Source organism: Pseudomonas wenzhouensis (assembly GCF_021029445.1).
Lineage (GTDB): Bacteria > Pseudomonadota > Gammaproteobacteria > Pseudomonadales > Pseudomonadaceae > Aquipseudomonas > Aquipseudomonas wenzhouensis.
In genome coordinates this window covers 1,200,719-1,258,389 of record NZ_CP072610.1, presented here as the reverse complement: position 1 = coordinate 1,258,389, position 57,671 = coordinate 1,200,719, and the positions used below count along the sequence as shown (strand labels likewise).

Here is a 57,671-nt window from a genome sequence, read left to right as displayed (position 1 = left end):
CATCTCGCCCCGGATGCACGCCACTGGTCTTGACCTCCACGACGGCCAGAGCCCTGCCCTGCACCGTCGTGGATATCGTGGAAGGCGCAGTCACCAGCCGGAGCGAAAGGCGATGGGCACACGCAGGCTGTTGTCAGCCGATGGCATGCCGCACATTTCGTCATGCACCGAGCTGTGCACCAGGAAGAACGGCAACGTCGGCATCTCCTGCAGCACGTCACGCGCATGCTCCACAGAACGCAGGTTAAGCGTGCTGCCCTGCTCATTGAGAATCGGATGGGCGCGCCCCGCCATCCGTGCCTCGAGCAGGTAGATACCCCCTTCAAGGGAAATCAGATTGAGTTCGTCGATACGCCCAGCCTGGGCGTGCGTTGACAGATCATGCAGATTCATAAGGCTTGCCTCCTGCTCGAATTGTACAAGAACTTATACAAAATTGACTCTTGTACAACAACAGAAAAACTCAAGCCCACAACGCAAACCGCCCGTCTGCTTCAGACGGGCGGCTGTGCAACGCCTGCCGCTTCGTCAGTCGTGCTTGGTGACCTTGTCCAGATAGCCCATGGCGAAGGCCGAGCCCACGAAAGTCAGGTGGATGATCACGTACCACTTGAGGTACTCCAGATCGTAGTTCTTCGCATCCATGAACACCTTGAGCAGGTGGATGGAGGAAATCGCCACGATGGAGGCTGCTACCTTCATCTTTAGCGAACTGGAGTCCATCTTGCCGAGCCAGCTGAGCTTCTCGGTGCCTTCATGAATATCCAGGCGCGACACGAAATTCTCGTAGCCGGACAGCATCACCATCACCAGCAGGCCGCCGACCAGCGCCATGTCGATCAGCGACAGGAGCTTGAGAATCACGTCGGCTTCGGTGAGGGAAAAGATCTGCGGCAGGATGTGATACAGCTCCTGAAAGAACTTGACCGACAGGGCCAGCACAGCAAGAGAAAGGCCGAAGTAAATGGGCGCCAGCAACCAGCGCGACGCGTACATGGCGTTTTCAACAAAGCGTTCCATGGAGAACTCACTGAGAGGGAGGAGAAAAACGCGGCGAGTATACCCATCGTCCAGCGGGCACAGAAGACGCTCCGCGCACTGTGGATAAACACAGCGGCAGGTCGACTGATGGTGCGCATACAGGCGCACTGATCAGACGCTGTGATCAGCGACTTTCAGTTCTGCCCGTCAGTTTCCGGACGACGCTGCAATGATCCGCCGGCGCTTGGCCGTTGACCATTGACCCGACGCAGTTCAGCCAGCAGATGCAGGTGCCAGATCGGCGGTTCAGCGCAGGCGACGTAACCTTGCGAGGCCAGGCTATCGGCGATCGCCGCCAGCGCTTGCTCAGCGCCGCAAGGCCCGTAGAATGGGCCTTGCGCCTTGATGGCAGAGGGCTGCGCACCTGACATGCCGGCTGCGCAGAGCAGTGTCCAACGTCCATTGTCTCCGGCAAGCGGCTTGATCACACACTCGATGCGCGTGACCAGGCCCAGGCATTGACGGGTAAGGCAGAGGCTGCGCGACATGGCGACGACCCTCGCTAAATCCAGCCCCCAGCCTACACCCCGAACGCCGACACTGGGAAGCCGGAGTTATCCACGCATTCTGTGGATAACTCTGTGCATGAGGCGTGAGTAATGAGCGTTGCGCGCCTGCCCCGAACGATACGGAACAATCGTGCAAGATCTGATCAACTCGCGGCGTCAGCCTCGCCCTTCTTGCGCCGCGGCGCCTTGGCCGGCTTGGCGGCTGCCGGCTCGGCGGCGGCTTGTGCCGGCTCCTCGGCGGGCTTGGCGTCCTCTTCCAGGCCGATTTCGGCGATATCACGCAGGCGCTCGACTACCCGGGCGTTGACGCTGCCTTTGGGGAAGCGCCCTTTTTCGTCCGGGTGCCCGGCCGGCTCGCCAACCAGCAGGCTCAGTGCCTCGTCGACATGGCGCACGGCGTAGACGTTGAATTGACCGTCTCGCACGGCCTGCAGCACACGGTCATCGAGCATCAGGTTGGCGACGTTGGAATGCGGGATGATCACCCCCTGCTCACCGGTCAGGCCGCGTGCTTCGCACAGGCGGAAGAAGCCCTCGATCTTCTCGTTGACGCCACCGACCGCCTGCACCTCGCCGAACTGGTTGATCGAGCCGGTGATGGCGAAACATTGTTTGAGTGGCGTGCGCGAGAGTGCCGAAATCAGCGTACATACCTCGCCGAGCGAGGCGCTGTCGCCATCGACATAACCGTAGGATTGCTCCAGGGCGATGCTGGCGGAAATCTCCAGCGGAAATTCCTGCGCGTAACGGCTACCGAGGAAGCCGGTGAGGATCATCACGCCCTTGGAGTGAATCGGCTGACCAAGGCTGACTTCGCGCTCGATGTCGACGATGCCACTGCCGCCCGGATAGACGGTGGCGGAAATCCGCGCCGGCACGCCGAAGGCCGAGTCGCCCACTTCCAGCACGGTCAGGCCGTTGCACTTGCCCACCGCCGCCCCGCAGGTGTCGATAAGAATGATGCCGGCCAGCATGTCATCGATGATCCGCGCCGAGACGCGCCCGGTGCGGGTGGCCTTGGCCTTCAGCGCACGCTCGATATGACCGACATCGGTAAGCGTCTCGCCAGCCAGTTGACGGATGAAATCGGCTTCGCTGACCAGCTGGAACAGGTCGCCGATGCGTGCCGACAGACGTCCCTGGTGTTCGGCCAGGCGTGCGCTGTAGGTGGCCAGACGCGCCACGGCGGCACCGGTCAGCGGCGCCATGCCCTCTTCCGAGGTGCGCGTCTTCATCAACTGGGCGAACTGCTCCAGGCTGTCGTCGGCGAGCGGGATGTCCTCGTCGAAGTCCACCAGGACGCGGAACATCTCCTGGAAGTCCGGGTCGGCATCCTGCAGTGCGTAATACAGCTGACGAGAACCGATGATGATGACCTTCAGCTGCAGCGGGATAACCTGCGGGTTGAGCGTCACGGTAGCAATACGCCCGAGATCGCCCAACGGCGACTCCATCTTCAACTGGCGCGAATGCAGCGCGCGCTTGAGCGCTTCCCAGACGAAGGGCTCGCTGAGCAATTTTTCCGCCTCGACCACCAGATAGCCGCCGTTGGCGCGGTGCAGTGCCCCCGGACGCAACTGGCGGTAGCTGGTATAGAGCGCACCCTGATCCGAGCTGTATTCGATACGGCCGAACAGGTTGTCGTAGGTCGGATGCGATTCGAACACCACCGGCGCGCCGCCGTTGGCGTGATGCCCGACCACCAGGCTGGGGCAGTACTGCTCTTCGAGCAGCTTGCGCAGTTGCGGGTCGGCCTTGTCGACATCCACCAGTTGCTCGACAGCGGTTTTCAGCAGGTTGACCTGCATGGCCTGCAGATAAGCGCAGACACCCGCGTTCTCGGCATACTTCTCCGACAGCGGCGCCAGCAGCGGCTGCAGGGCCACGGTGATGGTCTCCTCATTGAGCTGACGCAGCAGATTGCTCGACTCGCGCTTCCACTGCGGCAGGCTGGCCAGCTCCTCGTTGAGGCGCTCTTCGAGCACGGCAATATCGGCGTGGAAGCGCTCGCGCTCGGCGTCGGGCAGTTGCGCAAACTCGGCTTCATCCAGTGCCTTGCCGTCGGCCATCGGGGTGAAGGCGATATTGGTGCTGTCGCGGTACAGGGCCACGCCCTTCTCCAGCGACAGTTTCTCGATCACATCCAGCGCCTGGTCGTAACGCTTGTTGAAGGTGCGGTCGATCGCACTCTTCTTCTGCTGGTAGGTCGGTGTCTCGAACACCGCCGGGAAGGTGGCCAGCAGGTTGTCGATCAACTGATTGATGTCGGCGATGAACGCACTCGCGGTACCCGCCGGCAGCTCCAGCGCACGCGGCTCGCGCGGCTCGTCGAAGTGGTTGACGTAAACCCGGTCAGCCGGTGTCGCCATGCGCTTGGCCTCGGCCTTGAGGTAGCGCTGCACGAAAGAGAAACGCCCGGTGCCAGGCTCCCCCATGACGAACACGTTATAACCGGGGCGCGGCATGGCCACACCGAACTGCAGCGCCTCGACCGCGCGCGACTGGCCGAGAACACCACGGAAGGGTTCGAGATCATCGGTGCTGCTGAAGTTGAACTGCTCGGGGGCGAAGGGGCGGGTCAGCGATTCGGGGGCAAGGCGCAAAGCATCGAGGCTAAGCTTGGACATTGGCAATCCTTTATAGCGGGCGGAAATTCCGCAAAACATGGGGTGATTCTGGGCCTGTGGCGCGAAAGGGATCAAGGTTTGATTCAGCTCAGGATGAAAAATCCGAGCACGGATAAGCTACCCGTCACCCTCCTTGCGCGAAAACCACCATGTCCAGTGCCCATCACCTGCACCTTCCCGTTCTGCATGCCGCCCGCCAGGACTATGCCGCGCTCAATCACCGACTCAGCGTGCGCGAGGCGCTGCAAGACATCCGCACCCAGGGCCTGGGCGAGCGCATCATCTATTTCTATGTAATCGATGATCAGCGCCGCCTGATCGGCGTACTGCCCAGCCGCCGTCTGCTTACCGCACCACTGGATGCCCGGCTGAGCGAGCTGATGGACAGCACCGTCATCGCATTGCCCGATCACGCCACCATTCTCGATGCCTGCCAATTGCTGATTCGGCATCGTTTCCTGGCACTGCCGGTGGTGGACGAGCAACAGCGCCTGTGCGGCCTGGTGGATATCGCCCTGCTCAATGAGGAAAACCCGGATCTGCGCCAGCGCAATCAGGCCGATGCACTGTTCGAAACCCTTGGTTTTCACGTTACCCAGGTTGGCAACGCCTCGCCGCTATGGGCCTTTCGCCTGCGCGTGCCCTGGCTATTGGCGACCATCGCCAGCGGCACCCTTTGCGCCCTGCTGGCCAGCCTCTACGAACTGACCCTGGCCAAGAGCATCGTCCTCGCTTTCTTCCTTACCCTGGTGCTGGGCCTGGGCGAGAGCGTGAGCATGCAGTCGATGTCGGTGACCATCCAGGCGCTGCGCAGCGTCCGCCCCAATCTGAGCTGGTACCTGCGCAGCCTGCGTCATGAACTGCCGACCGCCCTGCTGCTCGGCAGCACCTGCGGCAGTCTGGTGGCGATGATCGTCTGGCTCTGGCGCGGCGAGGCCTGGACCGGACTGATCATCGGCTGCAGCATCCTACTGTCGCTCTGCGCCGCCTGCCTGCTCGGCCTCAGCGTACCCACGCTGCTGCACGCCCTGAGGCTCGACCCGAAAATCGCTGCCGGGCCGGTGACCCTGGCAGTGACCGACCTGTGCACCTTGCTGTTCTACTTCAGCCTGGCCGCCTGGTTGCTGTGACCCTCCCTATCCTCGGCACAACGCAGGCAGTATTCGGCCACCGGCAGCGCGGCCAGACGCGCCGCCTCGATTGCTTCGCCGCAGCATAGGCACTCGCCATAACGCCCCTCAGCCAAGCGCAGCTGCGCCTGGTGCACCAGCAGCAATCCCTGCTCGGCCTCGGCCAGCAGGGCTTCGAGCACCTCATCGTTCTGCCGCTGCTGCGCCTGTTCGGCGAAATCCGCCGAGTGGCTGCGCGCCAGATCGCGCCGAATCGCCTCGGCACGGGTCGTGTAATCATGCAGCAGCGCATCCAGCACATCACGGTGAGCCATGAGCAATTTCCTCGCGTATGAAAGAAGCCTCAGTGTGATGCACCACGCAACGCCAATGACTGACGCCGGTCAGCACTTGCGCGAAATGCCGACGTCGACTGCCTTGACAGCAGTCGGCCGCGTGACCAAAGCTCGACCATCGCCATGATCAGAAGAACAGCGACCTTGAAACGGACATTCGCCGCCATCGCCCTAAGCCTGAGCCTGCCGCTGCATGCCGCCACACCCGAACAGCTGGCCAGCGACCCCTACTGGATCGCCCTCGGCCACTACGAAACCGGCAAGCTCGGCGGTTGGCGCAGCTATGTCGACGACGATGACTTCTTCCTCGCCGAAGAAGGAGCCAGCAACCCGGCTGCCGAACTGCAGGCGACCCTTACGGCGCTGTATCAACCTGCCGAGCTGGGCGACCGCCACCCGCAGTGCATCTACCCGGCGCGTACCCGTTGGCTCAAGGCCCAGTTGCAGCTCGATGACCTGCCCAGCCCCGACTGCGCCGACTATCGGAACTGGTTCGCCGATGTCAATCCGCACAGCACGGTGCTGGTGTTCCCGGCCGCCTACCTGAACAGCCCCTCGTCGATGTTCGGCCATACCCTGCTGCGCATCGACCAGCCGGATATCGACAGCCACAACACCGCGCTGCTGAGTTACGCGCTGAATTTCGGCGCCTTCATCGAAGGTGACGACAACAGCATCCTGTATGCCTGGCGCGGCCTGATGGGCGGCTATCCCGGCCTGTTCGCCCTGGTGCCCTACCGCGAGAAGCTCAGCGAGTACAACCGTCTGGAAAACCGCGACCTGTGGGAATACCGGCTGAACCTCACACCGGAAGAAACCGCGCGCATGGTCGAGCACGTCTGGGAGCTCAAGCAGATCCGCTTCGACTACTTCTTCTTCGACGAGAACTGCTCCTACCGCCTGCTGGAGCTGCTGGAAATCGCCCGCCCCGGTATCGAGCTGACCGAACATTTCCCGCTCACCGCCATCCCCACCGATACCGTGCGCGCGGTCAAGGATGCCGGGCTGATCGAACGCATCGACTATCGCCCGTCGCGTGAGCGCGAGTTGCTGGCACGCGCCGAACCGCTCGATAGCGACGAACAAGCCTGGGTGCTGCGCCTGAATGAAAACCCAGCACAACTGGACGATGCCGACTTTCTCGCCCTGCCGGCAGAGCGTCGCGCGCTGATCCAAGACGCCGCCTTCCGTCTGGTGCGTTACCACGCCAACGATGAAGAACGCAGCAGCAACGCTCAGCGCAGCTTCCAGTTGCTCGGTGCGATCAACCGCAATCCGCCACCGCCTTTGCAGGTCGAACGCCCACCGCTGCCCGAGGAGGGCCATGAGTCGCGCACCTGGCAACTGGCCGGCGGCAGCCGTGATGATCGCGCCTTCGCCGAGTACGGCCTGCGCATGGCCTATCACGACCTCAACGACAACCTCGACGGCTTCCCGCTCGGCGCGCAGATCGAGATATTCCAGCTCAAGCTGCGCCAATACGAAAACAACCACTGGCAGCTGCAACGCCTGGATCTGGCCAACATCCGCTCACTGACACCGCGCAATGCCCTGCTGCAGCCGCTGTCCTGGCAGGTTGGCGGCGGCCTGGAGCGGGTACTCGGCGAAGATGGCGATAGCCCGCTGGTCGGCCATATCAGCGGCGGCGCCGGTGCAACCTGGCAGTGGCGCGACGATCTGCTCGGCTTCGCCCTCGGCACTGCACGCCTGGAATACAACGAGGACTTTGCCGCCGTCGTCTCTCCGGCACTCGGATTCAATAGCGGCCTGCTGTGGCGCAACCCGCTGGGCAACCTGAGCCTGGAAGCGGCTGGCGATTACTTCCATAACGGCGAGGTACGCCGGCGCCTGTCGCTCAACCAGCAATGGGAAGTCTCGCGCAACCTGGGCCTGCGCCTGAGCGCCCAGCGCGAGTTCAGCCAACTGGCCACCCCCGTCAACGAGGTGAAACTGGAGCTGCGCTGGTATCACTATTAAATGGCAGCGAGCGGATTGCAGGCTTCTATACTGAAATTCCCATAGCCCGTTTCAGGAGAGTCACCATGCGTCGCACACTCTTGTTTCTCGCTGCTGCCCTGATCAGTCTGCCGCTCTGGGCCATGCACTGCCCGCAGGACATGGCCAAGATCGACGCACTGCTGCAAAGCGACCCACCCTCCGACCCCGAGGTGCTGGCCAAGGTGCAGGAGTTGCGCGCTGAAGGCGAAGCCCTGCACAAGGCCGGCGATCATGCCGAGTCGGTCAAGGTGCTCAGCGAAGCGCTCGATCTGCTGGCCGCCAGCGAATGACGCACGCCGGGCTTGCTCAATAGCCGCTGTACAGCAAGCCCAGCGCGACCTGACGCACCTCTTGCAGATCCACCGGCTTGCTCAGGCAAGCCGATGCGCCGCGTGACCTGGCGTCTTCGAACAACCGATCATCGGCCACTGCGCTGATCACCATCACCGGCACATCACGCAAACGTGGCTCTGCGCGCATCGCATCGAGAATATCCAGGCCGTTGCCGTCGGGCAGGTCGATATCCAGCAACACCAGCGCCGGCTCACTGTCCTGCAATTCGGCCAGTGCCCGCTGGCAGGAACCCACTCCCCTGACCTCGGCAAACTCTCGCAAGGATGCCTGGAGAATCTTCATACAGGCCGGGTGATCCTCCACGCACAGCACCTGTACCAGACTTTTCACGGCCTGCGCCGGTGCCTCGGCTGCCTCGTCAGCCTGTCCGTCAGGGCTGGCTGCACTGGGTATGTCAAGCCAGAAGCGACTGCCCACACCCGGCTCGCTGCGCACGCCGATCTCGCCATTCATCAGCGTGGCCAGTTCGCGGCACAGCACCAGGCCGATACCGGTGCCGGGAATGTTCGAACTCTCCCGGCCGAGGCGCTGAAACGGCTGGAACAGCTGCGCCTGTTGCTCGCTGGAAAGCCCTGGCCCGGTGTCGTCGACCCACAATCGCACACCGTCGGCACGCACCTCGTAGCCCATGCGAATCATCCCGCGCGGGCTGTTGTACTTGATCGCATTGGACAGCAGGTTGAGCAGAATCTGTCGCACCCGACGTGGGTCGCCCTGCACGAACAAGGGCGGCACGGCGGCCTCCATCACCTGCAATTGCAGGTGCCTCTGCTGAACTTCGGGCTGTACCAGCTCAGCACAGCCCTTGAGCAGAGCGCCGATTTCGATGGGTTGCAGCTGCAACTGCTGACGCCGGCTTTCGATGCTCGACAGATCGAGGATGTCATCGACCAGCGACGTGAGATGGCGGCTGGCACTGACGATCTCGCGCGCGTAATCGGTCTCCAGCCTGGCGTCCTGCTTGTCCTGTACCTCCATCTCGATCAACTGCGCGAAGCCGTGGATGGCGTTGAGCGGCGTTCGCAGCTCATGGCTCATGCTCGACAGGAAACGACTCTTGGCCTGACTGGCGGCGTGTGCTTCCAGGCTGGCATGGCGCAATTCCTCCTGCACCTGCTTGAGGCGGGTGATATCGACATGCGTACCAGCGATACGCAGCGGCCAACCACTTTCATCGCGCGTCAGCACCTTGCCTCGGCTGAGCAGCCACAGGTATTGCCCATGACAGTCGAGATAGCGGTATTCGGCATCGAAGAACTCTTCTCTGCTGTCAGCGAACAACTTGCGCAGGTGGCGTAGACGCTCCACATCATCCGGATGCACACGCTGATTGAACTCACTCAACGTCAGGTGCCTGGCCCCAAGCCCGAACCGCCGCACGAAGCGCTCGCTGAGATCGATGGTCAGATCACGGGTATCGATCTGCCAGAGGCTTTCAGTGGTGCTCTCCAGCACCAGCTGCAGGATGCTCTGCGTTTCCTGGCGTTCCTGTTCGCTGGCCTGCAGCTGTTTGCCCGCCTGCTGTACGGCATCTGCCAGACGGCTGACCTCGGCGATATGACTATCTGGAACAGCAGGCAGATATCGGCCCTGGCCGAGGCTGGTCGCCATATCGACAACGCCATCGATGGGGCGCGCCAGCTGTTCGCTCAGCTTACGTGAGCGCAGCCACATCAGGCCGAAGAACAACAGATAGAACGCTGCCAGCCCGGCAATCAATAGGTAACCGATCTGCATGTAGCGCTCGGCCAACTGATTGGTGTCATGGAAGATCTGCTCTTCATCCACCACCAGCAGCAGACGCCAGCCGGTCTGCGGAATCTCACTCCAGGCGACCAATTGATTACGCCCGCCGAGCTGCACTTCCTGCACGCCGCCATCGCCCTGCTTCATCGCCTGCAGCAACACGGTCATGTCCTGATGCTTGGCCAGGTTGAAATCTTCCGGCTTGAGAACCTCGCGACGCACAGCCTCTGCGTAGGAGTACTGGGTCAGCTCACGCAGCCCGAAGTCCTGCTCCCCCGCCTTGGGCAACGCCATGATGTCGTGGTCCTGGCTGACCAGCATCGCGTAGCCCTGCCATGGCACGTTGAGCTCGGCAATCTCGCCCAGCAGCTGGCCCACGGTCACGTCGAGGCCGACCACGCCCTCGAGAAAATCACCGCGGTACACCGGAGCGATGGCCGACATCATCCAGCCAAGGCCAGCCGGGTCGAGGTACACCTCGGTCCACATCACCTTACGTTCGGGGTTGTGCTTGGCGTCGGCCAGGTAATAGAAGTTGTAATCGGGTATCACCATGTCATGGGGATACTGCGCGGGCGTATCGAACCAGGGATAGATACGGTTGTAACTGTCCCAGGTATTGAAATACAGCGCCGCCACCAACGGGTTGGCCTGCTGGATCGAACGCATCAGCGGATCGAGTTGCGACAGCCGCATGGCCTTGGCGTGATCCTGCTGCCCCAACGGCGTACTGTTGGCATAAAAGGATGCTGCGCGCCCGTCATCGCTGCGGGTATAGAACACGCCACTGTCCGTGACTGCGTGGCGCTGATGCTCGAGCTCATCGGCCTGGAAGCGCGTATCGAGCAACGCCTCGTACGCGGCCTCACGATAAACCTGCACCAGCGACTCGATGGAGCGCAGGCGCCCATCGATGATCTGTCCTTCACGTTGCGCGGCACTGGCCAGATCCTTGACTGCCGTTTCCTGCAAGTGTTCGATCTGCGCATCACGAATCGCCTGATTGCTCAGCAGATACACCGCGATCAGCACCGACTCCACCAGAATCAGCGGTATGAGCGCACTTTGCACAAACGCCCGCCAGATCCACTGACGCAGAGGGTAGCGGCTAGAACTCGGCATTGAGGCTCCTTCCGGGGGCAAGCGCAGATAGACGCAGGGCGCCATCATAGCGCCCTGCGCTGGAATCCGCAGTCGACGCAGAGGAACCTTTGCCGTAAACTCCAGTCCTATCCGTAACCGCAAAGCTTTGGGGCCGATTAGGATTCGACGCCGGTAGCGAAGCTCGAGGTGCATGCCGACTTGGTAACAGAAGTCGTAAATCAACTGTTGCAACTTTCTATAGTTGCCAATGACGAAAACTACGAGGGCTACGCTCTCGCTGCGTAAGCGGCGCGACTAGTCCTTCTGGTAGCTTCGGCTCCAGCGATCACTAGGGGATGCCTGTAAACCTGAAGTGATTGTCATGCAGAACAGGATCGCCGCGTAGTACGTTGTGGACGAAGCGGCTAAAACTTACACAACTCGCCCAATGCACCCTGCCCGTCGGGCGGCTGAGGGTTAACTCAATAGACACGGCTAAGCATGTAGTACCAACAGTGGAGAACTGGCGGACGGGGGTTCAAATCCCCCCGGCTCCACCATTACAACATCTAAAGACGTCCACGGACGTCTTTTTTTGTGCCTGAAACCCAGCAAATATGGGGCCTTCAGCGTCATAGACGTACAAAGACGTCTAACTGCATCCATGCCTTCGTGTATTCCAAATTGTATTCCAAGCCCTAAGCCGGTATTTTTTGGAATACACATATCGCACTGGAGTACACCATGGGTGCCGCAACAACGCGCCTTTCAGACCTGAAGGTCAAAGCCGCAAAGCCCAAAGAAAAGGACTACACCCTGACTGACGGCAACGGCCTACAGATGCGAGTGAGAATCAATGGATCAAGGTTGTGGAATTTCAACTACATCCACCCCATCACCAAGAAGCGACTGAATATGGGGCTCGGCACCTTCCCGGAAGTAAGCCTTGCTCAAGCCCGCAAACTGACCATTGAAGCGCGTGAGCTCGTAGCACAGGGCATTGATCCCAAAGAGAGACGCGACGCAGATCGACAGGCCAAAAAGGCCGCAACTGAACACACGCTGCAGAACGTAGCGACGTCCTGGTATGAGCTCAAAAAAGATGCAGTAACCCCCGCCTACGCCGAAGACATTTGGCGCTCGCTTACGTTGCACGTCTTCCCCGACTTGGGCGTTACACCGATCGCGTCCATAACAGCGCCGAAGGTCATCAGCCTTCTCAAGCCGCTCGAAACTAAAGGCAGCTTGGAAACCGTCAAACGCCTTACGCAGCGACTCAACGAGATCATGACCTACGGGGTCAACTCAGGCCTGATACCTGCCAACCCACTTACCGGGATTGGTAGCGTGTTCAAGAAGCCGAAGAAAAAGAACATGCCGGCCTTACCCCCCGATGAGCTCAAAGAGCTCATGGTTGCAATCGCGAACGCCAGCATAAAAAGAACCACTCGATGCCTGATCGAGTGGCAATTGCACACGATGACTCGTCCCGTTGAGGCTGCCACTACCCGCTGGGCCGATATCGACTTCGAGAAAAGGATATGGACGATCCCGGCTGAGCGCATGAAGAAACGTCGCCCGCATACGGTGCCGCTTACAGATCAAGCATTGGCCATTCTGGAAACAATCAAACCCTACAGCGGACACCGTGAATACGTGTTCCCTGCTGACCGCAATCCGCGTACTCACTGCAATAGTCAAACAGCCAACATGGCACTGAAACGCATGGGGTTTGAAGGCCGCCTGGTCAGCCACGGAATGCGCTCAATGGCCAGTACAACGCTCAATGAACACGGCTGGGAGCCTGAGCTGATCGAGGTCGCCCTCGCCCACGTCGACAAGGATGAGGTTCGTAGCGCCTACAACCGGGCGGACTACATCGAGCGCAGGCGCCCAATGATGGCTTGGTGGAGTGAGCATATTCAGAAAGCAGCTACGGGGAGTCTCTCTGTTTCTGCAATCCAGAAAAATCAGGAGGATAGAAAGGTCGTTTCGATCCCCTAACTAGTGGGCTGCTGCCGAATAAAGCGACCGCCGCCTATTAAATAGATCATCTCACTTTCGCTCTCTAGAAAAATAGAGCATAGGCATACCCGCTCCTATTAAATATTATCTCTGATCAGATTAACTGAAGCACCGCACAATGGATCAGACCAAATGAGGCCAGAGGCTTCTAACGAAATCAGATCTTCTACCGGCACTCCACCAGGAAAACATACTTTCGACATAGGGCTTTAAATATCTCTCCTGAGCCTCAATTAAGCGTCTACTGTAATCTGTCTTTTCTCTCAGGCTCTTCCAATGTGCGCCAGCAAAATTAGACAGCACAAAATCAATTGCCAGCACAACATCCATTGGAGGATGACCGATCCTCGGAGACGGCAATATCAATATACCTCCATGATTACCCTGCAATGGCGCCAAATTTTTTCCACCATATTGAAAGTGATATAACGGATGCGCATCTTCGGGCTCTCCATCACCCCCCTCTTCCGAAACTATATGCTTATCAAAATGCCAAGAAGACAGATACGCCCCGTCATCACTTGTCACGACGATACTGAACTCCAGCAACTTAATTAGATCAGTAAGCTCATCTGAACACTTACCCTGAATCTTAAAATTCATTACGACCTGGAGGTACTTACCAACTGAACTAGGTATAGCTTTTTGTGGAGTTTTCACTCTAAATCTAAGATCATCAACTTGATACCCCCATGATTCAGGCCCGTACGGCTTAGAACTTCCACACATACTCGCAGCCTGAGTAATGGGCCCTATATCGAAGCATACCTCACTCGCATTGCGCTCAAGGACGCCTCCGAGCAGTCTAAGCTCAGCAGAAACTTGCTTTCTATACGCTTCTGGCTTAATTCTTTTTTTCATTCTTAAGCCTATCCGTAAGCTGCTTAAAACGCTCCACCTCCAGTGGATCGAGCACCCACTCTGTTTTTTTCACTCTTTGAAGAACTGCATAAGTTGAGACATATCTATTATCCTGCCATGCATCCTGTAGAGGACTGAATACCTTAAAACCATCAACAGGATCGAGCGGCCTCCCTGTCGCTACACAGACAGTGGAATATCGGACACTATAGCTATCTTCTATAGGTGTGGCTGCTACTAGATTCAAACCAAATTTTTCGTTAATTATTGCAATACGCTCTGGCGCAGAATACTTCCTTAGTGATGCCTTATACGCAACTATTTCAGCCCACCAAGCATCGACGCGGTGCATCCACCATCTAGGCCAAGCCTCATGGAAGATGCCCGAGTAGCTAGCACTATTCATTTCGCTTAAAAGCTGCGACCAACTACCATCAGACTTAACAATATCTACACCCAAGCGCGCAGCCAGCATAATCTCGCTTACAAGCACACCCTCGGACCGAATCAAAGTATTAAGAATTTTTCCAGCCATCTCGTATACAACTTTCCCCTTAAGGAAAGAAATTAAACGCGGATCTAAGTAACTTCTATCATCCTCATCCAAACCCAAAAAGCCTTCAAGAACTAATGCCGCACCTTGCTCAAATACTTTATTAAACTTTTGATAACCAGCCGCAAGCCAAAAAAGCTCTAAGGCAACGCTTTCACCTAGAACATTCTGCCCATCATCTTTAGCGTAAACAGCATCAAACAGATCATGAGAAGAACTGTCTGGAGCATAAGAATGGACAATATTATCATTCATCGACCAAAGAACTATTGGAAAACTAGGCAGCACTCCTTCTGCCATGCGCGTACGGAGTTCTTGTGCCAGGGTAGGACCTCGATAATAAACCCTATTACCATTCTCTAGATCCGCATCTTGGTCAAGTCTCAAATCGATTAGCAGACCAAAGCACTGCTCTTCTCTAGCCAAGGCGTTAATACGCTCAAACTGAGATTCAAACTCCTGAGGGTGCATACGATCAAAATTCAAACCAGCTTTACAGTTCGACAACTTACTCAAAAGAGGCTGAATAAAATCTTCTGGCTGATCATCGATACATAAATATTTAACGGAGCTCATCTGGAATCTCTTCATCCGTGGCGCGTGGAAACTCGATACGAATACAAGTCGAAAACCCTTGTGGAGGATCCGAAATAAATATTTCCCCTCCAGCGCTTTCGACTATATCTTTTATTATTTTAAGACCCAGGCCAGAACCGGTAATGTGAACCTCATCATCGGCAAGGGCATCCTCAGGTGTACTAGTAGTAAAAAACGCATCAAAAACCTTGTCTCTGTTTTCTTCAGCAATACCATCGCCATTATCAATGAACTCAATATAGAGCGTGGCATCATCAACTTCACCCGCTAGAATACGGATATCGCCCGAGACACGTGCTCGATTGATAGCTTTAAGTGAGTTAGTGAATAAATTGAAAAATATCGATGCCCACTCAGATTTATGACTTGGTTTGACAAAAAGGTCATATCCAGAAACCTCGACCTTTAGAGAAACAAATTGCCTTTTAAGCGCTGATGAAACCACTTGCTCGAAATCGCCCAGCAGATCCCTAATCTCATGAACACTTAAATTTCGTTGCGAATTCTGAGTAACCGCCTTATCGAAATAGCGCATATAAGCCTGTAATGACTCTATATTTCCCTGCAATGTTTTCAGATTATCCGTATGGGGAATCTCTTTAGTTATCGTAAAAATACCTGCAGACAACGCAGATAAAACATGCCTTGTTTCATGAGTAAATTCACCTATAGTCAATCCTAGACTGGCGAGCACACGTAACATGCCAAGCTCTTCCAATAGAGCCTGAGTGTCTTTTTCGAGAAGGATAATTTCGTCGAGTATTTCAGAAGCTTCTTCGTCAATTTTTGCTTGTTCAGCAGCAGGGCGAGGCATCCCTCCGTTTTTGCCACTAACGCTTTCAACGAATGTAGAAATCTTTGTTGTAATACCCTCGGCGCGCTCAGATGGAGTTTTCTTAGGTGACGGATCTGTAGAGAAAATCTTTTTCCCGCGAGCATGCGCTATCTTAATTATTCCGTGCATTAATGACTTATAAATGAAGTCTTGCAATTGAGAGAATGCCCGATTCTCAATCAGTCCTTCACGACTAGCTGTTTCCTCGAAACTATTACCATCAGGATCAGTTAGTTGCACAAAACCAATGAAATTTGAATTTGCATGAGGCGGCAGTAATTGCCTGAGAGCTGAGGAGCGCTGCAATCCCAGCCAGTCGTCTTGAGGCTCACCATACGGCAACACACGAAATCCATTACGATAAATCTTAATTCCGCTATTTTTACGTAGGACATTTCTAACTATATTTCTTGAGCCTGGCGGCAGATCATCCTCAATAAAATAATGGGCCTGAAAGCTAACGCCTGCCAGCAGTGAATAATCCTTTACTTCAACATCGAAAACTGTTTTTACACGCACATCAGAGAGAAGACTCTCAGAACCGCCCTCAAAACCAAATCTCTTAGAATTAATAGAGAAATAAGGTTCCCCATTTTCATCAACATACCCAGCAATCAGAGCATGCGCATTATCAAGAATGTTTTGTTGTTCGCTGGCAATTAACTCTTGCTTACCATTACGCTCTTCGTAAAACTCGACTCTAAACCCAGGATCACCATCCTGTTTATTTGGAGAGAATCGAAGTGGAGTAGGCTGTAGAAGCTCAGAGATAAAACGGTATGCGCGTTGAATTTGCGCACTACTCCAAGAATCCTTAAGGTCACTAATCCGGAGCGTAGTACCAACACCAGCAGAAGGATCAGAAGTAATTTGATTAGACACTAAAATCAGATCACCAACATCCTCGAATTTACTCCAATCAATTTCAATGCATATACCCGCTGCATCTTCCTCCCTCTTAGTAGTCAGCTGTAAACGCATCCCTAGGCGCTGAGCCGAAAATCTACCTATGCCTTTCCGACCTGCCCTCTGCCTTTTATATTTGGATGAACATGGGTTCTCGCTTTTATCTCTTGTAGATATGCGCATGAAGCCATTAATAAGCTCACTTCGGCTCATGCCCATACCGTTGTCTGAAATAATTAGCTCGCCACCTGCCTTAGAAGTCTCCTTAAAAACAGCCTTCACATATTCAGCATCTGCGTCGTATGCATTTTTGATTAGTTCTGCTACAGCAGTTTCCTGTTTGGAAACGAGCTCATGACCCAATCTAGAAATATGACTTGCATCGACTGAAAATCTAACATTTTCCGTGTCATATTTTGAGATTTCATTCGCAAGACCAAGTATTCTGTCGTAATCAACTTTACTCTCGCTTAGGGCCGCCACTAGACTTTCTTTTAAACTAACTATATCCATCAAATAGCGTCCTTCTATTCTAGATTTAGCTCTACATTACCCTTTCGATGGTCGCGGGCGACCTGCAAAGCAAGTTCTAACTCTTTTATTTCACACTGATAATCCAAACCAATCATTTCCCCCAACGCATCATCAGCGATTTTTCGCGCAGCATTTTCGTTAGGAGGAACTCTCGAAAGCTCCCTGTGGGCTTTTCTGAATGCGGACTTAATTAAATCTTCATCAACAGCTTCAGGATATAAAATTTTAAGCTGCAATGCATCTTTAGGCTCAAGTTTCAAAGCGCCGGACCCGCATGGCCGGCCAATTATCTCCGCATGAGCCTGTGTAAAAGTGGAAAGCATGGAAAGAGAAATCAGCTTTGTCATCACACTGCTTAATTTCTTTTTAAAAAAAACTCTATGTACAGAATTAGTGCAATTCACCCTGGCATCATTGAGAATTAATCTTGGCCCATTGTGAGTGAGGAACGTAAAGAATCCATCAGGAATTTTATGATCATCTGGCTGGTGCCAAATATTCCTTTTTCTATAAGTAGCCAAGCTACGCTTCTCAAGAGGATAGCGACTCAAATAAATTAAAACCTCAGTAGAGAGGCTTTTCTTTTCCGTATCTAGAAGAAGACAACGAAGGCCTGAACCAATTAATGATCTGACCTGAGCTTTAGTTAGATTAAGACCTGTAATCCCCTTAATTTTCGGCACAACAAACTTTAGATAATCGTCAGCAACACCAAATCCATGCCAATCAGCCAATGTCCTAATAAAGAACTTGGTATCGCCCGTAACAATTCCAATACCAACCGAAGCAATACTTCCTACTTCAATATTTGGAATGCGACGCGATAACTCCATGAAGCGACCTGTCGCACTTCGCTCAACGAATGAGCCCAAGCCTATTGCGTCAAAATCGTCAAAATTAGACTTATCTTCTTCCCAACCAGAAAACAAGTCAGGCAAGTTTGAAAGCTTTGCAGCATGAGCAAATTTCATCAAACCACTACAAATAGCATCCTCTTTAAACCCATCAGCCAACAAAATCACAGTTCGTTCTTCTGCGCCTTCAGAAATGAAAATTCTTTCCGCCAAAGATACGACTAGACAAGTAGAAAACCTATCCTTGAGAATTTTATGTACTTTTTTAGAGTAGTCTGCTGAGAGGAAGCTACCTGGTAATACAAAAGCAAGGCGCCCACCTTCTTTGAGGAAATTTAGAGAGTGAATGAAGAAGTAGACCCACAAGCTCGATCTTGCATCAACCCCCCCCCCATAGGTGCTCTTCCACTTTTCCACAGCCTTGCGCTGCTCAGATCCAATTTGAGAGTTTCCAATATATGGAGGATTACCAATTACGACATCAACCTTAGCGCTACGGAATGACCCACACTCCAGAAGCAGAAAGTCTTTTTGCAAAAAGTTTCCTTCGCACCCCACTATATTAAGAGACTCTAGCTTCAGGAAGGCATTTTTATCTATGTCACATCCATATACATTCTTTAATGGATTAACTGAACCCAAAACGGAGAAGCGAGAAGAAATCTCTTCTAAGAACGTGCAACCTCCGAAGCTCGGCTCCAATACAACTTGGTTTTTATCCTGGATGGCCCAACCGCACAGCAATCTACTCAAAAAACCCGGAGTATAAAAAGCACCGAGACTTCGCCTCCGCTCTTCACGCTCCAAAATTTGCACATCTTCAAGCTGAAGAGCTTCTTCGATTAGCACAGACATCCACCCAAAAAACTTAACGCGCGCGATAATAGCACTGCCACCACAACAAGTAAACATCATTGTAACTAACAGTTAATTAAATCTAGCTGATTACTCACACCAAACTATACGAATCTAAAACACCTAGCAGAACCACTACATAAATAATGGACATTAGATACGCCTACAATGCTTAACTTAAAACATCCAAAAAGTGTATGTATCAGTGCCCACAGGACACGCAGCCCCATCGGGGAATGCTTCTGGCCTATCATGCTGAAAAATCATACTCGGTGACCTCCTTCTTTTCAGAGCTTAAAAAGCGAATGTTTTGAGCGCTGCGTAAAGACCAAAGGAGTCTCTATCCCCCTATGCTGCTCCCATACAAGTGAGATTGACGACTATTTCAGAGTCAATTCCTCCTTCCAACCAAATAACTCAGATTTCAACGTCGACAGCTACAGTTCGTATTCAAAACCGCGAAGCACCATTTTCAACAGAATCGGCCAGTAGTAGTCGTTCCCAGTGGCCTTCTAGGGGGCGACTTCTCCCGGTAACGATAGGCCGCTTCTGACCGCTTTATGTCATTTACTTGATGTGCAAAACTGCCAGCACACTGATCCATACATTCAAAAATATCTCAACCACACATCACCGCAATGACATCCCCACCATGGAGTCTTCAACCATGTCATTGCACTGTCCGAGCTGCGGCTCTCCTCAGGTCTCCACGCACCTCACCGCCATGCGGATTGCTGCCTTCATCGGCATGCTGGGCGGTGCGCTGCGTGGTGCCGGCACCATCCTGCTCACTGGCCCGGCTGTTACCAATAGCACCCTAGCCAAGCCTCCTAACGTCAACCTCAATGCCCTGTCATCGGCCATTCTCAACGGCCTGGTTGGCGCTGCTGGTGGTTGTGCGATGGGCGCTCAGCTTGGCGAAAAACTCGACCGTCATGTGCTGGCCCACAACCTCTGCCTGAGCTGCGGTCACCGCTTCAATCAGCCGGTCTGATCCGGCCGTTCTCCTATCTCATTCATCTCTAAATGCCGGTGCTGCGCCATGCGCAGCGCTTTATGCCGGCTATTGCTCAAAGGAAATTCATCATGGTTCATCAAGTCGAACAAATGGCTTACGTCGGCACCACTCCCTGGCATGGCCTGGGCAACAACCTGCCTCGCAAGCAACCTATCGAGGTCTGGCAGCGTGAGGCCGGCATGGACTGGCAAATCCAGGAGTCGCCGGTTCATTTCAAATCGGATGCTGTCGGTCACCTGGGCGCGATCCATTCCTTTCCTGAACAGAAGGTGCTCTACCGCTCCGATACCAAGGCTCCACTGTCAGTGGTTTCCAACCGCTACCACACCGTACAACCGCGCGAGGTGCTGGAGTTCTATCGCGATATGACCGAGGTCTCCGGCTATGAGCTGGAGACGGCAGGTGTGCTAAAGGGCGGTCGCAAGTTCTGGGCGCTGGCACGTACAGGGCAAGGCACGTCGATCAAGGGCCACGATCAGGTCAACGGCTATTTGCTGTTGGCGACTTCCTGTGACGGCACTCTAGCGACTACGGCAACACCGACCACTGTGCGCGTGGTGTGCAACAACACCCTGACGGTGGCCCTGGACGGCACCAGCCGTGCGATCAAGGTGCCGCACAATACCCGCTTCGATCCGAAGGTGGTGAAGAAGCAACTCGGCATCGCCGTTTCGCAATGGGACGATTTCATGTACCGCATGCGCGCGCTGGCTGAACGCAAGGTGCAATGGCATGAGGCTTTGGGCTACTTCATGAACGTGCTGTGCGAGGTCAGCCCGACCGGACAATTGCCCGAGCAGTTGCCCAACGAACGTGCCCTGCGCCGTGTGCAGGAGCTGTATGAAGGGCGCGGACGTGGTTCGGATCTGGAGTCGGCTCGCGGCACTGCCTGGGGCTTGCTCAACGCGGTGACCGAGTACGTCGACCATGAGCGTCGTGCTCGCAGCACTGAGTACCGCCTCGACTCGGCCTGGTTTGGCCAAGGTGCACAGGTCAAGCAACGTGCTCTGGATGCGGCCCTGCAAATGGTCGCCTGATCTTCCCCTTTTCTACTTCATCCACTCCATAACGCCCGGTCAGTTCAGCGCTGATCGGGCGTTTTTGTGTCCGCGAGGTGAACACCATGAAAGCAACGTCATTGAATGGCAGCACCAGCAAGAAACGCCCTGCCCTGCGTCTGGTCAGCACCAAGGAACTGCCGCGCGAGGATTGGCTGCAAATCCGAAAGCAAGGCATCGGCAGTTCGGATGCAGCGGCGGCGGTCGGCCTCAATCCCTACAAATCCCAGTTGGAGCTGTGGCTGGAGAAAACCGGCCGCGACAGCAACCTGCCGAAGGCCGACCCGCACGACGAAGAAAGCCCGGCTTACTGGGGCAACGTGCTGGAGCCCATCGTGGCTTGGCATTACAGCAAGCGCACGAAGCACAAGGTACGTCGCATCAACGCCGTGCTGCAGCATCCCAATCCGGAGTTGCCCTGGATGTTGGCCAACATTGATCGCGAGGTCATCGGTACAGACGAAGTGCAGATCCTCGAATGCAAGACAGCCGGCATAAACGGGGCACGCCTCTGGAAAGAAGGCGTCCCCGAATATGTGCAGTTGCAGGTGATGCACCAGCTCGCCGTCACCGGCAAGCAGGCGGCGGATGTGGCGGTGTTGCTCGGTGGCCAAACACTGGAGATCCATCGCATCGAGCGGGACGAGCAGATGATCGCTCGCCTGATCGAGTTGGAGCGCCGTTTCTGGCAGTACGTTGAAACGGATACCCCGCCACCTGCCGATGGCAGTGCCTCGGCGGAACTGGCGCTCCGTTGCCTGTATCCACAGGACAACGGCCAGATCGTCGACTTCAGTGGTAACGCCGGCTTGGCAGCGGCCTTCCTGGAGCTGAAGGCTGTACGTCAATCGATCTCCGAGAAGGAGAAACGCGAGGCCGAGCTCAAGCAAATGCTACAGCAGGCCATGGGTGAATCGACCCGTGCTGAGTTCTCCAGCGGCTACGTGAGCTGGCGCAAAGCCAAAGACAGCACCGTGCTCGATGTCGAGCGCCTGCTCCAGGAAAAGCCCTACCTGCAGGCCCGCTATCCGAAGCTCAAAGAAGGTAGCCGGCGTTTTCTGATCGGCTGATCACCCTCTTCAACTCAATCCCTCCCCTTGGCCAGTCCATGCAGTTCGCGCTGCTGGCTGGCCTTTTTTGTTTTCAAGGAGCGCCATCATGCTCAAAGGTCTAGCAATTACCCCGCCCGTGCTCGGGCGCATCTCCATCGGCAAGGTCGTCGAGAAGAACGGCAAGCGGCTGCCGGAGAAAGACGACCAATTCACCATTACCTCTCAGGTGCAGGGCAAAGACGGCTGGCTTCTGCATCCGCTCAATGACGAACTGCGCCAGGGCAAAGACGACAAGCTGCGCAGCATCCCAGTGCGCTTGTTGTTCAACGAGCCAGATCTGAACTTCCGCGCCGACTACACCTTGTTTGATCGGCAGAACGGTCGACCGGTGTGTGTCGGTAATGGTGAGACCTGCAAGCGCATCGGTAAGGACGGCGTTCAATCGCTGCCCTGCCCGTCACCCGATGCCTGTCCTCTGGCCAAGGGCAACGCCTGCAAGCCCTACGGACGAATGAATGTGGTGATTGGCGATGAGGATGCCCTGGGCAGCTTCGTGTTTCGCACCACGGGCTTCAACAGTATCCGTACGCTGATTGCCCGACTGCAGTACTTCCGGGCCATCTCGGGTGATCGCCTGGCGTGCCTGCCGCTGGAGCTGCGTCTACGTGGCAAATCCACCCGGCAGAGCCATGGCACGCCGATCTTCTACGTCGATCTGACGCTACGCAGCGGTATGACGGTCGAGCAAGCGTTACTCACTGCGCGTGAGTTGGATGAGGCGCGTCAGGCGGCTGGTTTTGATCAAGCCGCGCTGGATGCCACCGCGCGTGTCGGTCTGGGCAACGGCATCTTCGAGGATGACGGCGAGGACAGCAGCGCCATTGCTGAAGAGTTCTTTCCGGACGGTCAACCCTCCGCATCGAAGCCCGACAGCACCGTTCACACCCAGTCACTCGCCGAGAAACTCGAAGCCCAATCCCAGCAGCTCGAACCTTCTGCCTAACCACAGGCGGGCCGACTTGGCTCGCCATCTGGAGACAAACCATGAAATTTCACAAGCTCAAGGCCGGTGAAGTCGCCGGCAGTTACCTGGTGGATTCGCCAGTCACCGAAACCGACATCCTGCGCATGGCCCAGCAGTTGGCCACCAAGCGACTGAGTAAAGGCCGTGCGCTGACTGATCCCCACAAAGTCAGGGAGCACCTGCAGGTGCTGCTGCAGGATCTGCCACACGAAGTCTTCGCGGTGCTGCTTCTCGACAGCAAACACCGCGTGATCAGTTTCGAGGAGCTATTTCGCGGCACCATCGACGCAGCCAGCGTCTATCCGCGTGAAGTGATCAAAACAGTGCTCGCGCAAAACGCCGCTGCAGTGATCCTGGTGCACAACCATCCTTCCGGCGATCCCTCGCCCAGCCAGGCAGATATACGCCTGACGCAGACACTCAAAAACGCTCTGGCCATGGTTGGCACCACCACGTTGGATCACTTCATCGTGGGGTCAGAAGGCATCGTGTCGCTGGCTGAACAGGGCTTGCTCTAACCACCCTTTGCTGCGGGCACCATCACGCCCCGAGGAGCGATCATGTCCACACGTTGCTTGATCTGTGAATCATCCGCTGTGTTGTCCAACGAAGCGGTCGGCACGCTGGTCATGCTGGCCAGCGTCATAGGCGGTTTTATGACTGCGGCACGGCGACCGTCCGACCCAGAGGCTGCATCACCTGAAGTGAAGCCGATCAACCTGGAACAGGTGCTGAGATTTGTGACGGAAGGGATTGAACTGGCTCAGCGGCAATGGGCTGAGAACCAACCCTTTCTGCAAGACACCCGGCGCTTTCAGTTTATGCAACACGACTGCCTGTGCCTGCGTTGCGGGGCGCTGTTTAAACGGGCGCCCAAACCTGAACTCAATCCTGACTCAGGCGTTGGGTGAGACGCTCGATCATCTCCAGCACCAGCTGACGATCTGCTGGTGTGAGCTGGTTGAGCATCTGGCTGATACGCACGGCCTGGTCTTCAGGCCGGTGGCTGGCTTGGGTCAGCAGATCCGTAGCCTCACAGCCAAATATCTCAGCGAACTGCATCAGGCGCTCGATGTTCGGCATCACGATGCCACGCTCGATACGCGACACCGCTTCACCACCAATCCCCAGCCGTTCGGCGACCTGCTCTTGAGTCAGTTCGCACAGCATGCGCTGCCTGGCAATCGCCAAGCCCACCACTTTGGCCAGGTTCGTTTCTTCAGACTTCGGCATACACCCTCCAGGTCAACCTGAATGGTCGAATGCCATCCTCTTGACATGAAGGGCTTCAAAGGTTGTTATCCAACCCATAGAGTCGATAAGCATCCATCTAAGTCGACACTGCAAAACCCTTCATTGCGCAATAAGCGAGACCTTCACCATGACACAACTGACATTCGACGACTTGGCCACCGCCAAGTTGCCTCAACTCATCAGCCGCAAAGAGTCGTTTGAGGTCGTAGGCCTCAGCGGCAAGTTGATCGAAGCCGTTCGCCTGGTCGAAAGCAAGATCGAGGTCACTGGACTGACCTGCCGCGTATACACCGTAGGCCGCGTGGGTCTAGCAGCCGGCAGTTTTGCAGGAGGTGTCACGGGGGCATTCGGATTGCTCTCGGCGACCAGTATTGCCGTGCACAACCTGCTGACCTTCAACCCCGACTACGAGATCGAGAAGTACCCGGTGCATAACCGGATCGTCGTTCGCTACAAGAAAAAGAAGAAGTAACCCACCCCATATCGAGTGGCCAGCCGCTCAACATACGAAGGGAGTTCGATCATGAACCTGACCACAAACCCCAAACTGATTTTCGGCTTTGCTGCCACGCTGATCACTGCCGTCACAGCGAGCAACATCGCCACGGCCCAGCAGCGTGAGGTGGACTACGTTGTTGGCGAGAACGTCTTTAGCTGCTCAACCACGAAACACAGAAGCATCGGTAGTTACGACTGCCGCCCTGCAGGCGACCGTACGCCACGGATCAAGCGCCTGCCCTTCATCGACACCCAGACCGGCACCAAGACATTGGAAGAAGTACCCGGCTCATTGAACGTGCTCTGCGACCAATACGGCTGCGCCACTATCTCGAATCAGCCTGGGTTTCCGAAGGGCACGATGGTGGGTAAAGGTGTCAACGGTTACTTCATCATCGAATCGGGTTGGTATCTGGGCTATGACAGCAATGGTCACACCACTGCATATCGTGGAGATGTAGGACCGGACAGAGGCGACGCACCTTACGAGCCTTTGGTAAACATCGCCAAATACGGCACCGACGCCTGCCACGACGACGCCGTAAATGCCATTGAGAGCAAAACAGGCGCACCGCTGGAAGATTACTACATGATCCGTCAAATCCTTGAGGAGTGCGGTCTGCCGACACAGTGACAGACCTACGTAGCAACGAATGTCCTGCATCTAGCGGCGCGGGACATTCTTTATTTTTTGTGCGATGTCTGATCGGTTCAGTCATCCGCGTACGTGATAGCGAACTCTGGATCCAATTCCACAACTACGCCTGCCGGCGCGCTGGCAAGAGACACCTCCCCCAAGCTAGGATCAGCGTCCCCCATGGTAAACAGAACATGCCAAGTGATCGAACCTTGCTTGGTTTGTGCGGCAAACGACGCTCTCCATTCTTCATCATCCCCCTTGAAACGAGGGCTGGAAACCATCTCCGTCTCATCTGGGAGCTGTTGAATCTCAGTATGGCTGATCTTTGACTTAATCCTGTCATGCGAAATCTCAGCCCCACGGCGACACTCGATAAAGAATCCCATCTAAAGCACTCCTTCTGTGAGAAGGAGAGACTCTACCAAATCTGATCTCCACAACCAGCCGAGAAACAAGGTCGTTACTTCCAGCATGCTTGCAGGGAACAAATGTTCACGGGACAAATGTTCGGCTCAGCCGGCACTTCGCAACGTTGCCGACTTGGGATCGTAAATAACGCCAGCAATTGAACCATCGCGAATACGCTCAACAGCCTCGTTGATAACGTGCAGCGGCACGAGAAACCACTCTCTAGGTTTGACTGGATTTCCGAAGCGATCAGGGATCGTCAGCTCAATCTGGGCAGGGCTGAACAGGCGGTGGAAGAGGTTTTCCATCCGCGTCCGGTTGATGTTGTGCAGTTTATAGGTGGCGACCACCTCAACATCCGCCAACAGGTAGGTGGCATCCTTATCAGCCCCGGCGATACGTGTTTCCACTTTGCCACCGGTGACACCGATCTTGTGGATCAGCTTGCGATGCTCAGCCACGAAAGGGTGCGTTGAGTGGCTGCGCAGCACGTAGATGGTGCCGCTCTCAATGTCATCGGGTTCCGATGCGTCGCCAAACAACGGACCTGCATCCGCCTCGGTAATGCGCCGACCGGCATCGTCCTTGTAGAGTGCTCGCTGCAAGGATCTACGCAGTAGATTGCTTTCCGTACCGTTGGAATAGATCACCCTTAGCCGGGCATCGCTCTCACCATTCGGAGCTTTGAAGGTCTCGCCAACATCAGCGACATACACCGTCTGCCCACCGAGAATGAAGAACTGGCCTTCCTCAATGCTCGCATCCCGGATGAAGGTGCGGGTAACTCGAACGCCCGACTGCAGCTCGCGCTGCACTTGCTCAAACAGCGGCTGGAACCGCTCAAAGTCCTCGCAACGCTCGCGTTGTGCAATCTCCTCGGCCTCACGTTTTTCGGCATTGCTGCGAACATGACGTAGGTTCTGAATATCCGCCCCCTCGTCGTCGCCGGCCAGTTCCGCCAACAGTTCGTCGTCCGTCATGGTGTAGTCGCCTTGTGGCTCCCGCACCTCAAACGCATTCAGTAGGCCCTGATGGTCGAGAGGCATGAGCAGGGTGCGGCATTCTTCCTGATCGCGCAGGCGATCCAGGCGCACGGCATACAGGCGCTCGAAGATGTCTTTATCATCGCCGTGGCGCGGCGCATGGCCGTGCTCCTCAACAAAACGCTGAATGTCTTCGAAGCCGGCAATGATGCGCTCCTCGCGAGGAGTGCGGCCGGTCTTCTTGTCTGAAGCGGCGAAATCGGAAAGCTCCGCTTCCAGCTCATCCAGATCAAATTCGTTAGCCATAACGGCCCTCTTTCTTGAAACGCATAAAGGCGGCAGCGCCTTCCGCCATGCTCCGCTCCCATGGGTCTTGAGCAGTCAGGGAAGGTACCCGGCCATGATCTTTCTTGAATTTTACCGCCCGCACAGCAAGGTCTTTGGCCTCTTCAGGCGTCAGGCGAGTGCGTTTGGCACCAATCACTGCCGCAACCTGCTTGAGACTTTCCTCGCTCATGGTCTTTGCGAGAATGGCGTAGGCCTCGCTGAACGGGTTGATCCGGTCGATCAGGTCGATATCCAGCTCACGCACATCCATCGCGAACTTGCGCACGCCATCAATCAGGGCAGTGCTCGGGGCGCTATTTGCTCCAGTGACGGTCCCTTGCAGATCATCACCCAGCACCAGTTGCTTGGCTTGCTGAGCCAAGTTCAGTGCAGCAATGGCGTGCTGGCGAACGGCCTCGTGATCCTCGGCATCCAGTTCGGGGTACTTGTCGCGGATGATCTTACCCATGCGCAGCTGGGTCAGCTCTTCGGGAACCAGTTCCTCATCGAACAGGCCGCGTTCGATGTTGGTCTTGTCCTGAACGAAGCTGGCAATCACCTCGTTCAGGTCTTCCTGACAGATACGGCTGGCCTCAGGGCTCTTGGGTTCGGCCAGACCTTTGATCTCGATCTGCAGCTGCCCGGTTTCATGGTTGAAACCCACGTTGCACTTGTCGGGCTGATAGCCTGCATCACCGTAGTCAAAGCCCTCCTGCGGCCCAGAGGTAGGAGTCTTCGGCTTGAACTCAAAACGCGGGGCCAAAACCTGCTCCATCAGCAGGCTAGCGGCAATCGCCTTGAGCGTATCGTTCACCGCCTCGGTCACCACCTTCTCGCTAGCATCTGGCTCGGCGATGAGGTTGGTGAAGCGTGCCCGTGCTTTGCCGGGTGCATCGCGTGTCGCCCGACCGATGATCTGCACAATCTCGGTCAGGCTGGACCGGTAGCCGACTGTGAGGGCGTGCTCGCACCAGATCCAGTCGAAGCCCTCTTTGGCCATGCCCAGCGCGATGATGATATCGACATGATCGCGGTTGTTCTTCTGGGCCGGGTCTTTCAAGGCAGCCGAGACTTTATCGCGCTTGGCCGGGTCGTCATCCACCAGGTCAGCAATACGCAGTACACGCCCATCGGCGGTCTTCACCAGCTGGAAGCCCGTCACCGGGTCGGTGCCCTGCCACTCGCCCAGCTCTTCAATGATGTGCTCCACCTCGCGAATCTTATCCTTGGTGCTCTCGCGAGAGTTCACGTTGGGGATGTGGAGGATGGTCTTTTCTTTCGGATCGAGGACCTTGAGGATGTCGTCGGAGTAAGCCCCTGAGTAGAAGTAGTAACCAATATCCAGCTTCTTCAGGTGCTCGTAGCCGTTGAGCTGCTCGTAGTAGGTGTAGGTCACGGTGTCGAAGCGAGCTTCGTCAGCGGGTGACAGCACCGCCTCGGCATCGCCCCGGAAGTAAGAGCCGGTCATCGCCACGATGTGCACCTTGTCACGGGCGATCAGCTGGCCCAGGTACGTGCCCAGCCTGTTTTCGGGGTTAGCGGAAACGTGATGGAACTCGTCCACGGCGATCAAGCGGTCATCGAACGCCGCCACCCCGAATTTTTCCACCGCAAAACGGAAGGTGGCATGGGTACAAACCAGCACCTGGTCGCCGCTTTCCAGGAATGCTCCCACTGCATTGACCTTGCCGCCATCGTCGGTGCCGGGTGCATCGCACAGGTTCCAACGCGGCTCTACATGCCAGTCGGCCCAGAAACCGTGACGGCTAAGCGGCTCATCGTGAAAGCTCGAACCAATGGATTTCTCCGGCACCACGATGATGGCCTGCTTGATGTGCTGGTGCGCCAGCTTGTCCAGAGCAATGAACATTAAGGCCCGGCTTTTACCGGATGCAGGCGGCGACTTGATCAGCAGGTACTGCTCACCACGCCGCTCAAAGACGCGCTCCTGCATAGGACGCATGCCAAGCTCGTTGGCTTTGGTGGATCGCCCATTCTGAGCGTAAGAGACGGAGACTGATGGAACGGTTTGGGTCATAGTCACGCTTCCATTCAGGGCTTCATGCCCGCGTATTTGATCAGGATAAGTTCATTCATTAGTAAGCGCTCCATAAACCCCGTCCTGGCGAACGGGTTTATTTTCAGGAAGTAGGGGCAGAAGCTGGCGAGCAATTCCACGGCAGCAGCGCTTCGTAGTCCTCGACGCTCTGTGCCATAGGTAACCGTTCGAGGATATGACGCAGCCAGGCATAGGGCTCTCGCCCATTAGCCTTGGCGGTTTCGATCAGGCTATAGATCTGCGCGCTGGCCGTGGCGCCCTTGGGCGTGTCGCTGAACAGCCAGTTCTTGCGCCCGATGACGAACGGGCGGATGGCATTCTCGGCGCGGTTGTTGTCGATCGGCAGGTGCCCGCCCTCGACGTAGCGCACCAGCTTGCTCCAGTTGCTGGCCAGGTAATTCACCGCCTTGCCCAGGGCCGTCTGACCGGCGACCTGCGGCTGGGTCTTGTCCAGCCAGGTCTTGAGTTGATCGAGTAGCGGTTGGCTGCGTTGCAGGCGAGCCGTCAGGCGTTCGCTGTCGCTGGCTGCTTTCAGGTCGCGTTCGATGCCGTAGAGTTTGTTGATCAGGTTCAGTGCCATGTCGGCACGGCCGGTCTTGCCCTTGGGCTGCACTTTCTGCGCTTCGACGAACTTGCGCCGCGCATGCGCCCAGCAGGCCAGGCGTTCGATGCCTTCTTGCGCGGACACGGCGTTGTAGCCGGCGTAGTCGTCGGTCATCAGGTAGCCGCGATAGCCGTCGAGCAGGCGCAGCGGCACCTCCTGCGCGCGGCTAGTGGTGTAGTCGAAGAGGATTACCGGCTTGTCCGGCGGCCCCCCGCTTTGCACCCACATCCAGGATTGCGCAGCGGGATCGCGTCCCGGCTCATGCAGCACCTGCAGGCGGGTTTCGTCGCAGTGCAATACCGGGTAGTCCAGCAGCTTGTCGCGCATCAGGTTGAGCAGCGGCTGCAGTTGTTCACCGCTCTGGATCACCCAGCGCGCCAACGTCTGGCGCGGGATCTCGACGCCGTGGCGGCTGAGCATTTTCTCGAAGCGGTACAGCGGGATACCGTCGGCGTACTTGGTGGTCAGCAGCATCGCCAGCACGCTGGGGCTGGCCAGGCTCTTTTCGATCAGTTGCGCCGGCTTGTCGGCGGTGACCGGAGCCATTTCACAGGCCTTGCAGGCGTAGGTCTTGCGGATGTGACGGATCACCCGCACCTGCATCGGGATGATCTCCAGCTGCTCGCTGGTCTCTTCACCGATGACCTGTTTGCAGGCGCCGCAGGCGCAGGTCAGTTCGTGCTCGGGCAGTTCATGGATGACGTCGACGCGCGGCAGATTGGCCGGCAGCGGCTTGCGCTTGCCACGACGCTTGACCGGCGCAACGACTTCTTCGGCTTCGGCTTCGGCTTCGCTTGGCGCGTCGGCTGCGTCGATCAGCTCTTCGGCCTCATTGAACATGGCCAGCTGCGGTGAGTCGGCATCTTCAGGGCTGCGCTCGGACTTGGGAGAGAACAGTTTGTGGCGCAGCAGGGCGTTCTCTTCCTGCAATTGCAGAATCAGAGCCTTGAGCAGGACGAGGTCGTCGGGAAGGTTGTCGGCGCCAAATTTCATGGCGCCGGATTATACCGGCTCAGGCCACGAAGCGTGGCGTCAGAACCTGATGCGGACGGTTACGCCACAGGTCGATGCCGTCGAGTAGCCAGTTCAGCTCGTCGACCGTCAGTTCGATGGCCTCGTCGCCAGCATCAGGTTTGGTCTTGAAGCGCTCAGCCTCCAGACGCTTGAGCCACAGGCAGAAGCCATTGCGTTCCCAGTAGAGGATCTTGACCTGGCTACGGGTACGGTTGAGGAAGACGAACAGCACCGGGTTGAACACCTCCACCTTGATGTCCAACTCGACCAGGGCGGCCAGGCCGTTGATGGATTTGCGGAAGTCGACGGGCTTTGGGTAGAGGTAGACCTTTTGCACTTTGGCGTCGGGACGCATCATGACGGGGCTCCACAGGGAAAAACAGGGAGCCCAGCATCCGGAAACGGATAGTTCAGTTGAAGGTGGGGTTTATGGAGCGCTTACATTCATTACTTGGCCTTCCGTGGCTTCTGTTTGGCCGTCATTTCGGTATACAACTCGAACAGCTTTTCCAGACGCTCGGTGTCGTTTTTGAAGCAGCGACCGATATAGATGCGCTCCAACACTTCATCGTTACGCTGATGGGCGGCGCGTAGATTCTCAGGCATGGTGGCAATGTCGTAGAGATCTGCAATTGTGGCCGGGAAATGGGCTTCTCGGGCAAGAAGGATATCTTCAGCACAACGTGTGAGATCAGCTTTGTTTTTCTCGGTCAATACGGGTATGGGAAATGTGTTCCAGCCCAGCGTATTGGAATAAGAGAAGTCAGTTCTCATACGAACACAGACAGTGCCGATCCAAACCCAATGCAGACGTGAAGCAATTAGCGACAAGTTCCAAAGTGGCGCATTGAATAGGGCATAACACTTGTTCGAAATAATGGTTCCAACCGGCAACAGCCCAACCGGAAGGTAATCGCGATTTTCAGAACTGATTGCCGGCACGGCAATGACAATCTCGTCTCCATTCTGCCTAATCTCACCGAAACTATGTGCTCTCTGCGCAGAGGCATTAGTAGCTACCTTGCTGCTCGCTAACCTCATATCGCGTACAGACTCGATACGCTTTGCAATAGCTTGGATTGAGCTCGCCTGATCCAAATGCTCATCGTCAATCCACAAGCAGTAACGCTCCAGACCTCGAATAAACTCTGCAGATCCATAAAGTCGGCGGACAAATCGCGTGCGCTCTTCTGGCTTTAGGTCTAAGCCCTCTAGTTCATCCCGAGATAAAAGCAAGTACCCTCCATCTACAGGCTTACTACCAAAGTCCATTGCACCTTGACCGCATAATGGTCTTGAGGACTTCTCAATGATTATGCTATCACCGGCCACAAGGTATGCATTAATAGCACTGCACTGCTTTTCAACAACTTCACCGCCAGCGCCCACCGAAAATAAGCGCTTCGTCTTCTTAAGGTGAGAAGATATTCCAATGATGGATACTGTCACCCCTGCATTGTGCGCAGCCAGATTCGACCATTTAAAAGAATTATAAGAAAACTCTATTTCGCATCCAGCAGCAAAAATCTCTGGCCAAAGAATAGAGACTTGCTGCCCCTGGCAAATGGAATTGGTCGATACAAACGCAGCTGCTGCATTGGCATGACGGCAATAGTCAGCCGCCTTGAGGAACCAGCCGGCAACGTAGTCCAAGGATTTCCAGTTTTTTACTCGACTGTCAAAGAGCTTCCTGAGATCGTCTTTTTGATCATCACTTTGCCAGGTACTGCCCAAATACGGCGGGTTGCCGCAGATGTAGGTCTCGCCACCTTCGTTCTCGAAGTCAATCTGGGCCTGATCCAGTGGACTCTGGAAAAGGTCATCGGCTGTAAGCCTAACCCCGGTCCCTGTTGGCGGGCAGGTACTAAGCCAATCCACCTGTAGGGCATTGCCACGAGTAATCCAGTTCTGACTGCTCAACGGCAGAAATTCCAGCAGAGCCTCTTTTTGTCCTCGGTACAGCACATCGCATTGATACTCAGCGATGATTAGGGCCAGTCGAGCAATCTCAGCAGAGAAGTCCCGCAGCTCGATACCTCGGAAATTGGTGAGAGGAATATCGCTCTTACGCCCAGGCTCGCCACGACGCTCATTGATCGTGTTTTCAATTTCGCGCAGCTGCTTGTAGGCGATGACCAGGAAATTGCCCGAACCACAGGCCGGATCAAACACTCGAATACGTGCCAGACGTTTGCGTAGGTTGAGCAACATGCGCGGGTTGTCACCGGCCTCTTCCAGCTTGGCGCGAAGCTCATCGAGTAACAGCGGGTTCAGTACCTTTAGGATATTGGGCACGCTGGTGTAGTGCATGCCTAGTGAGCCGCGCTCCTCGTCGTCCGCCACGGCCTGGATCATGGAGCCGAAGATATCGGGATTGATCTGCTTCCAATCCAGCGCACCGATATGCAGCAGGTAGCTACGCGCAATGCGGGAAAAGCGCGGTACATCCGGCTCACCCGAGAACAGCCCACCGTTGACGTACGGGAAAGCATCCGCCCAACGCGGCAGATTTGCCGAAGCTCGCTGAGCAATCGGCGTGTTCATGGCGCGGAAGATTTCGCCCATCACCTCATGCAGATTGCTTGAATCGCGGTCGCTCATCTGCGTGAGTGTGTCGGTGAACAGACCGGTGCCATTGAAAATGTCGGTATCTTCAGCGAAGAAGCAGAAGATCAGCCGCGCCATGAAATGGTTCATCTCATGGCGGCGTTCGGCCGTGCCCCAGGCAGGGTTGTCCTTGAGCAGCTCCACATAGAGTCGATTCAGACGGCTGGTCGCGCGGATGTCGAAGGAGTTCTCACGGATCTGCTTGACCGTGGAAATACCTGCCAGCGGCAGGAAAAAGCCGAAGTGGTCAGGAAACTGCGGGTAGTCGCAGGCGACCGTCTCGCCGCTTTCCAGCTCCTCAGCTTCCAGCGTCTCGCCATCGGTAGCGAGCACGTATTTGGCCTTGGCACGGGCCGTCGCGGGGCTGGACTTGAGTGTCGCCAGGGTCTCGGTGACCTTGCCTGGCTCACACACGGCCAGGTGGATATTGCTGGTCTGCAGCACACCGCCCAGATCGGACTTGTTGGTTGCGCCCGAACGCAGGCGCTTGAGGGTGGTTTCCTTATTACCGAAGGCCTGCAGGAAGGCATAAGGGAACTCGACCCGGTCAAACGGCTGGCTGGCCAGGTCGGTGATGGCTTGTTCGATTTCTACGGCGTTCATATAGGGCTGTTCCGATCACTGCTGCCAAGGCGGCAAAGGGGGCCTTTAGGCCCACCATCCATGCAAATTGCATGGATGATAAAGGAACGGGCTTTGGCGTGTGAAAAAGATCCAAGCCAACTGCGGCTGATGATGCGTTTACTAGATGAACATCAAGCCTGAAGTGCGGCTCGCCACCCACGGCCACCAGCGTTTGGGATGGCTGCGCAGAAATGGAGGATCAGCGCACCCACGCTCGCTACATTGGGAGTGGTCACAGGGAACGCACTGCCCAGAGAGTTTTCCAGCCCGCCTTTAATCTCATGGGCGACTAGCGAAGGGAGCATCCTGAACTCTCACCGGACCACGCCAGGCCCCTCCTGCGACCGGCTTAAAACCATTGCCTGACACACTTGCACTGCTGCATTCAACTGCTTGCGGGCATGCTGAACCTTCACCCACCCCGCCTCCTACATGCCGGTCTGCAAAATAGTCTTACGTAGCTACTCACTGTGCGGGGCCGCTCACGCCATGCCGTCCAATCGCATCGACTTTATGGGATGGCAGCAGATTACGTACAAAGAAACTGCTGTTCAGCCCGCGTAGAAAGCCCTTCTTGTTTTACGAAATCATTATTCCTCGCTTACAAAGCTCGATACCGTCTACCGCTGGGAACAATCCACTAGCTATGACTGATCCGGATATGGCCATATTTCAATGGCAGCCTTAGCAAGGGTTTTACCCCTGGAAAGAATCGCCTCCTCCGCCCATTCCGCATGATCATGCAGATCGCGGCTCAGGTTCAGCTTACTCCACTTCAACAGTTCCGGCTTTTTGACGGACCAGGAGGAGTTGGACAACGCAGGATTCAAGCTGACGGTCACCAATGTCAGGTTGCCGAGCGTGTGCTTGAGACGGTCGCGGCGCTGGCTAAACTCGAGCTTTTTCTGCAGATCGCCCTGAACATCCGCAGGCAGTGGCCAATGCTCCTGCCAGGTTACGGGCAAGATGTGTTCAATGGTTAAACCCTTCGGCAAGCTGGTTGCCTCGCTCTTGGCATGCACCAATGCTCGCTCCAAGGCCTTGAGCACTGCCCGCACCCGGTACTGCGGCCACCACTGGTACAATGGGTAGTCGAGCAGAGCTGTCTTCAACTCGGTATCTGTTGGGAAACGCACGCTTTCTCCATCGCTGGAGATCAGGAAAGCGCTTACCAACTGCGCCGTGATCTGCTTTTCTCGCTCAAGATGACGGATCAGGTCGAGGAACAGGCGGTTGTAGTTTTTGGTGGTCAGGCCACAAATCATCCGGCGGAACAGGAAAGACTCGACTAACGTCAGGATCGCCTCAAACTCCTCTTGCTGCTGCAACCGCAGCTGCTGGCTGCACAGTAACAACAATGGATAGACTGTCGAGGTGTCGATCACTTCGAGGCGTGCCAGAAACCTGGCCAAACGTGTGCCCGGCGTTGGCGAGGAGAACTCGCGGAAGTGTCCGGCATAGGTTTTGAGCAGGGAGATATGCTCACTGGCCGAGCTAGCCGGTTCGATAAAGTACGAGTCCGAGTCGGCAGCGTACTGCACGTAGCTCTTGTACTCGTTGAAGATGTGCCCGACACGGATATCGCGGCGCATGACCAGAGTAAGGAAGTGGCGGGTGAATATGTCGATGCGTGGGCGATTCTCTCGGCCCTGCTTGATCTCTTCGCGCCAGAAATCGCCATCGAACTCAGCCCAGTTGTCCTCATACAGCGTATCGATATCGCTGCCCTCGGCCTGCGCGCGGCGGAATAAAAAGTTCTTGATCAGATCGGCCGGCAGTAGTTGGGTGCCACGGGCATTTAGCGTCTCGAAGATCACCTGGGACTCATCGTCCTCGCCCAGATCGATTACCACCAGTTGCAGACCATTGCGGACCACGGCCCAAAGCGCATCCAGTTGCTTATCCTGCAAGACTTCGGCTTCTGCAGCGTCCGTCCGCAGCCAGCCCTCGAGCTGCTGATAGAAGTACAGGTAAGCTCCTATGATGCCCTGCTCGTGGCTGAACTCCATGCTTTTCTTCTGTGCCTGCTGCTGCAGCGCATCCGGACTACCTGCCCCGTGCACCAGCGCATATGCTTGGCGGTCTGCATTAGTTGGCAGTAGCTTTCGCACTTCCGAGGCATCATCGACCATCGTGTCACTGTTGGAAACGAGCGACTCGAAACGACCGGCAAAACGCTCGATGCCCAGCCTGCGGCACAGATCTCGGACGGCGATCAGCAGCAGTTGCAGAGTGGTGAAGCGCTGCTGTCCATCAATGACCTGACGGCACTGTACCGAGCCGGTATCGTTGCGTAGCTGTTCGAGTACCACGGCACCGAGGAAGTGCGGGCGCAGCTTCTCACCAGCCAGCACCACGCCGAGCAGTCGCTCGAAGTCCTCCCACAGCGGCTGCCAGTTATTTTCCCGTTTCCAGACATAAGGCCTCTGGAACAGAGGAATCTGGTAGCACACAGTAGGTTCAAAGATCCGCAGTAGAGGGCGGCTGTTGGCTTCCATTGTTTAGTCAATCCCTGGCATCAATTCGCTTACTCAATCGGCTCATTACCAGCCGCTGCCTGGCCCTAGAGCACCCAACGTACAGCCGGTTTCTGAACACTGGCTGGCTAAGGTCGTACTTCTCGATCATAGGCAGTAGCACAATATCGAACTCCAGCCCCTTCACATGCAGCACCGATGTGAAGTGCACAAGGTACTTCTTAGACAGGTCGATATGCTCGGACATACTCATCTTGCGGAAGCTGCCTTCCAATTCCTGTTCGCAATATGCATGCAGCTCTTGGGCTGTTTCTTGGTCGGGCAGGACAACAGCAACTGTCTGGTTCTCAGGAATATCGGCAATCAAACTGCACAGGTATCTGAACTCCTCATCCCGTCCGGAAAACCCGCGCAGGGTAAATGCGCCTTGCGGGCTCTGCTGATCATGCAGCAACGCAGCATTCAACTTCTGTACATCCGGGGCGGCTCCGTGCTCGAACAGTTTGCGTAACATCGCACTGAAGCTGGCCAGCTCCGGCTGTCCTTTCTGCCTTAGATTCTCGTCTAGGCTCACAAATTCTGGGCGCGTGCCGATTGGGAAGCATGCGTCGATGTGCATTTCCTCATTGCGCAAAAGCTGCTGCGAACGATCCCCAACTACGGTAATAGCGCTATAGCTGGGATCTGCCTGGCAATTCATCAGATAGATCTGCTGCTCGGTGAAGTCTTGGACTTCGTCGACGAATACGCTCTGATAATAAGCCGGCTCGCGCAAGCTAGGATGTACTTTGGCCGTTACGCCGAAACTCAGATCGTGGGCCAGACACAGCAAAAGATCGATGTCTGCATCGTTCAAACGCTGGTCTTCAATACGCTGCAATACCTGCTGCACGGCTTGTGCGCTGGGGAAGGCGTCAGCGTGATTATGTAATGCCCGGGAATAAAGCCCAGCAAAACCTTTTAATGGTTTAACAAAATGGTCCAATGCCGATTTGAGGAAAATCTTACGCACCGTCAGCTGTGACTGCTTGTCCTCGCCCGGAAGAGCAAGGCTACCAACAGCTCGAACAATCTTAAGCCATTTCAGGGCGCCATCTTCGAGATACAGCAAGGACTGGGGACGCCCCAGGGAAATGAACAGCTCACTAACGGCCAGGAACCTGACCTCAAAGCTCTGCCCTCCCGTGATAGATGGCAGCAACACACGGACATCCTCGCCCGCCCGTGAAGCGTTCAATGCTGCCTCAAATGATAGCGGTTGCTTAGCTGGTGACAGGAACTGATAACGCCCACTGGATGAGCACAGCTGCACCTTTTGCCCAGTCCCCGTGCTGGACGTGTCCTCTCGGTACAGAATCAGCGCCCGTTCCGGTGACACAAAGAGGTCGACCGGCAATTCGGCCAAGCGTTTGGCCAGTTCCGGGTTGCCGTTGCCGTACACAACGTGGCCGGCCAAATGGATGCTCAGCGTATCCGGACCGAGGATACGCTGGGCCAATGCCTGACTCGTCTCAATCAAGTTGGCGGCAAGACCATGCAGAACCCGCTCTGTAGAAACGGGCAACATCAGCTGTTGGATAAACTCATTCACGCTGGAGGAAAGCGCTTTGTTGGCTATGGCCAACAAAGCGCGTTGATGAGCCGTAAATCGTTGCCCAGGCTCACTGTCCAGGTAAGCTAACTGTTCCCGAAAGTTGGCAGCAATCACTCGTGCTACAGCCAAACGTGCAGCATTGAGCCACGCAAGCGTGGAGATCGGGGCAGGGCCTTCGACACTGCTATGTTTGAAGCGTTTGCCTGCGTCTCCAGAGGTTTCCAGTTGACGATAGTTGCGCAGTCTGGAACGCAACTCGTGATATTCCTGCACAGGCAAGCTGGGCATACCCAGTTTGCTGCAAGTCTCTTTGAGGTATTGAATCAGCTCGGCCGTACGTACGAAGCCAACACTCCCTTCCTGGGAGAACTTGCCGGCGAATTTGCCCTCCCAGTAATCGAAGTCGTCACCCAGAATGGTCCGAAATGTCGCCCGATCCGAGACATCATTCGAGTTAAAGTCGCAGAGCATCTTGGTGCGTCCGAGCGCAGCAGAAGTTTTACCTGAACCGGCAATACCTTCCACCCACATGGGCCCGACCGGGGAGCGAGAAATGATTTTGTCTTGATTGCGCGTGCGGTTCAGAAAGAAGTGTTCGTCCAAGCTCATGCGCTCAGAGGCTTCTGTGTCCGGCTCTTCTTCAAGGTCATCGAGGTCGAGCGGGTGCACCACCTCGTTTTCTTCATCATCAACAATTTTCAAAACTGGCAACTTATCGAAAACCGAGGGAGGTTCAACCGAGATCGTCACTTCATCCCGCGCTGGTGTGGCCTCCAACTTCTGGCCCTCAATAGCTTCGCTAGGCATGCCAGTCATGGGGGTGCCTTTGAAGGCGCGCAACTGCTGCGCTTTTGCTATAACTTTGCCAACAAAGGCTCTCAGATCCACTACCTTTCCCTGCCCACTGGCATTCTCGACCCCCATTGCCAGAAAGTTGCGAGCATGCTGTTCCAGTTCTTCAAAACTATGGCGGCGGAACTGTCGCTCCTCCTCCACCTCATAGTCTCCCCAGGCCAGTGAACAGCCCTCAAATCCCATTCCAGCCACAGCCAGCAGCCGACCAATAGGTGAGTGAGGGGTGGCATAGCCGGAACTTGCCTTCGGATATACCAACGAATGCATGCCCAACCGGTATGTGGCAACTCCACCAATTCCCCGCCTGATGACCAGGGCCTTGCCATAGGCGTTACGCTTGAGGTCACGATAAGAGAGATCTCCTTCACGAATCATGCGTTCGGCATAATCGATAATGCCCTCGAGCACCTCCAGTTCTTCATGTGCAACCTTGTACAGATATTCGTCACTATGCTGCTTTTTCATGCCTGTCATTATTGATCCCTGGCAAAAGAATGCCCGCGCGGCTTATAGGGGTTGGGGTTGAGGATTTGCTTGTTATCCATAAGGCGGTCATAGCGCGTCACTTTTCTTCTGCTTGATCTCTTGGTCACAGAGCTCGTAATTGCTGAACGCATACTCAAGCTTCAAATAGCCTTTGTCGGTACTGGTTGCATTGGCCATGAGAAAGATTTGCTTGAGATCATTCTTCAGCGGAGCTGATACAGAGGATTCCCAAGAGGAGGCCAAGATACGTTCCTCTTTGCGAATGGCCATCATCCAGTCGACCGGGTCTTTCCAAATGCTGCCAGGGATTAGCAAGTCGGTCTTTTCTGGTCGACCATAAAGGCTGGACAACCCTTCCTCCAGCTCACTAAATCGGCTCTTCACGGCAATGCCGAAGCTATCCGCGCTGATGTCACGACCGATCGCCATGATCGAGCACAGGCCATGAGCTGAAGAAAACTTCAGCACGTAGCTTTCGAATTCATTGTGTGTTTTTGGCAGGGTGTCGACTCGGTAGCGATTTGGCTCTCCGGGAATTTGCGTTAGGGTTTTACCTGTCATCTTCTCGACAATATCCCGGCCCAATCCCATCTGCAGCCCGAACGGGCCTTCGCCAGCCGGCAAGGTGGCATTGGCTTCCACTGGGGTACTGGCGGAGGCGACGACCGGGGTGGCAGCCCCATCCACTTTTGAGTTCTGCGGTGCTGCCAGACCATAACGGGCAACCAGCAAGCGCTGATTGAGCATCGCTAGCGTCTGCTCCTGGGTGGCAACCGCCGATAGCTTGAGGGCCTGAATCAGACCGCCGCTGTAGAGGCTTGCCTCGGCTCGAGCGGCTTTGAGTTCTTCGTTGGCATTAGCAATATTCTGCTCCAGCTCGGTGACCAGTGCCGTATCGGGTGCGTAGTTGATTACCTGTAGGGTTACCGGAGCACGTGCCTCGATGGCGTGAATGCGCTGGTCAATTAATGCCTTGTTGGTACGTAGTACCTCAAGGCGCATGTCGATCAAGCCCTTGAGTAGACCACCAGAGTACTGGTCTGATTTGGCTTCAGCATTGGTGATATCCTGAGTAACCCTCTGCTGCTCGGTTTTCAGTGCCGACACCAGCGCCTTTTCTTCTTCACTTAGTGGCTGTGGGCCACATGCCAGCAACGAGGCGGACAGTACGCTGAGAGCGAAGCCTTTGATCCATAGGTTCATGCAGTGTGCTCCTTGGTGAAAAACGCCCACTTCCGCCTGTAATTCTCTTCCCGATCCAGTTTGAAGAAGGCCGTGACGTATTCGATGGGGGGCTCAAAGTGCTCTAGCCAAGCGTTGCTAGCGGCTAAAGCGGGAAGGTAGTTTGCCGGTCTTTTTGTCATGCACTAACGCATGGATCACCGGGATCATAAACAGCGTCCAGAAAATCGATTGACGCCTAGCGCGGCCCGTTTTGGCTGTGAATGACTCCAACAGGTTGAAGGAGAAAAACAGCGCTGTGGGAATTTTTACGTACAGCGCCAGCAGGGCTTTTAGCGGATTGAGATTATCCGCAACGGTACGCAGCAGAACAAACGCCAGCAGCCCCCCCTCCAGCACCAGCAGCACAATAAACAAGCCAGCCGTCAGCTCATTAAGAGCCTCCTTGCCGCCCAGCAGGATAAACGCCGGTGTCATCAGCACTGGCAATATGTAGAGCCCCGCTACCAGCATGACGTCGTAGTAGTTGCGGTAAACCACCACCCTGCCCTTGGCGCCCAGCCAAAGGCCAAGCGCGTAGACCACCACCAACGCGACCAGAATCCAGACCCAGGCATATTCAATTTGCGGCCACTGCATCGTGTTATCTCCTAGGCTGTGACTGCTTTCAGCTCGGCATCACGCCATCCCCACAGCAGCGCAAAAACACGCTTCAATCCGTAGAGGAAAAGCAGCGGCAATAGGATGGTTTTGAGGATAAAGACGGCCATCAGGTCGACCATATTGGGGACTGCGTTATCCAGTTCCTCTTTGGCTGCGCTGGCGTCGAGTTGCAACATCATCCCTTGGGTCTTTTCTGCCAGTGCACTGAAGCCATTTTTAAACGAGTCAAACATGCCCTGCTCTTCTTCTGCAGGGTTAGTGGCAGTAGGTGTTTCGGCTACGCGCGCAGAAACGTCCTCGGAAACACTGCCCACAGCCTCTGCGCGCTGATCGATGCCTTCACGCAGGAAAACAATATCAACCCAGCTATTGGCCAGGATGGCCAGCACGATGGCAAAACGTAGAAAAACCAAGGTTAAGACCGTACGAAACAAGGGCCCGACTGCAGGGGTGACATTCAGCAGCGCAACAAGGGCAAAAGCCGCCACGCTGGCCGTTAGCAGAATGTTGAAGAACGCACTTGAGGTGATGGCAATCAGCAGCTTCTGGATCAGCAGTGAGCCAATAGAAAGCTCCATGATGGCGGCAAAACGTTCGACCAGATCATTGATTGGGTCGAGTACTTCCCCCGGAGAAACATTAAATGCAACACCGAGACTTCCCCCAACCGATACGCTTTGCAGTACGGAAACCACCCCGTTAATGCCACGGGCGACGGCATAGGTTGAAAAGGCTTGCACCAGTGCCTCATCAACATACTTACCGGAAGACCTGTCAAGCACCCCTGTCCAGGAAATAACCACCGCCAACAGCATGGCCGCTAAGGCCGGCACAAATGTGCGTGTGCCGAATTCGATCTTGTTCATGTTTAGCCTCTATCCGCTCAATACTGCTGCGCTTCAGCTGGGAAATTCTTCAGTTGAAGCGCCGAAAATGCTGGGTTCGAAGGACTGGGGAGCGAGGTGACTGGAGACAAGTCCATTTGCAGCTGGCGTACCATCCCTGAATCGTTTTGCGGCGCCGGTCACCTTATCCATTGGCCGCGCATGGGTAAAGCCATGCGCGGCGTTTTCGTCTATCACGCGTCTGGAACGCAGTTCTGCGACATGGGAATTTTGGCGATATCGCCACCGCCGGTGCAGATCAGGCTGATGCGCATACCGCGATGCAACGTGGCGGCATAGTTGGCATACGACTTTTTCAGCTCGAACTGCGGCTCCATAAACTGATTTACCCCACCGCGCAGGGTGATGTAGGGGTTACCGAACATATCGGTATTGATCGAGTCCACGGTGCCAGTGACTTTGAAGCGCTTGCCTTTGAATTGCTGATCGGCCGCGACGGTGTTGCGGTCGTAGGCCTGGGCTAATTGCTGTGCACTCACTTCAATCAGTGGCGCAGCGGCTTTAGCCGGCTGGATTTGGCTACTGGATTTTACCGAGGACTCGGTACTGGCGCGCTCACTCCCTGCCACGCCGAATATAAACAAGGCCAACCACGCAAAGCCGATCACCCGGCTCGCCGCGCTATGCCCTTCACGCAGTAGAAACCAGGCAAACACCAGCGGTACCAGGAAAATACCCAGGCCTAGCCCGAATCCAACAGTGCGGCTCGCCGGTTGGTGTGACGTTTGACTTGCTGGCAATAGTTGCTCGGCAATCGGCGCGCCGCAGTGCGGACAGGCGGCTGCTTGGTCGCTGGTCATACGGTCGCATTCGCCACAATTGATCAGTGCCATGGTGTTTCTCCTTGATTGCTTGTCCTGCTCCGGCCTCTGCCGGCTTGCTTGTAGCAATCAAGATATGTAGCTTAAGAAGACGCATCTAGAGTGTTTACCTGTACAGGTAAAGTTTTCGAGCAGGTGGAGAGCCCATGAAACGCAAACAAGAAATCGAATCGGTGCGCTGGGATCTGGCACTGCGCTATCGCCTGATCGAAACCGTGGTCTGGTGGGAGGGTCGCTTGACCACGAACCACCTGATGCAGAGCTTTGGCATCAGCCGCCAGCAAGCCTCGAAAGACATCAATACCTATATCAACGAGCATGCGCCCCATAACCTGACATATGACAAACATCTGAAGGGATATGTGCCGAGCAAGCAATTTGCCCCGCTGTTTATCGATGACAGCGCCAGCGCCTATCTGCACCTGCTCAACCAGAACCATGACCGGGCCCCGCATATCGAGGGCCTGGCATTGGCTTATGCACACACCGAAGTGCTGCAAGTACCGGATCGCACCGTGAGACCGGAACTGCTGCGCCCTCTTCTGCGCGCCTGCCGTGAAGGCTTGCGCCTGGAGTGTGAGTACGTGTCTTTCACCACCCCAGATGCCGAAACCCGGCTGATCGCCCCGCACACGCTGATCTACACCGGGATGCGTTGGCATGTGCGTGCGTATTGCGAGAAGAACAGGGATTACCGCGACTTCGTGCTTAGCCGCTTTCGTGGCAAGCCCGAGTTGATGGATGACGAAACCGAAAACACCCGCGATCAAGATCCGGGATGGAGCAGCCAGGTGCAGGTCATCATCGCACCGGACTCACGCCTTAAACCCGAACAGCAAGCCATCATCGAGACCGACTACGGCATGCAGGATGGGCGGCTGGTGATCGATACGCGTGGCGCGCTGGTGCAATACGTGCTGCAGCGTTATCAGATTGATCCGACCAAGGTACATGCCAAAGCGACGGCGCAGCAGATTGTAGTGGTGAACCTGGATGAGTTGCAGGAGTGGTTGTACCACTGAAGACGGCAACCATAGGCCGATAACAGGTAATAAGGAGGCCGTCACCAGCTATGCCACACGCGCTGCTGAAAAGCTGCGCAAGCAGGAGTCGCTCTGCAGACAAGTGAGGATCAGTCTGCGCACCGGGATGTTCAATCCAGCTGAAGCGAAATATGCCAATGGCGTCCTCTGCCAACTGCCCTACCCAACCGATGACAGCAGGCTGATCATCAAGGCCGTCCAGGCTGGATTGCAGCGAGTCTTCAGAGAGGGCTTCAGCTACGCCAAGGCTCAGGTGATGCTGTTAGATCTGTGTCGCAGGAACGAATACACGCCGGATCTGTTTGCTCCCGAGCAGCCCGTGAAAACCGAGCGACTGATGAGCACCCTAGATGCGATCAACAATCGCTGGGGACGTGGAACGCTGCAGCCGGGACGCATCGCCAAGCCAGTCGAGTGGGCTATGCGTAGAGAATTACTTTCCCCCGCCTACACTACTCGCTGGTCTGAGTTAATGGTTGCAAAAGCCAAGTAGCCTTCCCATTCGAACACGGCGCAGCCTGCCCTTGTGAGGCTGCGCCCTTGCAAGTTTCAAACGCAGGTGCTGATCATAATTGTAGGATTTGGATCGGAGATAACTTTAGCGATTGAAACGCCCCCTCACTACATTTGGTGGTCGTACCGGGCGATTTTCAGCATGTAGCAGACGTAGTCCAGCTTCTCTTCGGTCGGCTCATCATCACGCAGCCAGCGGATCTTAATGCCCAAGTACTGCGCCCACTCAATGCCCTTCTTAAAGCCACGGCGGTCATCATTTTTTGCCGCAACCTCGACGTACTGGTTCACCAGCTTGTATTGGTCTTTACCTGCCCGGTACTTGGCATTTTCAAAGGCCGCCTGGAAGTGCGGCATGGCAGCCTCGAACTCCTCTCGACGATAGTGATAGACCCCGCGCAACCAGGGCACCATCCAGCAGAGTTGCTCATTCAGGTCGTACGCAGCTACCTGAGCTGCGGATTCCACGCCATCCGGCCACCCAGTCCACGCTCATCTGGCCAGGCATTCCACGGCCATCTGGCCACCTGTTCCACGGCCATCCGGCCGGGCAGTCGGAGCGCAGCGACGCAGGGGTGGCATTGTTAGTCCGGGTTGGCTGGCGTCGTCAATTTCTGCGTCCGTTTGCGCATTGATTCACCCTTCAGATTGATCCGATAAGCGTTGTGCACCAGGCGGTCGAGGATGGCATCGGCCAGGGTCGGATCGCCGATCAGTTCGTGCCAGTTGTCCACCGGCATCTGGCTGGTGACCAGGGTCGAGCGCTGGCCGTAGCGATCATCCAGTAGCTCCAGCATGTCGCGACGCTGTTCGGCGGTGAACGGGGCCAGACCCCAGTCATCGAGGATCAGCAGGTCGGTCTTGGCGTAGCTGCTCATCAGCTTGGCGAAGCGCCCGTCGCCGTGAGCCAGGCCCAACTCCTCCAGTAGGCGCGGCAAGCGCAGGTAACGCACGCTGTAGCCCTCTCGGCAGGCCTGGTGGGCCAGGGCGCAGGCCAGCCAGGTTTTGCCCACGCCGGTGGGGCCGCCGATGATCAGGTTGAGGCCGTCGCGTAGCCACTGGCCGCCGCTCAGTTGCAGGATCAGCGCCTTATCCAGCCCGCGCGGGCTGCGGTAGTCGATGTCTTCGAGGCTGGCGTTGTGCTTGAGCCGGGCCTGGCGCAGGCGGCTGCTCAGGCGCTTGTCGTCGCGTTCAGTCAGTTCGCGGTCGACCAACAGGCCGAGGCGTTCCTCGAAGCTCAGGCTGTCGATGTCCGGGGTTTTCAGTTGCTCGGCGAGTGCCTTGAGCATGCCGTGCAGGCGCAGGGTCTGGAGCTTGTCCAGGGTCGGATGGGGCAGCATGGTGGGATTCCTTGTGTTCAGTGGTAGTAGCCGGGGCCGCGCAGGTTGGCGTGGTCGTCCGGCAGCAGGGGCAGGTTGGCTTGAGCCAACGGCAGGTTTTCCAGCCCCTGGCGCAGGATCGATTCGAGGCTCTTGTAGCTGCACGCACCGAGGCTGAGGGCGCGACGGCAGGCCAACTCCAAGCGCACTTCGCCATGGGTCTTGCCCAGGCGCAGGATGCCCAGGCAGGCCCGGTAGCCTTGGGTTGGGTGGATGCGCCGTTCGAGGATGTGGCTGATCACGCCGGCCGTGTTCGGCCCGGTCTGCTCAGCCCAGCGGATCAGCCGTTGTGGCGTCCACTCGGCGTGCTCGCGATGGCTCTTGGGCATGTGCTCGGCCTGTGTGCTGTGCCGGCCCTTGTGCGGTGAGCGCAGGTGGCTGGCCACCCGCTGATTGGCGTGGAAGCACTCCACCGTGCGCGCTGTCAGGCGTACTTCCAGTTGTTTCTTCACCAGTTGGTACGGCACCGAGTAGTAGTGCCCATCGACCTCGACGTGGTAGTCGATGTGCACCCGCGCCTTCTTCCACTCGGCATACACGTAGGGCTGCTCCGGCAGTGGGCGCAGCGCTGGACGATCCAGGGCTTCGAAGGCCGAGTGCCGGGAGCCCGGCAGCTTGCGAAACGGTCGTCGGTTGAGCCGCTCCAGCAATAAGGCAATGGCGCTGTTGAGTTCGTCCAGGGAGAAGAACTGGCGGTTCCTCAGCGCGGCGAGGATCCAGCGCTCGACCACCTGCACGCCGACCTCAGCCTTAGCCTTGTCGCGCGGCTTACGCGCCCGCGCCGGCACCACCGCCACGCCATAGTGCTCGGCCAGATCGCGGTAGCTCGGGTTGATGTCCGGCTCGTAGCGATGGCTCTTGCTCACCGCGCTGCGCAGGTTGTCCGGCACCACGATCTCGGGCACGCCGCCGAGGAAGGCGAAGCAGCGGGCATGGGAGCCCAGCCAGTCAGGTAACTGCTGCGACCAGGTGGCTTCGGCGAAGGTGTAGCTGGATGCACCAAGCACCGCGACGAACACCTGCGCCTGGCGGATCTCGCCGCTGTGGCGGTCGATCACCGGCACCGTCTGCCCGGCGTAGTCGACGAACAACTTCTCGCCGACGCGATGCTCCTGGCGCATCACCACGTCCAGCTTGCCCTGCCAGGCTCGGTAGTGCTCGCAGAACCAGCTGTATTGAAAGCCCTGCGGCTGGCTCAGGCGATACTCCTGCCAGAGCAGCGCCAGGGTCACGCCGGGGCGACGCAGCTCGGCGTGGATCATGGCCCAATCGGGCAGCGGTCGTTGCTCGCTGGGTACCGCCGGCGGTGGCGGGAACAGCTGATGCTCCAACTCGGCATCGGACAACGAACAGGGCCAACTGAGACCGCTGGCGGCAAAACGATTGAGGTAGTCGCCGACGGTGACACGACCGACCTGCACGCTGACCGCAATCTGGCGAGCCGATAGTCCGACCTCGAACTTGAGACGTAGTACTTCGCGAATCTTACGCATGGATAAATGCTCCACGACGACCTCTCTGCTTCGAAAAAGAGGTCGATGGTAGTGAAGAAATCCTGCGTTACTGCCTGCCCGGTTGAGTGGCCGGATGGCCGTGGAATCAGTGGCCGGATGCGCGTGGAATGGGTGGCCGGATCACCGTGGAATCGGTGGTCAGATGCTCATGGAATGGGTGGCCAGATGACCGTGGAATCCGCACCTGAGCGGCATACTCGTCAATTTGATTTAGCTGGGTTGCTGGAGAACTCTTGAGGTCAAAACCTTTAAACAGAAGCTCGGCAAAACCGTGCGGAGGGGAAAATGCTGAGTGCCGCTGAATCAGATCCTGAATGGAGAGCACTGCAAAAGGGCCGTACTGACCTTTAAGCTCTTCAATGCCATCCTCGCCAAGGACGGCTTCTTGAAGCTGCTGGAAAGTACCGGCTGCGCCTCGCAGCCTCGCATAGAAGAAATCCCAGTAGCGATCCCAGCTAGCAAACCAGATAGCCTGGGCCATATCACAGGACTCTTCTTGCCGAATCTGCTCCTCCATTACGGCCTTGAACTCGTTGATGTCATCGGCGATCCACAGGGCATAATCACGGAATTGATTGCAGGCATCAGCGAGGTACTGATGACCGTAGGCGGCAGTAATTTCCCTCGCTAGGTAGCTCGAAACCCGGGCAACCATTAATGCCACGAGGATGCTGGCCTGAAGCTCTTTGGATATCTCTCGCCCGCTTTGCGCCAACGCGGCAAAGGATTCTTCGAAATTTCTAAACAAGGCAGGTAATGCAGGAAGCCTTGCGCCCCGCGTCCACTTGATGGCGTTGTCGAGGTTCTGCTGAAGCATGTTGTTGTCGCTTCGCGGGTTCTTGCCTGGGTAGTGGAACTGCGTCTGCGAGAGATCACAGCGCGCATAGACCCAGCGCATGACCTTTTCCAGCGGCATTACTAGGCGGCCATCTTCAGCTACTGCCGGCAGGTACCAGAATTTGTCTTCCGGCGTTTCGAGCCCTATATCTGCGATTCGGTGTTTCAGCAGGCTCTGATTCAGCGAAACGACCAGCAAAGGAATTGCCTTCGTCGAGATGAAGTACCGGAGGGTTTCAGCCTTGCTGAGATAGGTGCCCTCTTCGCGAACCAAGCGGTTGTATGCCTCCAGCAGATCATCGAGCGGATCGCCAATAGCACTCATGATCTGAATACTGGGCAAATACGCTGTCAGGATGCTGCTGAGCGTCTGAATCACCTGCCCGAAATTCGACAGCAGTCCGCCTTCTTCTTTAGCCAGTCTCACCAACTGCTTTTGAATGGCCTTCTTCTGCGTCTCATCGATGTCGTCATGGCTGGCCTCCTTGCGGGGAAGTACGCCGAATGCATCGTAGGCCAGCTTGACCAGCTCACCCTGGGTGGCAAAGCAAGTATCTCTACTCATCTGAAATCCTTGATACCCCCGGCCAGTGCTGACCGGGGGAGCGCGATCCTAGCGCTGATTGGGGTTGAGTTGTTTACCGCGATTGCCATGAACGTGGGCATTGGTCGGGTTGGTGCCCGACGTACCGCGATTATTGTTCAGCGCATCCGAACGATGGTTGTGCTGCTGACGCTGTTGGTTGGTAGAGTTGGGTTGCTTGGACATGATTGTCTCCTGCTGGGTGGTTAGGAAATTGCATCCTAGCCACCCGGCTTGACGCGGTATCTAGGCTTTTTGGAGACGAACTTTCAGCCCCAAACGGGCTTGACAGCCCCAATACTCGTACCGTCGAAAACCAACGGAAGCTCCCTCAATTCGAGGCGTAACTTGTTGACCTTGCCGGCATCAGCGCAACAACCCTGTCACGCTCAAACTTCCGTACGTCATCAAAATCCCAAAAGCCAACATAATTCTGATCAAGCTCTACGATGACCCTAGGCTCATCATCCAAGCCAGGAATATTGCAGTATCCGCCAAGCTCAAACTCGTTGGCCTCCTCCTGCCCCTGCAACCAAGAAGAACCATAGGTCAGATGCAAGCCTAGCCATTGCTCAGCCTGAACTGAGGCTTTCGGAGTTGGCTTGAGAGTTCGCCGAATGCTATCGCGCAGCTCTGCACTGGCATCCTGGTCTGCAGCAATCGACGGCATCAGCCTCAGGAACACCGCATTCGTCTGCAATCTTTGGCGTTTTTCGTCGGCATCCCACATTAAGCTGACCTTAGCCGTCAACTCATCACCCAGATCCCAAGCGAGCCACACCAGTAAGGTACGAAGCTGCATCGTCTCATCAGCATCGTCGTCAATCGTATTGTCGATCACTTCGAGCAGACGCGACTCCGAACCGAGCAAATACCTGATGCTTTCATCAAACAGGTAGCGACGATCCCACTCTTCCACCAGATCCTGCCCGGTTGCTCGCCAGCGCTTCTGCTTATCGAGATGGCGCAGCTCACGAATCAAAGCCAGCACCGCAATCAGCTGGATCGACGCACTGACTTTCCTTGTCTCGTCTTGGCTAGCCAGCTTCAGTTGCTCAACCATTTTTCTACTCAACGCCCTTGCCTTCCTGGTAACGGCCTGGGCAATTTCAGCGTCGGTGAACTGGGGCTTCTCGACAGTATCGCTTGTCTCTTCGCCACCATCGTCCTCCTGGCCAATCTGTTCCTCTTCGCTCCGCCCTGCCCGATCTACCTCGACACTCCGCACCTCGATACCATCGTTGAGGCGTCGCATGAGCACATCGATCAGGTACGCCAGATCACCGGATTTCAATACACGCTGCTTGCGCTTCATCCGAGCCATGTCGCTCACGCTGATTACCAGCGATGTCGGCCCGTCCTCAACTGGAAGCGCATCCTTTTTATTCCGGCACTCACGGATCGCCATCTGAATTTCGTGATCGGACTGCTCCGCGAAGATCACACGCTCAACGCTGGCGATGACCCTCGATATATCGGCCTCAGTCGAGCCCAGCTCACTTAGCGCCAAACGAATCTGGTACTGCCTGGAAGATCGGGAGTTCGATTCAATGACTGAGGGATGTAGGATCATTGCCCTGGCGATCGGCCTGCCGCCCTGCGCCAACAGGCAGGAGCGGATGTCTGTCGCCTCAACCTTGGTCCTGAACACAACCTCGTCTTCATTTAGTTCCAGTGGTGCAAGCGTCTCCAGCATCTCCTGGTTCGGCCCAAGCAGTTCGGCTGCAGTCACCGACATTTGCTTGCCCCGATAGCGGATACGTATCAGGCCACGATCCGCATCTGAATAGCCCGAAAGCAGTGGCAACGATGCTGGCTGTTCAATCTCGATAGCTTCACTGCGCTCCTGGATAGTAGCGAACGCCTCCGGCGGCAACTCAGGCAACTCGAAAAGGCTTAGCATCGAAGTGGCCTCAGCAGCACGTCGGGCGGCAATGCCTGCATGAAGTACTATGGCCTCAACATTTCCATTCGCAGCGTCCATCCAGGCAGGACGACTGGGGTTTGCACTACCACTGACAAACACATCAGCCTTAGCACTATGTGTTTCAAAATAGAGCACCTTGGCATGCAGATAACCGGCCCGCTCGGCAATCTCTCGCGCATCCACATACCGAACGATTTCGCCGTCATAGCTGCCGGGATGATGGACCGAGTCGGGATCAATGCCCACCACGATATCTGCGGTGGGCCAGCGGGCTTTCAGCTCCTTGAGCAGAGCCAGCTCCCGATCGAAGAACGCCCCCAGTACCGCAACTCTCGCGACCGGGGCTGTAATCCGCTCAGCAAGTTGATCGATTAGCGCCGGCCCTCTCGGATCTTGTGCCAGCACAGCAGGCAACCCCATGTCTCCGGCTGTTGCAATCAAAGGGCTGATGAAGCGGCCTATTGCCAGCGCTGACTCCAATAGAGGCTCAGGCGCCTTGCCGCGCTCCAGCTCGATCCAGTCACGGAGCATCAGCCAGACAGCCTTAAGAACGGCGGTACCCTCACCATCCTTGGCACCACCAATTTCGATCCAGTTGGTGATTTCGCGGTTAAACCCGAGCCCCGACAGCGTGAGATTGTGACTGCCGATCAGAATCGATGCCTTCTTTGCCCCAAGCAACAGACAGACCTTCGGATGAAACGCACCGCTCACGCCAATCGGCAACAGCGTGTAGGCATGACCAGCCAAACGAGGCCGGGTGACCTGGCTTTCCCATGAAGCTGCACATTGGCCCCGATCCATCAGCACCACGTTATGACGGCATCCGGCTGCGACCAGCTTGCGCAGCAGAACCTCTTCGTAGAAAGGCAACGTCGCATTGAAGGTGGTGATCAGCGAGGCCTCGTAACCACCCCGTTTGATCACTTCAAGAAGGGAAATGCCGTCAGACACTGGCGGCCTCCATCTGCATCCGACCAGAATCAGTCAGTCTGGTCATGTGGTTGTCATCACGCGCAAGCATTCCAAGGTCGCGCAAGATCTGCAACGCCTGACGGAAACGAGGTGTAGTCTGGGATGGTGGTGGAACCTGATCACCCACCACCTCAAGTCCTCTCTCGGATGGCCGCAAATGAAAAGTCGAGCGGTTGGACTGCCGGAGCTTACGCAACGCCACTCGAAGATGGCTGTCTAGACACCAAACGACCAGATCGACAACTACATGCTTGAGAGGCATCGTCTGCCAGTCGGCACTTCGGCTACGGAAGCTGACTAGGTTGATCGGGTAGTCCCTGAGTCCCTCAAGAGTGATCGCCAATCCTGAATACGGCTGTTGTCCAAGATCATCTCGAGCAACAAGCATTGCCAGCAGGCTCAAACTACCTGAAAGCAGCCTGGCAACTTCCACGCCCGTATGCCAGCCATCAATTAACTGCCGCGCCAGCTGGATCTCATGCGCACCTTTTGTCCAGCTAGTCAGTGCTGGGCCATTCGCCCTGCTACTAGCGACCAGATCGCCGAAACTATCTGCTCCCAGATCACTCAGAACTCCGGCAACCGCTGCCGAAGTGCCAAACCAGTCAGCGAACGCTTCGACGCTGTGAAATACTCGCCGCTGCGCTGCCGATTGCGGTTGCAGTTCCTGCAGACTGATCGCTAGGATCGTCTGGAAAGCCACCGACATTAGGTCATTGCGCACATAGACGGCCCAGTGCGCACGAGTAAGCTGCAAGGCATCAGGAATTTCCCACGCCTTGCCATTTGGCAGAGCGGCACTATAGACGCAGCCTCGGAACGCCTCCTCGGTCGGACTCCGCCCCTTCAGGGCTTCCACCATTTGCAGTATCAGCCCCAGGCTTTGACGTCGCTGGGTGCCTTCCTCTGAATAGCGGTTGCTAGTATCGAAAAAAATATCAATGAGCTGCCGATGCTCGCCCAAGCTTTCGGAGATATTGCAGGCACAGAAGGCGCTCAGATCGTCTAGATCATCAAGCGTTACCGAGTCGTTCTCGACAACCTGCCAGAACTGCTCACTCGGCACCGACGACTCAACGCTCTGCGCAAGCGGTGCCCCATACTGGCTGCTATAGAAACTCCAGGATCGACCGGAAGCCTCCATCAGTTGTAGCTCGGCCAGAGTACCCGCGTAGTACTGAGAAAGGCCCCCAAGCCGATTCATGAAGTAGCGCTGGGGCGTTTCCTCAGTCGTCGCGTAGAGCGATAGCCGTAATTGTTTGCCAACCTTCAGATTGGCAAGTGAGGGAACGAGCTTGGTACGACCGACCATCGCGACGCCGTGTCGCTCGCTGCTGTGGTCTGTCACCTGCGCATGCCGCTCGGCAATCAGAGTGAACAGACAATCTGCCCGCCGAAACCGCTCCACGAAGTGGTTATAATCATCCTTCGCATAACGCTGGTCATATGACCAGACCAACCAGGGATAGAGCGAGTAGTAGCGCGCCCGGTCAGTAACATTAGTAATGCCAGGCAGTAATTGGCCATAGATCATTACGCAGGGCGCCTGAGTGCCGAGGTGATCAATCCCACCACTTGCATAGGGTGGTTTTAACCAGTTGGTGGTGAGCTTCATCGGCGCATAATCCCTTATTGTGAAAATTCCAAATACCGAAACTCATATTACCTGGCATATCCACTGATACAGCCTGGGCACATCCACTCACCGTCGTCATAGATGCCGCCACTCATGTCGGTTCGCTGGTAACACCAGGCACAAGTGCCCATCAACGGCCCGTAGCTGTAACTGTCTTTTTTCTTTTCGCGATACTTCTCCTGGCACGACGGCATCTGCTTTGGATCTGGCGGACTGGAAAAATGGCCGCAATAGCTACACCACTGCCCCCCCAGGTGTTCCACGCAACTGGCCTTGCCGCAGAGTTTGCAAGCATTTTCAGGGGCTAGAACCTCAGGCTCAGGCAACTCTTCCGGCAACAATTCTTCAAGTGCAATAATACGCTGGCACGCCAACCCGTTCTTGTTCAGGTAGGCCAACAGCGGGTCGAAACCTTTGTCCTTGGAAAGGACGATGCATTGCGTTTCCGGTGCGGTCTCAAAGGTACGCCCCAGCTGAAAGGCGATATGAAAATCCAGCGCGTTCTTACCCACACCCTCAATCTTCTGGAAGTCCACCCGTGAAAAGCGATGCGCAGTAGACGGCTTACGCGAGGCCTTGGGCGTGTTCTGCTTGGCCCCTACAAAGATGATGGCACGATAGGAGGCATCAAGCAGCGACAGGTCGATCTTACCGATGTTCTCGTAGTCCACCAGGATCAGACGCTGCGTCATTTCATCTTCCACATTCATCAATTTCTATTACCCGCGCCGTAACTGCCAGGCCACCTTGCGCAACGTGTTGGTGCGCTGGAACCAAACCTAATTGGTGGTCAAACGGATATACTCCGATTTGATTTCCAAGTGCAGCACAACGCCATCAAGGTGGCAGATCAAATCCACTTCGCCAGCATCGTCCTTATAGGTTGCCAGTGGCACATAGCCTATCTGCACCAGCAAAGCCACGCAGCCGGAAGCTATCGGTCGACGCCAGCCCTACTCGTTGAGTTTCTACCTAAACATCAGCTCTGCGGGCATTCACGCCCCGGTGATTATTCACAGTTACCGTCGGGTTGTTCCGCTACGCAACGACCCAAGAAAACTGAAAGCTGTATCGGCCGATTTTGTAGAAGGGCTATTCGCACACTCAATCATCCAAGATAAAACCAAGTAAGGAACCAATCGCCGCACCAGCTATGACGAACGGCAAAGCGGGAGCGGCGGCCAAACCTGCAGCGCCTGTGAAAGCGACGGTTGCCCCTCCTGCCAGGGTGCCCACCTTGGCTCCGGTATAACCACCTGCGGCAACCCTACCAACAGCACGCGTTATCACATACTCAGTTGTTTTCTGAGTAGCCTTGCGCGCAGCGAAGGTTGCTACTCCAGCAGTGATAGTCTTTTTGGCTGCTTCCTGTACCTGTTCACTAGATTCCACACCTGTCACGCACCACGTTGCGAAATGCTCACAGTTGCTAAAAAGTAGGTTGTACTTGGTATTACCAGCCCTGAGCCTGCGCCGTGCGCGCATGACGATCTCAGGTGGCGAATAGATTCTTGAGTCGTAAAGCTTGATCTTGAAGCCATTCCCAGCACAAAAACTTTCAATGCTTGTGCACTCAATAGGGCCTTTTTTGAAGGCTTCACTCCAACCCGAATGATGGATTACTTTCCCGAGCCCAACGTAGATGCCATGGTGGTCATAACCGAGCCTCGGCGAGTAGAGGTGACTGCCCAATGGGATGTGATAGATAGCCATACACCTCGTCTCCTTCACAGACTTCCAGCGTTTTGCTGAGCAGTCTGTCGGCAAAATATTATGCTGTCCATGCAAAAGTGGCGCTTTGCCATGATGACTGAGCTACCACTCATAACCTGCTGGAGCCGAAGCTCCGCTGTAGCGCGCCGGATGTCTTGGTGGAAGACTTGCAAGACCCTGCAGAAAAGTCTTGGAAACAGACCGGCCTCACCTTAGGTTAAATGTCGGTCTATCCCGTATTCGGCGTTTTCAGGCGTAATGCACCAATCCACCGATCTGATCGATTGATAGCCCCACAGCAGCACGCCAAGCTCCTTCTTATGCGTGCATCAAGCCGCGTTTCCAAGTGCCTAGCAGCCCAATAGTGGTAAAAGCACCCCGGCTATGCAGTGCAAAATTGCATGACCCTGAACGCATTGCCTACAGCGCTTTAGCAAACCCGAAAACTGGTTTTTGCTTGCCCCTTGCGTAGGCACTTCGCTCCCTTCGGACGCAAGCTCAGCCGCTGAAACCGCTTGACCAGATAGCTCATCGCTTGATGGACATTGTCACGAGCCTGTTCGTCGCGTCGATGAATCATCCCGATACCGCATTCATCACCGTACTGGGCTTTGTCATGATTGCAGTTGTGGTAGCTCCCTTTACCACGGGTGATCTGCTCCCACAGAGCACCTATCTGCTGCGCCTTGTAGATGTCGCCCCGCACCATAGCGCCATTGAAAAAGAAGGCAGCATGGATGTGATAGCCGCGACGTTCCCCCTGCTCGACACGGCAGATGTAGCCTGTCTCATGCTCGAAGATCGGATTGCGTTCACGCGCCCGGATCAGCCGCTGCAGATCCGCAAACACGTGCTCAACCCGCAGCCTGGCCTGAGCGGCAGAGCGATAGTACAGATCAACCCTGATCACCAGAGTAGTGGCGTAGCGATCCAGTACCTGGTCAACGTACTCAGCTACTTCACGGGACTGCTGGCGCTCCTGATACCTTGCGTCATCCCTACGCCGACGGTAGTTACGCTCACGAGTCAGTTGGCGGATACGCTCAGCCAGGCGGTTGAGCGTGTCGGTGTAGTCACGGTACTGGGACGTCTCTTCATCGAAAGAAATGATCCCAGCCAGTGAGCTGTGCTCCACACCGACGTCGTAACACGCCCGTTGAAACAGTCGCAGGTAAGGTCCGTAGTGGTAATCATCGCTGTGGCTGACCAACTCAAGCATCTGACCGATGTTCTCGAAGTAACGAGTGAGCTTGGTACGTTTGACCGCGCCATTCGCAGTAAGCGACTGCACGGGCCCATCGCTGTGTTCCAAAGCTTCAACTAGGTCTTCGATCTGGAGTGCGATATCGGATTGCGAGAGGTTTTTTGATGCGTGTGGATGGTTCATGGCTTGTCACCTGTGTTGTGTTTACATAACAGGTGCCATGTCTGTCTTTTTTTACCGCTTAACGCTTTCAGGGCCGTTGCTGTGTGATCAGCAACAGCATCTCCCCGTGCTGTAGCAGTTGGTTACTACGATTACCTGTAATGGCGTATTTGGTTCTAGTTGATTGATATATAACTAGAACAAGCATACAACAGCTCAGCAACGCACTGACCAGTAGAGACCCCACAATAAAAATCTCCCCGAACACCAAGATATCTCTCAAAACCAAAGTCAGGGGAGTTACCTGAGGCAACCTTCTTCATCGGCATAAAAGGCTGCGACCATTTATAGGCCGCAGTCTTTATGCCATACTCCTGAAGCACTAGCCCGCCATATCTCGCTCTTTGATACGAGCCATAATCCACTCTTGAATCTCACTCTCGAGAAATCCGATTGATCTATCGCCAAGCGGAACGGATTTTGGAAACCTCTCTTCTGCGAGGTATTTATAGATGGTCGACCGAGCAAGGCCAGTTAGGTGGGTGACTTCTTTCAGACGGATGATCCTCATGAACGGGCTCCTGTAATACGTTCAGAGGATTACCAAGCGTTGTAAAAAAGTACTGGTGCCCAAGCCAAGAACAGCCAGCTAGACAGCTGTCGCCGGCTGGCTTATATTCTGTCGCGCCGCGCATCTGAGTCTCAGCGTGCGGCACTCGCCATTCAGAGTTGGGCCTGGAACGTCACACCAGCAACTACGCTTCGTAGCGTTGGTGCAGTTTTCGCAGAAAACAAGACCACCATCCCCGTACCTCAGGCATTCCATGCCTTTCCCTCTTTGCCGAAGGGAAGGCATGTGCAAATCGATAGCGCTTGAGCTCCGCAGCCACTGCATGAGCCTCTGATAGCCTGATCGACTGCTGCGTTAGGCCTTTTTCCTGCGTTTTCGCGTGGGTCTCAGGCTGAAAAGCTTTTCTGGCTACCCCCTAGAAGCTACCTAGGTTCGTCCTAGGTTTAACGTAGATGCTAACGAGGATCACCCTATGAGCCGTGACGACTCAAAAAATAAAGCAGCAAAAAAGCTCGCAGATATTCTCTCCAGGAATAAAGAGGAGTCTCTGAAACAGGCTGGAAAAGGAATAGTCTCCGATAACGAAGAATACGAGGTCGCCGCCAACCGCCAAGATAA

Annotated in this window: 50 protein-coding genes and 1 other RNA gene (2 of these 51 running past the window's edge); 16 read left to right on the top strand and 35 right to left on the bottom strand. The window is 55.9% G+C overall.

Annotated features, from left to right (window positions below; all coding sequences use genetic code 11):
* The 5 genes from J7655_RS05725 to J7655_RS05705 all read right to left on the bottom strand — a co-directional run.
* Positions 1-40: the 5' portion of a 3'-5' exonuclease family protein gene (locus tag J7655_RS05725; protein WP_230926935.1), read on the bottom strand. It extends 1,307 nt beyond the left edge of the window; 40 of the gene's 1,347 nt are visible here — the first part of the coding sequence; its start codon is at positions 38-40; the stop codon falls past the left edge of the window.
* Positions 41-90: 50 nt separating this feature from the next.
* A complete protein-coding gene (locus J7655_RS05720; RefSeq protein ID WP_147810954.1) occupies positions 91-393 on the bottom strand; it encodes a DUF6482 family protein in 303 nt (100 codons plus the stop codon).
* Positions 394-528: 135 nt separating this feature from the next.
* Positions 529-1,020 (bottom strand): TIGR00645 family protein, encoded by a 492-nt coding sequence (locus tag J7655_RS05715; RefSeq protein WP_147810953.1) that lies wholly within the window; start codon positions 1,018-1,020, stop codon positions 529-531.
* 155 nt (positions 1,021-1,175) lie between these two features.
* Positions 1,176-1,529, bottom strand: a complete 354-nt coding sequence (locus J7655_RS05710) for a PA4575 family protein (protein WP_230926934.1) — start codon at positions 1,527-1,529, stop codon at positions 1,176-1,178.
* A gap of 164 nt (positions 1,530-1,693) precedes the next feature.
* Positions 1,694-4,177 (bottom strand): Lon protease family protein, encoded by a 2,484-nt coding sequence (locus tag J7655_RS05705; RefSeq protein WP_230926933.1) that lies wholly within the window; start codon positions 4,175-4,177, stop codon positions 1,694-1,696.
* A gap of 149 nt (positions 4,178-4,326) precedes the next feature.
* Here J7655_RS05705 and J7655_RS05700 point away from each other — a divergent pair, with 149 nt between their 5' ends.
* Entirely contained in the window at positions 4,327-5,307 is a 981-nt protein-coding gene (locus J7655_RS05700) for a magnesium transporter (protein WP_230926932.1), read from the top strand.
* Here the strand turns inward: J7655_RS05700 and J7655_RS05695 are convergent.
* Positions 5,277-5,621: a TraR/DksA family transcriptional regulator gene (locus J7655_RS05695; protein WP_004423355.1), complete on the bottom strand. Its 345-nt coding sequence runs from the start codon at positions 5,619-5,621 to the stop codon at positions 5,277-5,279. The genes J7655_RS05700 and J7655_RS05695 overlap by 31 nt on opposite strands.
* Before the next feature lie 165 nt (positions 5,622-5,786).
* Here J7655_RS05695 and J7655_RS05690 point away from each other — a divergent pair, with 165 nt between their 5' ends.
* A complete protein-coding gene (locus J7655_RS05690; RefSeq protein ID WP_420850913.1) occupies positions 5,787-7,619 on the top strand; it encodes an Lnb N-terminal periplasmic domain-containing protein in 1,833 nt (610 codons plus the stop codon).
* A gap of 65 nt (positions 7,620-7,684) precedes the next feature.
* A complete protein-coding gene (locus J7655_RS05685; protein WP_147810947.1) occupies positions 7,685-7,930 on the top strand; it encodes a hypothetical protein in 246 nt (81 codons plus the stop codon).
* A 16-nt stretch (positions 7,931-7,946) separates the two neighbouring features.
* On the opposite strand, the gene J7655_RS05680 is transcribed toward J7655_RS05685, so the two are convergent.
* Positions 7,947-10,862: a hybrid sensor histidine kinase/response regulator gene (locus J7655_RS05680; RefSeq protein ID WP_230926930.1), complete on the bottom strand. Its 2,916-nt coding sequence runs from the start codon at positions 10,860-10,862 to the stop codon at positions 7,947-7,949.
* Positions 10,863-10,991: 129 nt separating this feature from the next.
* Between J7655_RS05680 and ssrA the strand changes: the two genes are divergently transcribed.
* Both ssrA and J7655_RS05670 read left to right on the top strand, forming a co-directional pair.
* Positions 10,992-11,383, top strand: a transfer-messenger RNA (tmRNA) gene (gene ssrA, locus J7655_RS05675).
* Between the two features lie 184 nt (positions 11,384-11,567).
* The gene (locus J7655_RS05670; RefSeq protein WP_230926929.1) at positions 11,568-12,827 is read left to right on the top strand and encodes an integrase domain-containing protein; all 1,260 of its coding nucleotides are present in this window, start codon (positions 11,568-11,570) and stop codon (positions 12,825-12,827) included.
* Between the two features lie 144 nt (positions 12,828-12,971).
* On the opposite strand, the gene J7655_RS05665 is transcribed toward J7655_RS05670, so the two are convergent.
* From J7655_RS05665 to J7655_RS05650, 4 genes are read right to left on the bottom strand one after another with little or no spacing between them, the layout of a single operon-like run.
* Positions 12,972-13,709, bottom strand: coding sequence for a hypothetical protein (locus J7655_RS05665; protein WP_230926928.1), 738 nt, complete (start codon positions 13,707-13,709; stop codon positions 12,972-12,974).
* Entirely contained in the window at positions 13,693-14,838 is a 1,146-nt protein-coding gene (locus J7655_RS05660) for a hypothetical protein (RefSeq protein ID WP_230926927.1), read from the bottom strand. Before J7655_RS05660 ends, J7655_RS05665 begins: the two co-directional genes overlap by 17 nt.
* On the bottom strand, positions 14,825-17,113 hold the full coding sequence (locus tag J7655_RS05655) for a sensor histidine kinase (protein WP_230926926.1): 2,289 nt from the start codon (positions 17,111-17,113) through the stop codon (positions 14,825-14,827). Before J7655_RS05655 ends, J7655_RS05660 begins: the two co-directional genes overlap by 14 nt.
* 14 nt (positions 17,114-17,127) lie before the next feature.
* Positions 17,128-18,837: an Eco57I restriction-modification methylase domain-containing protein gene (locus tag J7655_RS05650; protein WP_230926925.1), complete on the bottom strand. Its 1,710-nt coding sequence runs from the start codon at positions 18,835-18,837 to the stop codon at positions 17,128-17,130.
* Positions 18,838-19,510: 673 nt separating this feature from the next.
* On the opposite strand from J7655_RS05650, the gene J7655_RS05645 reads away from it, so the two are divergent.
* The 6 genes from J7655_RS05645 (at position 19,511) to J7655_RS05620 (ending at position 23,906) form a co-directional block, all read left to right on the top strand.
* Entirely contained in the window at positions 19,511-19,837 is a 327-nt protein-coding gene (locus tag J7655_RS05645; RefSeq protein WP_230926924.1) for a hypothetical protein, read from the top strand.
* A 92-nt stretch (positions 19,838-19,929) separates the two neighbouring features.
* A complete protein-coding gene (locus tag J7655_RS05640; protein ID WP_230926923.1) occupies positions 19,930-20,898 on the top strand; it encodes a DUF932 domain-containing protein in 969 nt (322 codons plus the stop codon).
* An 86-nt stretch (positions 20,899-20,984) separates the two neighbouring features.
* Positions 20,985-21,989: a YqaJ viral recombinase family nuclease gene (locus J7655_RS05635; protein ID WP_230926922.1), complete on the top strand. Its 1,005-nt coding sequence runs from the start codon at positions 20,985-20,987 to the stop codon at positions 21,987-21,989.
* Positions 21,990-22,077: 88 nt separating this feature from the next.
* The gene (locus tag J7655_RS05630) at positions 22,078-22,974 is read left to right on the top strand and encodes a recombination directionality factor (RefSeq protein WP_230926921.1); all 897 of its coding nucleotides are present in this window, start codon (positions 22,078-22,080) and stop codon (positions 22,972-22,974) included.
* Between the two features lie 41 nt (positions 22,975-23,015).
* Positions 23,016-23,513, top strand: a complete 498-nt coding sequence (gene radC, locus J7655_RS05625; protein ID WP_230926920.1) for a RadC family protein — start codon at positions 23,016-23,018, stop codon at positions 23,511-23,513.
* A gap of 42 nt (positions 23,514-23,555) precedes the next feature.
* Positions 23,556-23,906: a hypothetical protein gene (locus tag J7655_RS05620; RefSeq protein ID WP_230926919.1), complete on the top strand. Its 351-nt coding sequence runs from the start codon at positions 23,556-23,558 to the stop codon at positions 23,904-23,906.
* Here the strand turns inward: J7655_RS05620 and J7655_RS05615 are convergent.
* Complete coding sequence (locus tag J7655_RS05615; RefSeq protein WP_230926918.1) at positions 23,881-24,228, bottom strand: helix-turn-helix domain-containing protein; 348 nt, start codon at positions 24,226-24,228, stop codon at positions 23,881-23,883. The two genes, J7655_RS05620 and J7655_RS05615, sit on opposite strands and share 26 nt — an antisense overlap.
* Before the next feature lie 148 nt (positions 24,229-24,376).
* Between J7655_RS05615 and J7655_RS05610 the strand changes: the two genes are divergently transcribed.
* Positions 24,377-24,721, top strand: a complete 345-nt coding sequence (locus J7655_RS05610) for a hypothetical protein (protein WP_033939301.1) — start codon at positions 24,377-24,379, stop codon at positions 24,719-24,721.
* Between the two features lie 51 nt (positions 24,722-24,772).
* The gene (locus J7655_RS05605) at positions 24,773-25,381 is read left to right on the top strand and encodes a hypothetical protein (protein ID WP_230926917.1); all 609 of its coding nucleotides are present in this window, start codon (positions 24,773-24,775) and stop codon (positions 25,379-25,381) included.
* Between the two features lie 77 nt (positions 25,382-25,458).
* Here J7655_RS05605 and J7655_RS05600 read toward each other — a convergent pair whose 3' ends face one another.
* From J7655_RS05600 to J7655_RS20835, 12 genes are all read right to left on the bottom strand, one after another.
* Positions 25,459-25,773 (bottom strand): hypothetical protein, encoded by a 315-nt coding sequence (locus J7655_RS05600; RefSeq protein WP_230926916.1) that lies wholly within the window; start codon positions 25,771-25,773, stop codon positions 25,459-25,461.
* 126 nt (positions 25,774-25,899) lie between these two features.
* Positions 25,900-27,084, bottom strand: a complete 1,185-nt coding sequence (locus tag J7655_RS05595; protein ID WP_230926915.1) for a GIY-YIG nuclease family protein — start codon at positions 27,082-27,084, stop codon at positions 25,900-25,902.
* On the bottom strand, positions 27,077-29,068 hold the full coding sequence (locus tag J7655_RS05590; protein ID WP_476748521.1) for a DEAD/DEAH box helicase: 1,992 nt from the start codon (positions 29,066-29,068) through the stop codon (positions 27,077-27,079). The genes J7655_RS05595 and J7655_RS05590 overlap by 8 nt, the downstream gene beginning before the upstream one ends.
* Before the next feature lie 178 nt (positions 29,069-29,246).
* Positions 29,247-30,761, bottom strand: a complete 1,515-nt coding sequence (gene tnpC, locus J7655_RS05585; RefSeq protein WP_230926913.1) for an IS66 family transposase — start codon at positions 30,759-30,761, stop codon at positions 29,247-29,249.
* 19 nt (positions 30,762-30,780) lie between these two features.
* The gene (tnpB, locus tag J7655_RS05580) at positions 30,781-31,140 is read right to left on the bottom strand and encodes an IS66 family insertion sequence element accessory protein TnpB (protein WP_058151328.1); all 360 of its coding nucleotides are present in this window, start codon (positions 31,138-31,140) and stop codon (positions 30,781-30,783) included.
* A gap of 89 nt (positions 31,141-31,229) precedes the next feature.
* Positions 31,230-33,992, bottom strand: coding sequence for a class I SAM-dependent DNA methyltransferase (locus tag J7655_RS05575; protein WP_230926912.1), 2,763 nt, complete (start codon positions 33,990-33,992; stop codon positions 31,230-31,232).
* A gap of 665 nt (positions 33,993-34,657) precedes the next feature.
* A complete protein-coding gene (locus J7655_RS05570) occupies positions 34,658-36,511 on the bottom strand; it encodes a DUF262 domain-containing protein (protein ID WP_230926911.1) in 1,854 nt (617 codons plus the stop codon).
* Positions 36,512-36,518: 7 nt separating this feature from the next.
* Positions 36,519-39,404, bottom strand: a complete 2,886-nt coding sequence (locus tag J7655_RS05565; RefSeq protein WP_230926910.1) for an ATP-binding domain-containing protein — start codon at positions 39,402-39,404, stop codon at positions 36,519-36,521.
* Between the two features lie 87 nt (positions 39,405-39,491).
* On the bottom strand, positions 39,492-40,628 hold the full coding sequence (locus J7655_RS05560; RefSeq protein ID WP_230926909.1) for a hypothetical protein: 1,137 nt from the start codon (positions 40,626-40,628) through the stop codon (positions 39,492-39,494).
* Positions 40,629-40,745: 117 nt separating this feature from the next.
* Positions 40,746-41,246: a hypothetical protein gene (locus tag J7655_RS05555; protein WP_230926908.1), complete on the bottom strand. Its 501-nt coding sequence runs from the start codon at positions 41,244-41,246 to the stop codon at positions 40,746-40,748.
* Positions 41,247-41,257: 11 nt separating this feature from the next.
* A complete protein-coding gene (locus J7655_RS05550; protein ID WP_230926907.1) occupies positions 41,258-42,136 on the bottom strand; it encodes a hypothetical protein in 879 nt (292 codons plus the stop codon).
* A gap of 212 nt (positions 42,137-42,348) precedes the next feature.
* Positions 42,349-43,008, bottom strand: a complete 660-nt coding sequence (locus J7655_RS20835) for an OB-fold protein (RefSeq protein WP_338052710.1) — start codon at positions 43,006-43,008, stop codon at positions 42,349-42,351.
* A gap of 134 nt (positions 43,009-43,142) precedes the next feature.
* Here J7655_RS20835 and J7655_RS05535 point away from each other — a divergent pair, with 134 nt between their 5' ends.
* Together J7655_RS05535 and J7655_RS05530 are read left to right on the top strand one after the other, a co-directional pair.
* On the top strand, positions 43,143-44,018 hold the full coding sequence (locus J7655_RS05535; protein ID WP_230926906.1) for a WYL domain-containing protein: 876 nt from the start codon (positions 43,143-43,145) through the stop codon (positions 44,016-44,018).
* On the top strand, positions 43,990-44,532 hold the full coding sequence (locus J7655_RS05530) for a DUF4113 domain-containing protein (protein WP_420850910.1): 543 nt from the start codon (positions 43,990-43,992) through the stop codon (positions 44,530-44,532). The genes J7655_RS05535 and J7655_RS05530 overlap by 29 nt, the downstream gene beginning before the upstream one ends.
* A 128-nt stretch (positions 44,533-44,660) precedes the next feature.
* On the opposite strand, the gene J7655_RS05525 is transcribed toward J7655_RS05530, so the two are convergent.
* The 11 genes from J7655_RS05525 to J7655_RS05475 form a co-directional block, all read right to left on the bottom strand.
* Complete coding sequence (locus J7655_RS05525; RefSeq protein ID WP_230926905.1) at positions 44,661-45,020, bottom strand: hypothetical protein; 360 nt, start codon at positions 45,018-45,020, stop codon at positions 44,661-44,663.
* A gap of 116 nt (positions 45,021-45,136) precedes the next feature.
* Positions 45,137-45,892 carry an IS21-like element ISPpu7 family helper ATPase IstB gene (gene istB / locus J7655_RS05520; protein ID WP_230925724.1) on the bottom strand — a complete coding sequence of 252 codons (756 nt, stop codon included), beginning with the start codon at positions 45,890-45,892 and terminating at the stop codon, positions 45,137-45,139.
* A gap of 17 nt (positions 45,893-45,909) precedes the next feature.
* The gene (gene istA / locus J7655_RS05515) at positions 45,910-47,424 is read right to left on the bottom strand and encodes an IS21 family transposase (protein ID WP_230925725.1); all 1,515 of its coding nucleotides are present in this window, start codon (positions 47,422-47,424) and stop codon (positions 45,910-45,912) included.
* Positions 47,425-47,530: 106 nt separating this feature from the next.
* Positions 47,531-48,847 (bottom strand): hypothetical protein, encoded by a 1,317-nt coding sequence (locus J7655_RS05510; protein ID WP_230926904.1) that lies wholly within the window; start codon positions 48,845-48,847, stop codon positions 47,531-47,533.
* A 48-nt stretch (positions 48,848-48,895) separates the two neighbouring features.
* Positions 48,896-49,051: a hypothetical protein gene (locus tag J7655_RS05505; RefSeq protein ID WP_143499640.1), complete on the bottom strand. Its 156-nt coding sequence runs from the start codon at positions 49,049-49,051 to the stop codon at positions 48,896-48,898.
* A 145-nt stretch (positions 49,052-49,196) separates the two neighbouring features.
* Entirely contained in the window at positions 49,197-51,746 is a 2,550-nt protein-coding gene (locus J7655_RS05500; protein ID WP_230926903.1) for a phospholipase D-like domain-containing protein, read from the bottom strand.
* Complete coding sequence (locus J7655_RS05495; protein ID WP_230926902.1) at positions 51,739-53,382, bottom strand: hypothetical protein; 1,644 nt, start codon at positions 53,380-53,382, stop codon at positions 51,739-51,741. The genes J7655_RS05500 and J7655_RS05495 overlap by 8 nt, the downstream gene beginning before the upstream one ends.
* 47 nt (positions 53,383-53,429) lie before the next feature.
* Complete coding sequence (locus J7655_RS05490) at positions 53,430-54,095, bottom strand: PIN domain-containing protein (protein ID WP_230926901.1); 666 nt, start codon at positions 54,093-54,095, stop codon at positions 53,430-53,432.
* Between the two features lie 412 nt (positions 54,096-54,507).
* On the bottom strand, positions 54,508-55,116 hold the full coding sequence (locus J7655_RS05485; protein ID WP_230926900.1) for a lecithin retinol acyltransferase family protein: 609 nt from the start codon (positions 55,114-55,116) through the stop codon (positions 54,508-54,510).
* A gap of 430 nt (positions 55,117-55,546) precedes the next feature.
* Positions 55,547-56,503 carry a YagK/YfjJ domain-containing protein gene (locus J7655_RS05480; protein ID WP_230926899.1) on the bottom strand — a complete coding sequence of 319 codons (957 nt, stop codon included), beginning with the start codon at positions 56,501-56,503 and terminating at the stop codon, positions 55,547-55,549.
* 361 nt (positions 56,504-56,864) lie between these two features.
* Positions 56,865-57,053 (bottom strand): helix-turn-helix transcriptional regulator, encoded by a 189-nt coding sequence (locus J7655_RS05475; RefSeq protein ID WP_230926898.1) that lies wholly within the window; start codon positions 57,051-57,053, stop codon positions 56,865-56,867.
* Positions 57,054-57,525: 472 nt separating this feature from the next.
* Between J7655_RS05475 and J7655_RS05470 the strand changes: the two genes are divergently transcribed.
* Positions 57,526-57,671, top strand: the 5' portion of a protein-coding gene (locus J7655_RS05470; protein ID WP_230926897.1) for a hypothetical protein. 820 nt of this gene lie beyond the right edge of the window; the window shows 146 of its 966 coding nt (coding positions 1-146); the start codon lies at positions 57,526-57,528; its stop codon lies off the right edge, out of view.

Bases quoted from the DNA above. Each gene is read 5' to 3' on its own strand.
- J7655_RS05720 (WP_147810954.1), bottom strand. From the start codon at position 393: ATGAATCTGCATGATCTGTCAACGCACGCCCAGGCTGGGCGTATCGAC.
- J7655_RS05715 (WP_147810953.1), bottom strand. From the start codon at position 1,020: ATGGAACGCTTTGTTGAAAACGCCATGTACGCGTCGCGCTGGTTGCTG.
- J7655_RS05710 (WP_230926934.1), bottom strand. From the start codon at position 1,529: ATGTCGCGCAGCCTCTGCCTTACCCGTCAATGCCTGGGCCTGGTCACG.
- J7655_RS05705 (WP_230926933.1), bottom strand. From the start codon at position 4,177: ATGTCCAAGCTTAGCCTCGATGCTTTGCGCCTTGCCCCCGAATCGCTG.
- J7655_RS05700 (WP_230926932.1), top strand. From the start codon at position 4,327: ATGTCCAGTGCCCATCACCTGCACCTTCCCGTTCTGCATGCCGCCCGC.
- J7655_RS05695 (WP_004423355.1), bottom strand. From the start codon at position 5,621: ATGGCTCACCGTGATGTGCTGGATGCGCTGCTGCATGATTACACGACC.
- J7655_RS05685 (WP_147810947.1), top strand. From the start codon at position 7,685: ATGCGTCGCACACTCTTGTTTCTCGCTGCTGCCCTGATCAGTCTGCCG.
- J7655_RS05680 (WP_230926930.1), bottom strand. From the start codon at position 10,862: ATGCCGAGTTCTAGCCGCTACCCTCTGCGTCAGTGGATCTGGCGGGCG.
- J7655_RS05670 (WP_230926929.1), top strand. From the start codon at position 11,568: ATGGGTGCCGCAACAACGCGCCTTTCAGACCTGAAGGTCAAAGCCGCA.
- J7655_RS05665 (WP_230926928.1), bottom strand. From the start codon at position 13,709: ATGAAAAAAAGAATTAAGCCAGAAGCGTATAGAAAGCAAGTTTCTGCT.
- J7655_RS05660 (WP_230926927.1), bottom strand. From the start codon at position 14,838: ATGAGCTCCGTTAAATATTTATGTATCGATGATCAGCCAGAAGATTTT.
- J7655_RS05655 (WP_230926926.1), bottom strand. From the start codon at position 17,113: ATGGATATAGTTAGTTTAAAAGAAAGTCTAGTGGCGGCCCTAAGCGAG.
- J7655_RS05645 (WP_230926924.1), top strand. From the start codon at position 19,511: ATGTCATTGCACTGTCCGAGCTGCGGCTCTCCTCAGGTCTCCACGCAC.
- J7655_RS05640 (WP_230926923.1), top strand. From the start codon at position 19,930: ATGGTTCATCAAGTCGAACAAATGGCTTACGTCGGCACCACTCCCTGG.
- J7655_RS05635 (WP_230926922.1), top strand. From the start codon at position 20,985: ATGAAAGCAACGTCATTGAATGGCAGCACCAGCAAGAAACGCCCTGCC.
- J7655_RS05630 (WP_230926921.1), top strand. From the start codon at position 22,078: ATGCTCAAAGGTCTAGCAATTACCCCGCCCGTGCTCGGGCGCATCTCC.
- radC (WP_230926920.1), top strand. From the start codon at position 23,016: ATGAAATTTCACAAGCTCAAGGCCGGTGAAGTCGCCGGCAGTTACCTG.
- J7655_RS05620 (WP_230926919.1), top strand. From the start codon at position 23,556: ATGTCCACACGTTGCTTGATCTGTGAATCATCCGCTGTGTTGTCCAAC.
- J7655_RS05615 (WP_230926918.1), bottom strand. From the start codon at position 24,228: ATGCCGAAGTCTGAAGAAACGAACCTGGCCAAAGTGGTGGGCTTGGCG.
- J7655_RS05610 (WP_033939301.1), top strand. From the start codon at position 24,377: ATGACACAACTGACATTCGACGACTTGGCCACCGCCAAGTTGCCTCAA.
- J7655_RS05605 (WP_230926917.1), top strand. From the start codon at position 24,773: ATGAACCTGACCACAAACCCCAAACTGATTTTCGGCTTTGCTGCCACG.
- J7655_RS05600 (WP_230926916.1), bottom strand. From the start codon at position 25,773: ATGGGATTCTTTATCGAGTGTCGCCGTGGGGCTGAGATTTCGCATGAC.
- J7655_RS05595 (WP_230926915.1), bottom strand. From the start codon at position 27,084: ATGGCTAACGAATTTGATCTGGATGAGCTGGAAGCGGAGCTTTCCGAT.
- J7655_RS05590 (WP_476748521.1), bottom strand. From the start codon at position 29,068: ATGCGTCCTATGCAGGAGCGCGTCTTTGAGCGGCGTGGTGAGCAGTAC.
- tnpC (WP_230926913.1), bottom strand. From the start codon at position 30,761: ATGAAATTTGGCGCCGACAACCTTCCCGACGACCTCGTCCTGCTCAAG.
- tnpB (WP_058151328.1), bottom strand. From the start codon at position 31,140: ATGATGCGTCCCGACGCCAAAGTGCAAAAGGTCTACCTCTACCCAAAG.
- J7655_RS05575 (WP_230926912.1), bottom strand. From the start codon at position 33,992: ATGAACGCCGTAGAAATCGAACAAGCCATCACCGACCTGGCCAGCCAG.
- J7655_RS05570 (WP_230926911.1), bottom strand. From the start codon at position 36,511: ATGGAAGCCAACAGCCGCCCTCTACTGCGGATCTTTGAACCTACTGTG.
- J7655_RS05565 (WP_230926910.1), bottom strand. From the start codon at position 39,404: ATGAAAAAGCAGCATAGTGACGAATATCTGTACAAGGTTGCACATGAA.
- J7655_RS05560 (WP_230926909.1), bottom strand. From the start codon at position 40,628: ATGAACCTATGGATCAAAGGCTTCGCTCTCAGCGTACTGTCCGCCTCG.
- J7655_RS05555 (WP_230926908.1), bottom strand. From the start codon at position 41,246: ATGCAGTGGCCGCAAATTGAATATGCCTGGGTCTGGATTCTGGTCGCG.
- J7655_RS05550 (WP_230926907.1), bottom strand. From the start codon at position 42,136: ATGAACAAGATCGAATTCGGCACACGCACATTTGTGCCGGCCTTAGCG.
- J7655_RS20835 (WP_338052710.1), bottom strand. From the start codon at position 43,008: ATGGCACTGATCAATTGTGGCGAATGCGACCGTATGACCAGCGACCAA.
- J7655_RS05535 (WP_230926906.1), top strand. From the start codon at position 43,143: ATGAAACGCAAACAAGAAATCGAATCGGTGCGCTGGGATCTGGCACTG.
- J7655_RS05530 (WP_420850910.1), top strand. From the start codon at position 43,990: ATGAGTTGCAGGAGTGGTTGTACCACTGAAGACGGCAACCATAGGCCG.
- istB (WP_230925724.1), bottom strand. From the start codon at position 45,892: ATGCTGCCCCATCCGACCCTGGACAAGCTCCAGACCCTGCGCCTGCAC.
- istA (WP_230925725.1), bottom strand. From the start codon at position 47,424: ATGCGTAAGATTCGCGAAGTACTACGTCTCAAGTTCGAGGTCGGACTA.
- J7655_RS05510 (WP_230926904.1), bottom strand. From the start codon at position 48,847: ATGAGTAGAGATACTTGCTTTGCCACCCAGGGTGAGCTGGTCAAGCTG.
- J7655_RS05505 (WP_143499640.1), bottom strand. From the start codon at position 49,051: ATGTCCAAGCAACCCAACTCTACCAACCAACAGCGTCAGCAGCACAAC.
- J7655_RS05495 (WP_230926902.1), bottom strand. From the start codon at position 53,382: ATGAAGCTCACCACCAACTGGTTAAAACCACCCTATGCAAGTGGTGGG.
- J7655_RS05490 (WP_230926901.1), bottom strand. From the start codon at position 54,095: ATGACGCAGCGTCTGATCCTGGTGGACTACGAGAACATCGGTAAGATC.
- J7655_RS05485 (WP_230926900.1), bottom strand. From the start codon at position 55,116: ATGGCTATCTATCACATCCCATTGGGCAGTCACCTCTACTCGCCGAGG.
- J7655_RS05480 (WP_230926899.1), bottom strand. From the start codon at position 56,503: ATGAACCATCCACACGCATCAAAAAACCTCTCGCAATCCGATATCGCA.
- J7655_RS05475 (WP_230926898.1), bottom strand. From the start codon at position 57,053: ATGAGGATCATCCGTCTGAAAGAAGTCACCCACCTAACTGGCCTTGCT.